This is a genomic window from Streptomyces sp. NPDC059788 (assembly GCF_042732265.1).
In the GTDB taxonomy this organism is placed as follows: domain Bacteria; phylum Actinomycetota; class Actinomycetes; order Streptomycetales; family Streptomycetaceae; genus Streptomyces.
The window spans coordinates 13,377-54,247 of record NZ_JBHWHY010000046.1 but is presented as its reverse complement, the minus strand read 5'-3'; the positions used below and the strand labels follow the sequence as shown (position 1 = coordinate 54,247).

The following is a 40,871-nucleotide window of genomic DNA, read 5'->3' as shown; positions in this document are numbered from 1 at the left end:
GCCGGCGTCGCGCGGCCCGCGGCGGGGGCCGTGGCAAATGCGGGGGCCCGGCTCCCGCTGGGGTGGTATCACCCTCCCGCGGGGGGGGGCCCGCCCACGCCCCCGCCCCCGGTGAAGGTCCGCCTAGAACCCCGCGGGCTCCGTGTACACGCCCCACTCGTCGCGCAGCACGTCACAGATCTCGCCGAGCGTCGCCTCGGCCCGTACGGCCTCCAGCATCGGCCCGATCATGTTGCCGCCGTCCCGCGCGGCGTCCAGCATCGCCGCCAGCGACGAGCGCACCCGCGCGTCGTCCCGGGCCGCCTTGCGGTCCGCGAGGACCCGCACCTGGTCGCGCTCGACCTCGTGGCTGACCCGCAGGATCTCCAGGTCGCCGGTGACCGAGCCGTGGGCGCAGTTGACGCCGACGACCTTCTTCTCGCCCTTCTCCAGGGCCTGCTGGTAGCGGAAGGCGGACTCGGCGATCTCGCCGGTGAACCAGCCGTCCTCGATGCCGCGCAGGATGCCGGACGTCATCGGCCCGATGGGGTGCTGCCCGTCCGGCACGGCGCGCCGGCCCCGCTCCTTGATCTGCTCGAAGATCTTCTCCGCGTCGGCCTCGATCCGGTCGGTCAGCGACTCGATGAACCACGAGCCGCCCAGCGGGTCCGCGACGTTGGCGACGCCGGTCTCCTCCATCAGCACCTGCTGCGTGCGCAGCGCGATCTCCGCGGCCTGCTCGCTGGGCAGGGCGAGGGTCTCGTCCAGCGCGTTCGTGTGCAGGGAGTTGGTGCCGCCGAGGACCGCGGCGAGCGCTTCCACGGCCGTACGGACGACGTTGTTGTACGGCTGCTGGGCGGTCAGCGAGACGCCGGCGGTCTGCGTGTGGAAGCGCAGCCACTGGGCCTTCTCGCTCGTCGCGCCGTACACGTCGCGCATCCAGCGGGCCCAGATGCGGCGGGCGGCCCGGAACTTGGCGATCTCCTCGAAGAAGTCCAGGTGGGCGTCGAAGAAGAAGGACAGGCCGGGCGCGAAGGTGTTGACGTCCAGGCCGCGGGAGAGGCCCAGCTCGACGTATCCGAAGCCGTCGGCGAGGGTGTACGCCAGCTCCTGCGCGGCCGTCGCGCCCGCCTCGCGGATGTGGTAGCCGGAGACCGAGAGCGGCTTGTACGCGGGGATGCCGCTCGCGCAGTGCTCCATCAGGTCGCCGATCAGGCGCAGGTGGGGCTCGGGCGGGAAGAGCCACTCCTTCTGCGCGATGTACTCCTTGAAGATGTCGGTCTGCAGCGTGCCGTTCAGGACGGCCGGGTCGACGCCCTGGCGCTCGGCGGCGACCAGGTACATGCAGAAGACCGGGACGGCCGGGCCGGAGATCGTCATCGAGGTCGTGACGTCGCCGAGCGGGATGTCCTTGAACAGGACCTCCATGTCGGCGGCGGAGTCGATGGCGACGCCGCAGTGGCCGACCTCGCCGAGCGAGCGCGGGTCGTCGGAGTCGCGGCCCATCAGGGTGGGCATGTCGAACGCGACCGAGAGGCCGCCGCCGCCCGCCTTGAGGATCATCTTGTAGCGCTCGTTGGTCTGCTCGGCGTTGCCGAAGCCGGCGAACTGGCGGATGGTCCACGTACGGCCGCGGTAGCCGGTCGGGTACAGGCCGCGGGTGAACGGGTACTCGCCGGGCCAGCCGATGCGCTCGAAGCCGTCGACGGTGTCGCCCGGACGGGGGCCGTACGCGGGCTCGACGGGATCGCCGGAGAGCGTGGTGAAGTCCGCGTCCCGCTTGCGGGCGGAGTCGTACCGGGCCTGCCAGCGGCGGCGGCCCTCTTCGATGGCGTCAGCGTCCATACCCTCGAATTTACTAGGACGTCCTAGTAATTGTCGATGGCTGACGGCCGTACACCGGTAAAGAACACCCGTGGCGCGATGTGCGAAGGCCGCCGGGCCGGGCCCGGCGGCCGTACGAACTCAGGCCTTGACGGGCTGCGGCGTACCGCCCTCGACCAGCGGCCCGACCTCGCGGACGACCTTGCGCTCGACGAAGAAGGCGGCGGTCGGGATGGTGCCGGAGATCAGCACCCACAGCAGCTTGCCGAACTTCCACTTCGCCTTGGAACCCAGGTCGAAGGCGAAGACCAGGTAGATGATGTAGAGCACGCCGTGGATCTGGGAGACCACGAGGGTGAGGTCCTTGCCCGTGTCGAAGCCGTACTTGGCCACCATGCAGGCGCACAGCACGAGGAGCATCACGGCAGTGACGTAGGCCATCACCCGGTAGCGGGTCAGCACGCTTCGTTTCATGGTCCGAGCGTAACCGCCCGTTGTGGGGCGATCTTCGCCGCCCCTACCACGGATCACTCGTCCTTGAAATCCCCGGCCGCGACCCGCAGCGGGCGCAGCATGGCGAAGATCTCCGCGCACTCGTCGGCGTCGTAGGCGCCCAGGCCGAAGTCCATCGCCATCAGGTCGCGGGTGGCCTTGTCACAGGTCTCGCGCCCCCGGTCGGTGATGGAGGCCAGCGTGCCGCGCCCGTCGTTCGGATTCGGCCGCTTGTCGACCAGACCGGCCTTCACCAGCCGGTCGACGGTGTTGGTCACCGAGGTCGGGTGCACCATCAGCCGCTCGCCGATCTTCGACATGGGCAGCTCCCCCGCCTTGGAGAAGGTGAGCAGCACCAGCGCCTCGTACCGGGCGAACGTCAGCCCGTACGGCTTGAGCACGCCGTCCACCTCGGACAGCAGGATCTGATGGGCACGCATGACCGAAGTGATCGCGGCCATGGACGGCACGGCTCCCCATCGTCGCTGCCACAGTTCATCGGCGCGGGCGATAGGGTCGAAGGCAAGACTGAGCGGCTTCGGCACGCCCCCGACCCTACCGTTCGGTCATATCGTGGTCAGCCCCGTCTCATGTTTCGGTACCCGTGCCGTTCACTCCCCGGTCCCGGTCACCGGCGGCCGGTCGCCGCCGGTCCGCCGCACCTCCGCCAGCACCAGCAGTACGGTCACCGCCCCCGCCACCCCGCCCGCCGGCATCACCGCCCACAGGGGCGCGTACTCGGCGGCGGCGCCCGCCGCGCCCATCCCGAGGCCCATGATCGTCATGCGTCCCGCCTGCATCACCGTCATCGCCTGCCCCAGCAGGGCGTCGGGCACGGCGGCGACGAACCAGCGGTCCACTCCGAAGTTGTACGCGATGCCGGTGCCGGTCAGCACCAGCAGCACCACCGCCCAGCCGAGCGACGGCCGCGCGGCGAAGCCGAGGGACGGCAGGACGCAGAAGACGCCCATCGGGAACGTCAGCCGGGCGCGGGCCCGGGGGCCGAGGAAGGTGCCCGCCAGGGTCTCGGCGGTGATCGCGCCGATCGGCATGGCGCACATCAGCAGTCCCGCCCCCGCCGGGCCGGCGCCGAGCAGCTCCGCGTACGGGATGAGCAGCGCCTCGGGGATCACGACGAACGTCGGCGGCAGCCAGGTCAGCAGGAGGAGCGCCCGGACACGGCGGTCGGCCAGCAGCTGCCGCGTACCGGCCAGCGAGGCGCCCAGCAGCGCGCCGCGGGGCCCGCCGCGCGCGGGGCGGGCGCGGGTGCCCAGACGCAGCAGCAGCGCCGAGCCCAGGAACGTACCGGCGGTGACGGCCAGCACCGCGCCGGGCGTCACGGTGGCCAGCAGCAGCCCCCCGGCGGCGAAGCCGACGAGCTGCGCGCTCTGGTTGACGATGCGGACCAGCGACCGGCCCAGGACGAACAGGTCGCCCTCCCCCAGTACGTCGCCGAGCGTCGCGGCCCGCGTACCGGCGAAGACGGGGGCGATGGCGGCGGTCGCGCAGCGCAGCGCCAGCAGCACCACGACCGGCGTCCCCGGAAGCACCATCGCGGCGGCACAGCCCGCACACAGCAGGTCGCAGACGACGAGGACGCGGCGGGCCGGGTAGCGGTCGGCGACCGCGGACAGCAGCGTGCCGCCGACGACGTACGGCAGCAGGCCGAGCGCGAACGTCAGCGCGCTCAGCAGCGGCGACCCCGTGAGCCGGTAGACCAGCACGGACAGCGCGATCTCGCAGACGACGACGCCGAGCGAGGACATGAGGTGCGCGGCGAAGACATAGCGGAATTCGGGGACGGCGAAGACGGCGCGGTAGCCGGTGCCGGTGGGGGGTGCCGGGTCCGGCGCTGGACGGGGCTGCGGGGCCGTACGGGGCCGCGGGGCCGCGGCCGGAGGCAGGGCCGGGGCCGCGGCCGGAGCGGGCTCCGGGCGCGGTTCGGTGGGGCCCGTGGCGGCGGGCCCGGCGGGCGAGGGCATGGCCGCAGCGTGCCGGGCCCCGGCCCCGGCCCCCAGTCATTCGACGGCAGCCGAATCCATGACGGAACCGGCCGTCCGGTGGGAAGAGTGAAGGCATGAGGAGAGGGGGGCCTCGGCCATGCCGCTGAACATGCGCTTCGGCGCGGAGGACCTGCTGCGCATCCGCTTCGCCATCTCGCCGCTGTGCGAGACCCACGAAGCCGTACGGACCGTGTTGCGCACCGACCGGCACGGCTATCACCTGCCCTGGCTGCGGCGGATGCGTACGGCCCTGGCGGGCCTGGACCTGTCCGCGCTGTGGCTGCTGATGCCGTCCCCCCAGCCCGGCTACACCCCGGACTTCCTGGGGCCGCCGCCCGAGGCATCGCTCGCGCCCTTCGAAGAGGAACTGGCGCGGCTGCGGGCCACGGACCCGGCCGTCGCCCACGCGGAGCTGGCCAAGTCGCTGGCCTGTACGCCGGGGGCCACCGATTCCCCGCGGGGCCGGGCCATGCTGGCGGACCCGGCCGGCGCCGTACGGGAACTGGCCGACGCCACCGAGCGGGCCTGGCACGCGCTGCTGGCCCCGGACTGGCCGCGGCTGCGCGCCCTGCTGGAGGCCGAGGTCGCCTACCGGTCGCGGCAGCTGGCGAGCGACGGGCTGGAGAAGCTGTTCGCCGACCTCGGCCCGCGCATCACCTGGTCGGGCGGCACCCTCACGGTCCGTACCCGCGCCCGTTTCCTGCAGATCCAGGACCTGGCCGGGCGCGGCGTACTGCTGATGCCGAGCGTCTTCGTGTGGCCCGACGTGGTGAGCGCGTACGAGCCGCACTGGCAGCCCACCGTGATGTATCCGGCGCGCGGCATCGGCGGGCTGTGGCACGAGCCGCGGACGGGCCCGGCGCTGGCCCGGCTGCTCGGTGTGAACCGGGCGGCGGTGCTCACCGCGCTGGACGAGCCGGCGTCCACGACGGCGCTGGCGCAGCGGCTGGGCCTGGCGCCGTCGTCGGTGTCGGCACAGCTGTCGGTGCTGCGCGACGCCGGACTGCTGACCTCGCGTCGGCACGGGCACCAGGTGCTGTACGAGCGGACGCCGCTGGGCATCGCGCTCAGCGCGGGCGGCGCGCCGCCGCGCTGAGCCCGTACCCCCGCGATCAGCCCTCGGAGTCCGCCGCGAGATAGCGCTCGACGGTCTCGACCTTGGAGGTCAGGCCGTCGGTGACGGAGGGCCGGATGTCGGCCTTCAGGACGAGCGAGACCCGCCCGGCGCGCGCCTCGACGGCGGCCACGGCGCGCCTGACGACGTCCATGACCTCGTCCCACTCGCCCTCGATCGAGGTGAACATGGCGTCCGTACGGTTGGGCAGCCCGGACTCGCGGACCACCCGTACGGCGTCGGCGACGTACTCGCCGACGTCCTCGCCCACGCCCAGCGGGCTCACCGAGAATGCGACGATCATGCGTTGACCACACCTTCCCTGCGGGCGCGGGCGGCGATGACGCTCGCCTCGGCCTCGCGCTTGAGCTTGCGTTCGGCGAAGAAGCCGCCGGTGGGCAGGACGGAGAGCACGAAGTAGAGGGCGGCGGTCTGCCAGTTCCACTTGGTGCGGTTCCAGGCGTCCAGCCAGAACAGGACGTACAGGATGAACAGGACGCCGTGCACCATGCCCATCACCATGACGCCGTCGAAGCTGGTGGTCCGCTTGAGGACCGAGCAGACGAGCAGCAGCAGGAAGGACACCGCCTCGGGGGCGGAGACCAGGCGGAGCCGGCGCAGGGCGGAAGCGGTCTTGATGTCCACGGGAACCTCGTTCGGGTGGCAGGTGGCGGCACGATGCGCTTGTGCGACATTTCACAAGGGCGTCCCCATTGTTGCAGGCCCGCAAAGGATCACTGTTCAGGGGTCGGCGTGCCGGATACCTTCGATCCTGTGGCTCAGTTTCGGCTCCAGGGGAGCAAAGTGCTCGCCGTCGACATGACCGGCGACGCCGTCAAGGCGAAGAACGGCGCGATGGTCGCCTACGACGGCCAGATGACGTTCAAGAAGATGACCGGCGGCGGTGACGGGCTGCGCGGCATGGTGACCCGCCGGCTCACCGGCGAACAGATGGAAGTGATGGAGGTGAAGGGCCGGGGCACCTGTTACTTCGCCGACCGCGCCAGCGAGATCAACCTCGTGCAGCTGCACGGCGAGAAGCTGTACGTGGAAGCCAGCAACCTGCTGTGCACGGACGCCGCGCTGCGCACCGGCACCACCTTCACCGGGCTGCGCGGCGCCTCACAGGGCAACGGCCTGTTCACCACCACCGTCGAGGGCAGCGGCCAGGCCGCGATCACCTCCGACGGGCCGGCCGTGGTGCTGCGCGTCACCAAGCAGTACCCGCTCCAGGTCGACCCGGGCGCGTACATCGCGCACACCGGCGACCTCAAGCAGCACTTCCAGTCCGGGGTGAACTTCCGCACCTTCATAGGCGAGGGCTCCGGCGAGTCCTTCCAGATCCGCTTCGAGGGCGAGGGCCTGGTGTACGTACAGCCCAGCGAGCGCAACACCATCGGCGGGGAGGTCTGATGCCGTTCACCCCCGTCAACTCCCGCATGGTGCGCGCGCAGATCGGCCCGGGACAGCGGATGTTCAGCCAGCGCGGCGCGATGCTCGCCTACCAGGGCGACGTCACCTTCACGCCCAACATCCAGGGCGGCCAGGGCGGCATCGGCTCGATGATCGGCCGGCGGATCGCCAACGAGGCGACCCCGCTGATGACCGTGGAGGTCCGCCAAGGCCTTGAGGGCCAGGGAGGTGCCCGCACCGGCACCGTCTTTTTCGGCCACGGCGGCCACCACATCCACATCGTCGACCTGACCGGCGAAACCCTCTACGTCGAGGCCGACCGGCTGCTGGCCTTCGACGGGACGCTCCAGCAGGGCACGATGTTCATGGGGTCGCAGGGCGGCGTGATGGGCATGGTCCGCGGCCAGGTCACCGGCCAGGGCCTGTTCACCACGACCCTCAAGGGGCAGGGCGGGGTGGCCGTGATGGCGCACGGCGGCGTCATCGAACTGCCCATCACCCCGCAGCGGCCCGTCCACGTCGACCCGCAGGCGTACGTGGCGCACCGCGGCGACGTCCGCAACAAGCTGTCCACCGCCCTCGGCTGGCGGGAGATGGTCGGCCGCGGCTCGGGCGAGGCGTTCCAGCTGGAGCTGTCCGGCCAGGGCACCGTCTACGTACAGGCGTCGGAGGAGAAACTGTGAACGGCCCCGTCATCCACGACCCCCACACGCTCCCCTCGGACGACAACGTCAACGAGTACACCTTCAGCGTGGACCTGAACGGCCAGTGGTTCCTGCAGAAGGGGAAGATGATCGCCTACTACGGGCGGATCGACTTCCAGGGCATCGGGCACGGCGCGCTGGACGGCCTGATCGCCCACAGTTTCCATTCGCCATTGCACGCGGCGGACTGGGTCGTCGCCGAGGGCCAGGGCCAGATGCTCCTGGCCGACCGGGCATTCGACGTGAACTCCTACGATCTGGAAGAGGGCAACCTGACCATTCGCTCGGGCAACTTGCTCGCCTTTCAGCCATCTCTTTCGCTGAAGCAGTCGATCATCCCGGGCTTCCTGACACTGATCGGCACGGGCAAGTTCGTGGCCGCCTCCAACGGCCCGGTGGTCTTCATGGAGCCGCCGATCCGGGTGGACCCGCAGGCCCTGGTGGGCTGGGCCGACTGCCCCTCGCCCTGCCACCACTACGACCACCAGTACCTGCGCGGATTCCTCGGCGGCGTCCGGGCGCACACCGGGCTGGGCGGGGTCTCCGGCGAGGAGCACCAGTTCGAGTTCGTCGGGGCGGGCACGGTGCTGCTCCAGTCGACCGAGCAGCTGATGCCCGAGCTGGCCACGGGCGAGGTCACGGCCGAGGCGGGGGTGCCGGGCGGGGGTGAGGCAACTCGCCAAAGTGGCTCACAACTGCCGCAGCTTCCGGGCGGGCTCGGGGGCCTCCAGCGCCGCTTCGGGCTGTGAGCGGTAGTCTGCGGACGGTGACCTCGAACGTCTGAGCAAGCGCCCGACCGAGCGCCTGGGCCATGTCACAGCCATGACTAATTCGATATTCAACTTTCACGGGTAGAATTCATTCATGACGACCGACAGCGACACTCCCTGGCTGACCGACCAGGAGCAGCGTGCCTGGCGTACCCACCTGGACGTCAGCAGACTGCTGATGCACCAGCTGGAGCGCGACCTGCAGCCGTTCGGACTGACCAACAACGACTACGAGATCCTGGTCAACCTCTCCGAGGCCGAGGACCGGCGGCTGCGCATGAGCGACCTGGCCGCCGCCACCCTGCAGTCCAAGAGCCGTCTGTCCCACCAGATCACCCGCATGGAGAACGCGGGCCTGGTGCGCCGCGAGAGCTGCGAGTCCGACCGCCGCGGGCTGTACGCGGTGCTCACGGACGAGGGCTGGGAGACCATGCGCCGGGTCGCGCCGCACCACGTCTCGTCCGTACGCCGGCACTTCATCGACCTGTTCACCCCCGAGAACCTCGAATCCCTCCGGACGTCCCTGACCCCGGTGGCCGAGCATCTGCGGGGACGGCGCGGCAAGGTCTGACGGCTGCGCCGCCGGCGGCCGCGGAGCAGACGGCCGCACCACCGGCGGCCGCGGGTCCCGCGGCTACACCACCGGCAGCCGCAGCTCGAACACCGAGCCGTCGCGCACCGCCAGTGTGCCGCCGTGCCGCTCGGCGACGTCGCGGGCGATGGCGAGGCCCAGACCGGCCCCGCCGTCGTCGCGGCTGCGGGCGTCGTCGAGCCGTACGAACCGCTCGAAGATCCGCTCCCGTTCCTCCGGCGGCACCCCGGGCCCGTCGTCCGCCACCCGCAGCACGGCCCACCGCCCGTCACGCGCCACGCCCGCCCGTACGGCGCCCGCCGCGTGCCGCTGCGCGTTGTCCAGCAAGTTCCCCAGCACCCGCCCCAGCTGACTCCGCGACCCGGCGACCTCCACGCCCTCCAGGTCCCCCACCTCCACGGCGATCCGGTCCCCCACCCGCTGCGAGACCTCCTCGCGCACCAGCGCCGCCAGATCGATCCGCGCGTCCGCCGGCCGCTCGCCGGCGTCCAGCCGCGCCAGCAGTAGCAGATCCGCCGCCAGGTTCTGCAGCCGTACGGCGTCCGCCACCGCGCCCTCCGCGTCCAGCAGCTCCGGATGCGCGATGCCCACCTCCAGCTGCGTCCGCAGGCTCGCGATCGGGCTCCGCAGCTCGTGCGAGGCGTCCGCGACGAAGCGCCGCTGCCGCTCCACCGATGCCTGCAGCGCGCCCAGCGTCTCGTTCGTCGTACGGGCCAGTCGGTCGATCTCGTCCCGCGAGCCCGGCTCCGGAACCCGCCGCGACAGATCCGTACTCGCCGTGATCACGGCCATCTCCCGCCGGATGCCCTCCACCGGCCGCAGCGCCCGCCGCGTCACCAGCCAGGTCACCCCCGCCACGACCAGCAGCAGGCACGGCAGCCCGATGAGCATCGCGGTACGCACCGAGCCCACGGCCTCGCGCTCCGCCGCCAGCGGCGACCCGGCCCGAACCACGGCCTTGCCGCCCCGTGTGTCCTTCGCCTCCACCGTCGCGAAGCGGTAGTCCGCCGTGCGGTGCCCGACCGTCGCCGTACCGCCGCTGTGCCGCGCCTCGTCCTCGACCTCGCCCGGCTTGATCTTCTGATCGTCGTCGTCATCATCGTCGTCGGAGCCCCCCGGCTGCCGCCCGGCCGACGGCTGCTGCGCCACGGACTTCCCGTCCACCGCCCGCACGTCGTCACCCGCCGCCAGCACCCGTCCGTCCTCGGCCAGCACCACCACCGGACGCTCGTCCCCGTCCGGAAGATCCAGCTTCTGGTACGGCTTGCCCGTGGCGATCTGCGTCGCGACCTCGCGGGCGGCGTTCTCCGCCTGCAGATCCGCCTGGCCCACCAGATTGTGCTTCAGCACCAGCAGCAACGCCGTCCCCGCCGCGACCAGCGCCAGCGCCACGACCAGCGACGCGCCCGCCGCGGCCCGGACCCGTACCTTCCCGGAAAACCTACGCACCGGACACCAGCCGGTACCCGGCGCCGCGCACCGTCACGATCGCCGCGGCGCCCAGCTTGCGGCGCAGCGCGCTCACGTACACCTCGACGATGTTGTTGTCGCCCTCGTACGCGAAGTCCCACACGTGCTCCAGGATCTCCGCCTTCGAGACCACGTCCCCCGCGCGGAGCGCCAGTTGCTCCAGCACCGCGAACTCCTTCGCGGTCAGGACCACCTCCGTCCCGCCCCGCTCCACCCGGCGCGAGCCCTGGTCAATGCTCAGCTCCCCCACCCGCAACACGGGCAGCGCCGTTCGCCCGCGGCGGCGCAGCAGTGCCTTCACGCGGGCCACCAGCACCACGTACGAGAACGGCTTCGTCAGGTAGTCGTCCGCGCCGGTGTCCAGCCCCTCGGCCTCGTCGTACTCCCCGTCCTTGGCCGTCAGCATCAGAATCGGCACGTCGTTCCCGGCCGCGCGCAACGCGCCGCACACGCGGTAGCCGTTCATCCCCGGCAGCATGATGTCCAGTACGACCAGGTCGTACGCGCCCTCGCCCGCCCGGTGCAGCCCCTCCAGGCCGTCGTGCACCACGTCGACCGCGTACCCCTCGGCCGTCAGGCCCTTGGCCAGCGACAAGGCCAGCCGCTTCTCGTCCTCCACGATCAACAGGCGCATACGCCCACGATGCCACCGCCCGCCTGAAGAACCCTTCAGGTGACTTCAGCCTGCCTTCAGCTTGGCTGCGCCACGGTGGACCACGTCATCGAGCAACACCACTCCGACCGGGGAGAACGAACCGAGATGAAGCGCAACATCGTCATCGCCACCGTGGCCGCGGCCGCCCTCATCGGCGGCGGCACCGCGACCGCCGTCGCCTTCAGCGGGGACTCGGCGGCGCCGTCCCCGTCGTCGACGCCGCGCTCCAGCGTCAGCGTCCCCGACGACGACGTCCACGAGGACGCACGGGAGGCCAAGGCGGCGTCCGTCTCCGCCCCGCAGGCCGCGGCGGCCGCCCTCAAGGCCACGCCCGGCACCGTCACCGGCATCGACCTCGACGAGGACCGGCCCGGCCTGGTCTGGGAGGTCGACGTCCTCGGCAAGGACAGCAAGTGGCACGAGGTCACGCTTGACGCGGGCGACGCGAAGGTTTTGAACCAGCGCGTCGAGCATGAAGGGGACGACGATCACGGCGTCGATCACGCCCGTGCCGAGCTCAAGGGCGCCACCGTCGATGCCGCCCAGGCGGCGCGGAAGGCTGCTGCCTCGTACGGCACCGTCACGTCCGTCGACCTGGACGACGATCACCGCGTCGGCGCTGTCTGGGAGGTGGAAACCGTCACCAAGGACGGCAAGGAGCACAAGCTCAACGTCGACCCGCGGACGGCGAAGGTGACGGTTGCGCCGCGGAGTGCGGACGACGACGACAATGGCGGCTACGACGACTAGGCCCCCTCGGGGTGCGCGTCTTTGCGCTTCGCGCGGGGGTTGCGCTGTCGCGCGGGTCGCGTTGCTTTCGTTCGGGGGGCGGGGGTGCGCAGGGGGCCAACTCCTCGACACCGTGCACGTCATCCGGGACGTAGTTGTGAACCCAGATACCCGGCTGCTCTGCGGGGATGGCCCCCTACGCACCCCCTCCGGCCGGTTTGGCGCGTCCCGGACAGCTGGTGGGGAAGATTTCGATCACCCTGGTCGGCGCCCCACCGTGTGGTGAGGCTCGCGGTGCCGGAGGGCGAGACGGTCACCCACCACCCGGGTAGGAGGGCGGCCCCCCGGGGCTCCCCACCCCGCCGCCCCGCTCCGCGCGGCGAGCCCGTCCCCTGCGCTCCGCGCAGGGGCCCCGGGCCCGGTCCAGCGCTCCGCGCCGGACCGGGCTGTGTGTTCTCAGCCACGATGTACGGATAGTCGCCCACGGCGCGGGGCTCGGGTCCACGCAGGGGTCTCCCCGCAGAGCAGCCGGGTATCTGGGTTCACTACTACGTCACCGATGACGTACACGGTGTCGAGGAGTGACCCCTGCGTGGGCCCGAGCCCCCCACCCACCGGACCGACAGCGCACAACGCGCACCCTCACGCAGGCAACCCGGAAACCCGGCGCCAAAGGCGCCACCTCACCTCGACCCCCACCTCCCCCACCGCCCCCACCGGCACCGGCCCCCGCCCGACCTCCCGAAACCCCAACCGCCGAGCCACACCCCCACTGGCAACATTCGCCTCATCGTGGCGGATTTCGATGTGGTCGATGCCCGGCAACCGCAGTCCCTCCCGCACGAGCGCCCCCGCGCCCACCGTGGCCAGGCCCTCGCCCGTCCGCGCGTGGTGGAGCCAGTAGCCGAGTTCCAGCCCGCCGGGGCCGATCCGTCGCATCAGGCCGCAGCTGCCGACCACCACGCCATCCGTTGTGATCGCGTAGCGGTACGCCTCGCCCGAGGTCCATTCCTCCTCGCACCGGGCCAGGAACTCCCGCCCGCGCTCCCGGTCATGGCCGGCCGCGAAGGCCATCCACGGCCGCAGGTGGTCGCGCGACTCGGTGATCAGGCGATCCAGGGTGTCGATGTCGTCCGTACGCCAACGGCGCAGCTCGACCCGGTAGTGGCGAAGGCGTTCGGCGGGGGTGTCCATGGCTGGACGTTGCCCCCGGCCCGGCGGGACGGCAACCCGTTTTCAGGGGCGGCGTGGGCCCCCGCATCCGCCCCGCCTCACCCCTGCGCGTCCTCCCCCGTCAGCCCCGCCACCAGCTCGTCCGCCGCCGCGTACGGGTCCAGTTCGCCGGCCGTGATGCGTTCTGCCAGGACGGACAGGCGGCGGTCGCCTCGGAGGTCGCCGATGCGTTCGCGGAGGCGGGTGACGGCGATGGTCTCGACCTCGCGGGCCGCACGCGCGCGGCGGCGTTCCGCGAGGGTGCCGTGCTCTTCCGACCAGGCGCGGTGCTTTTCGAGGGCTTCGACGACCTCGTCGGTGCCCTCGCCCCGCGCGGCCACCGTCTTGACGATGGGCGGCCGCCAGTCGCCGGGCGCGCGCGCCTCGCCGAGGCCGAGCATGTGGTTGAGTTCGCGGGCCGTCGCGTCGGCGCCGTCGCGGTCGGCCTTGTTGACGACGTAGACGTCGCCGATCTCCAGGATTCCGGCCTTGGCGGCCTGGATGCCGTCCCCCATGCCCGGTGCGAGCAGCACCATCGTCGTGTCGGCCTGGCCGGCGATGTCGACCTCGGACTGCCCGACGCCCACCGTCTCGACGAGCACGACGTCGCAGCCGGCCGCGTCCAGCACCCGGATGGCCTGGGGCGCGGCCCACGCGAGGCCGCCGAGGTGGCCGCGGGTGGCCATGGAGCGGATGTAGACGCCGGGGTCGGAGGCGTGTTCGGACATCCGTACGCGGTCGCCGAGCAGCGCTCCGCCGGAGAACGGGGAGGAGGGGTCCACGGCGAGTACCCCGACCCGTTTGCCGGCCCGCCGGTACGCGCTGACCAGCGCGGATGTGGAGGTCGACTTGCCGACGCCGGGCGATCCGGTCAGCCCGACCACGTAGGCCCGGCCGGCCAGTGGGGCCAGTGCGGCCATCACCTCGCGCAGCTGCGGGGACGCGCCCTCCACCAGCGAGATCAGCCGGGCCACGGCCCGCGGCCGGCCCTGCCGTGCTTGTTCCACCAGCTCGGGGACGTCCACCATCGGCCATTTCCTCCCAATTTGTTCCACGTGGAGCACATGTGTGCGGCGAGCGGCACAAAGCCGGAGCCGCAGGGGCCGGGCCGGCGACGGCAACGCGTCACGCCTCCACCGTGCGTCACGCCCGTACCGGCCCCGCACGGGTACCGGCACGGCGCCCCTCGCCCCGCCCCGCGAGGCCTACTTGCCCGGCACCCGCAGGATCAGCGCGTCCCCCTGGCCCCCGCCACCGCACAGCGCCGCCGCGCCCACGCCGCCACCGCGCCGCCGCAGTTCCAGGGCAAGGTGGAGCACGATGCGGGCGCCGGACATGCCGATCGGGTGACCGAGCGCGATCGCCCCGCCGTTGACGTTCACCTTTTCCGGCGATACCCCGAGATCCTTCATTGACTGCACGGCCACCGCGGCGAACGCCTCGTTGATCTCGATCAGGTCAAGATCCTCGACGGTGAGACCGGACTTGCCGAGCGCGTGCCGGATCGCGTTGCTGGGCTGGGACTGGAGGGAGTTGTCCGGGCCCGCCACGTTTCCGTGCGCGCCGATCTCGGCGATCCAGTCCAGGCCCAGTTCCTCGGCCTTGGCCTTGCTCATGACGACCACCGCGGCGGCGCCGTCGGAGATCTGGGAGGAGGTGCCGGCGGTGATGGTGCCGTCCTTGGAGAAGGCGGGGCGCAGCTTGGCCAGGGATTCGGTGGTGGTCTCGGGCCGGATGCCCTCGTCCTTGCTGAAGACGACCGGCTCGCCCTTGCGCTGCGGGATCTCCACGGGGGTGATCTCGGCCTCGAAGAGGCCGTTCTTCTGCGCGGCGGCGGCCCGCTGGTGGGAGCGGGCGGCGATCTCGTCCTGCTCGGGGCGGCCGATGCCCAGGCGCGTGTTGTGCTTCTCGGTCGACTCGCCCATGGCGACGTTCTCGTACGCGTCGGTGAGGCCGTCGTGGGCCATCGAGTCGAGCAGTTCGACGGCGCCGTACTTGTAGCCCTCGCGGGACTTGGGCAGCAGGTGCGGCGCGTTGGTCATGGACTCCTGGCCGCCGGCGACGACCACGTCGAACTCGCCGGCGCGGATCAGCTGGTCGGCGAGGGCGATGGCGTCGAGGCCGGAGAGGCAGACCTTGTTGACGGTCAGCGCCGGCACGCTCATCGGGATGCCGGCCTTGACGGCGGCCTGGCGGGCGGGGATCTGGCCCGCGCCGGCCTGGAGCACCTGCCCCATGATCACGTACTGCACCTGGTCACCGCCGATGCCCGCCCGGTCCAGGGCGGCCTTGATGGCCGCGCCCCCCAGGTCGGCGCCGGTGAAGCTGCGCAGGGACCCGAGCAGGCGGCCCATGGGGGTACGGGCGCCCGCGACGATCACGGAGGTGGTGCTGGACGTACCGTTCGCTTTCGACATCAGCGCGGCCCTTCCTGTACAGGGAGGTTAACGAGGGTTCCCGTCAATGTACTGAGCGGTAGGCGCCGGGTCACCGGGCTGCGGGTGTGATCGCGCGCACGTTGCGTAACCACGCGTGCGAGCGGTGCACTGGAGCCATGCTGACGCGAATCGACCACATCGGGATCGCCTGCGAGAACCTCGACGCGACCGTCGAGTTCTACCGTGCCACGTACGGCTTCGAGGTGTTCCACACCGAGGTCAACGAGGAGCAGGGCGTCCGCGAGGCCATGCTGAAGATCAACGATACGTCGGACGGCGGCGCCTCCTACCTCCAGCTCCTGGAACCGACCCGGCCGGACTCCGCGGTGGGCAAGTGGCTCGCCAAGAACGGTGAGGGGGTGCACCACATCGCCTTCGGGACGGCCGATGTGGACGCGGACTCCGAGGCCGTCCGGGACAAGGGCGTACGGGTGCTCTACGAGCAGCCGCGCATCGGTTCGATGGGCTCGCGGATCACGTTCCTGCACCCCAAGGACTGCCACGGCGTGCTCACCGAACTCGTCACCGCGGCCCCCCACGAGGGAACCGCCGCCCCCTCTTCCTCGTCCCCCTCCACGACTGAGCACTGACCTTTCCCTTCCCCGGCCGGTAGAGTGCACCTTCGGCCGGGGGCCGGGTCGGGGCCCGGTCCACACTCCGCCGATGATCTGACACCATTTCTTCGGAAGGGTCAGCTCCAGTACGCGCCCGGCACGAGGCATTTCGGGCTGCGGACGAGCAGATGGGAGCCGGCCGCCACCATGACCAGGGGACGGATGGGACCGCGCAGTGCGGGGCAACGACCGCTACGAGGCTGACGACCACCTCTCGCAGTTCGAGGCCGAGATGGAGCGGCTGAAGACGGAGCGGGACAAGGCGGTCCAGCACGCCGACGACCTCGGTTACCAGGTCGAGGTGTTGCGAGCCAAGCTCCACGAGGCGCGGCGCACGATCGCGGCCCGCCCCGCTTACGACAACGTCAGCCATCAGGCCGAGCAGCTGCTGCGCAACGCCCAGATCCAGGCCGACCAGTTGCGTACGGACGCCGAGCGCGAGGTGCGCGAGGCGCGTGCCCAGACGCAGCGGCTGCTCCAGGAGCAGGCCGAGCGCCAGGCGCGCATGGAGTCCGACCTGCACGCGGAGGCCGTCGAACGGCGCCGCCGGCTGGACGAGGAGCTCAACGAGCGCCGCCAGACCGTCGAGTCGCACGTCAACGAGAACGTGGCCTGGGCGGAGCAGCTGCGCGCCCGTACGGAGTCGCAGGCGCGCCGTCTCATGGACGAGTCGCGGGCCGAGGCCGAGCAGGCGCTGACCGCCGCCCGCGCCGAGGCACAGCGGCTGGCCGACCAGACCCGCGCCCGGCTGGGCAGCGAGGCCGAGCAGGCCCGTACCGAGGCGGACGCGATCCTGCGCCGGGCCCGTACGGACGCCGAGCGGCTGCTGAACGCCGCCTCCAGCCAGGCGCAGGAGGCGACCGACCAGGCCGAGCAGCTGCGGACCAGCGTCGGCACGGAGTCCGAGGAGGCGCGGCGGCAGGCCGCGGAGCTGACGAAGACCGCCGAGACCCGGCTGCAGGAGGCCGACCGCGCGCTGCGCGAGGCCCGCGCCGAGGCGGAGAAGCTGGTCTCCGAGGCGCAGGAGAGCGCCGCCAAGCGCCTGTCGGCCGCCGAGTCGGACCAGGAGCAGCGGCTGCGGACGGCCAAGGCGGAGATCGCCCGGCTGGTCGCCGAGGCCACGAAGGAGGCCGACGCCCTCAAGGCGGAGGCCGAGCAGCTGCGCGCGGACGCCCGTACGGAGACGGAGCGGCTGGTCGCCGAGGCGCAGGAGACCGCCAGGTCCAAGGCTGCGGAGGACTCCGCCGCGCAGCTGGCGAAGGCCGCGCGCAGCGCCGAGGAGGTGCTGACCAAGGCGTCCGAGGACGCCAAGGCCACCACGAAGGCCGCCGCCGAGGAGGCCGAGCGGGTCCGCCGGGAGGCCGAGGCCGAGGCGGACCGGCTGCGCGGCGAGGCGCACGACACCGCCGAGCAGCTCAAGGGCGCCGCCAAGGACGACACGAAGGAGTACCGCGCCAAGACCGTCGAGCTGCAGGAGGAGGCGCGCCGGCTGCGGGGCGAGGCCGAGCAGCTGCGGTCCGAGGCGGTCGACGAGGGCGACCGCATCCGGGCCGAGGCGCGGCGCGAGGCGGTCCAGCAGATCGAGGAGGCGGCCGCCACCGCCGAGGAGCTGCTGGCCGAGGCGAAGTCCGACGCCGAGGAGACGCGTTCGGGCGCGAGCGCGGAGAGCGAGCGGGTACGGACCGAGGCCATCGAGCGGGCCACGGCCCTGCGCAAGCAGGCCGAAGAGGCGCTGGAGCGCGCCCGCGCGGAGGCCGAGGAGCTGCGCGGCGAGGGCGAGGAGGCCGCCGCCGCGCTGAAGTCGGAGGCCGAGGAGGCCGCGCGGCAGCTGCGTACGGAGGCCGAGGAGGCCGCCGCGGAGCGCCGGGACGAGGCGCAGCAGGAACTGGACCGGCTGCACGCGGACGCGGCGGAGAAGGTCGCCGCGGCCGAGGAGTCGCTGCACGACGCCCGCGGCGAGGCCGAGAAGCTGCGCCGGGAGGCGCAGGAGGAGGCCGCCAAGCTCAAGGCGGAGTCGGCGGAGCGGCTGCGGGTGCTCCAGCAGCAGGCCGAGGACGAGGCCGAGCGGCTGCGTTCGGAGGCGGCGACCGACGCGTCCGCCGCGCGCGCCGAGGGCGAGTCCGTCGCCGTACGGCTGCGCAGTGACGCCGCCGCCGAGGCGGAGCGCCTGAAGGCCGAGGCGCAGGAGACCGCGGACCGGGTGCGCGCGGAGGCCGCGGCCGCCGCGGAGCGTACGGGCACCGAGGCCGCCGAGGAGCTGGCCGCGGCCCAGGAGGAGGCGGCCCGCCGCCGCCGGGAGGCCGAGCAGCTGCTCGGCGAGGCCCGCGAGGAGGCCCACCAGGAGCGCACGGCCGCGCACGAGCAGAGCGAGGAACTGCTCGCCTCGGCCCGTACGCGGGTCGCCGAGGCGCAGGAGGAGGCGGAGCGGCTGGTCGAGGAGGCGGACCGGCGGGCCGCCGAGCTGGTCGCGACGGCCGAGCAGACCGCCCAGCAGGTGCGGGACGCGGTCGCGGGGCTGCACGAGCAGGCCGAGGAGGAGATCGCCGGGCTGCGTTCGGCGGCCGAGCACTCCGCGGACCGTACGCGCACCGAGGCGCAGGAGGAGGCCGACCGGGTACGGGCCGACGCGTACGCGGAGCGCGAGCGCGCCGCCGAGGACGCGGGCCGCACCCGGCGCGAGGCGCAGGAGGAGGCCGAGGCCGCCAAGGCGCTGGCCGACCGCACGGTCGCGGAGGCCATCGCGGAGGCCGACCGGCTGCGCGCGGAGGCCGACAGCACGCTCGACGAGGCGCGCGAGGCGGCCAACAAGGCCCGTACGGACGCCGCCGAGCAGGCCGACAGCCTCCTCGCGGAGGCCACCACGCAGGCCGACAAGCTGGTCTCGGACGCCTCCGCCAAGGCGCAGCAGCTGCGCACGGACGCGTCCGACGCGCTGGCCTCGGCCGAGCAGGACGCCAACCGGGCCCGCGCGGAGGCCCGCAACGACGCCAACCGGATGCGTTCGGACGCCGCCGAACAGGTGGACCGGCTCGTCACCGAGGCCCGCGCGGAGGCCGAACGGATCGTCACCGAGGCGACCGAGCTGACCTCTTCGGCGCAGGACGACGCGGACCGCACGGTCCGCGAGGGCCAGGAGGCCGCCGAGCGGCTGCGGGCCGAGGGCGAGCAGCGGGCGGCGGAGCTGGTCGCGGAGGCGACCGGCGAGGCGGAGCGGCTGCGGGCCGAGGCCGCCGAGGCGCTGGAGACCGCGCGCCGGGAGGCCGAGCGGACCGGCGACGAGGCGCGCGAGGCGGCGAACAAGACCCGTTCGGACGCCGCCGAGCAGGCCGACCAGCTGATGTCCGAGGCCGGCAGCGAGGCCGAGCGGCTGCGCGCGGACGCCGCGGAGACCACCGCGGCCGCCGAGCGGGACGCCGACCGCACCCGGGCGGACGCCCGCGAGCAGGCCGACCGGATGATCGCCGAGGCCACCGCGGAGGCGGACCGGCTGCGGGCGGAGGCGGCGGACACCGTCACCTCGGCGCAGGAGCACGCCACCCGTACGCGTGCCGAGTCCGAGCGGATCAAGGAGGACGCGGAGGCGGAGGCCGACCGGCTGCGCACCGAGGCGCTGGAGGAGTCGGAGCAGACCGTCGACGCGGCGCGCAAGGACGCGGCGCAGCGCCGCGCGGACGCCGCGGAGCAGGCCGACCAGCTGGTCGCCAAGGCCCAGGAGGAGGCGCTGAAGTCGGCGACCGCCGCCGAGGAGCAGGCCGACCGGATGGTGGGCGCGGCCCGCAAGGAGGCCGACCGGATCGTCCAGGAGGCCACCGCCGAGGGCAACGCGATGGTCGAGAAGTCCCGTACGGACGCGGACGTGCTGCTGAGCGAGGCCCGCGGGGACGCCACCGCGATAAGGGACCGCGCGGAGGAGCTGCGGACCCGTATCGAGGGCGAGGTCGAGGAGCTGCACGACCGGGCCCGCCGCGAGTCCTCGGAGACGATGAAGAACGCCGGGGAGCGCGTCGACAAGCTGATCGCGCAGGCCACGCAGCAGCAGGCGGAGGCCGAGGAGAAGGCCAAGCGGATGGTGTCGGACGCCAGCAGCGAGGCGAGCAAGGTGCGCATCGCCGCGGTGAAGAAGGCGGAGGGGCTGCTCAAGGAGGCCGAGCAGAAGAAGGCCGCGGCCGTACGGGAGTCGGAGCGGCTGCGCACCGAGGCCCGCGCGGAGGCGGAGCGGATCGTGGAGGAGGGCAAGCACGAGCTGGAGGTGCTCGTGCGGCGCCGCAAGGACATCAACGCGGAGATCTCCCGTGTCCAGGACGTCCTGGAGGCGTTGGAGTCTTTCGAGGCGGCGCCGGCGAACGGTGGTGGCAAGGAGGGGGCGAAGGCCGCCGCGGGAGCGGGCGCAACTCGTTCGAGTGGCAAGCAGTCTGAGGGGTAGCCACCCAAATGAGGGGCCATTCTCCACTTCAAACGCGCAATGACTCGATGACACGCCGTTGCGGCCCCTAGGATTCCCTTTATCACCTCACCGGTCTCTTTCGACAGGAACCCCATGAGCGACACTTCCTCCCCCTACGGCTTCGAGCTCGTGCGGCGTGGGTACGACCGCGGTCAGGTGGACGACCGCATTTCCAAGCTGGTCGCCGACCGCGACAGCGCCCTGGCCCGCATCACCTCGCTGGAGAAGCGGATCGAGGAGCTGCACCTCGAAACGCAGAACGCCCAGGCCCAGGTCAATGACGCCGAACCGTCCTACGCGGGCCTCGGCGCGCGCGTGGAGAAGATCCTCCGGCTGGCGGAGGAAGAGGCGAAGGACCTGCGCGAGGAGGCCCGGCGGGCCGCCGAGCAGCACCGTGAGCTGGCCGAGTCGGCCGCCCAGCAGGTCCGTAACGACGCCGAGCAGTTCGCCACGGACCGCAAGGCGAAGGCCGAGGACGAGGGCGCCCGGATCGTCGAGAAGGCGCAGGGCGAGGCGACCGCGCTGCGCGCCGAGGCGCAGAAGGACGCGCAGTCCAAGCGGGAGGAGGCGGACTCCCTCTTCGAGGAGACCCGCGCCAAGGCCGCGCAGGCCGCCGCGGACTTCGAGACGAATCTCGCCAAGCGCCGGGAGCAGTCCGAGCGGGACCTGGCCTCGCGCCAGGCCAAGGCCGAGAAGCGGCTCGCGGAGATCGAGCACCGGGCCGAGCAGCTGCGGCTGGAGGCCGAGAAGCTGCGGACGGACGCGGAGCGCCGGGCCCGCCAGACGGTGGAGACGGCGCAGCGCCAGGCCGAGGACATCGTGGCCGACGCGAACGCCAAGGCGGACCGCATCCGCAGCGAGTCCGAGCGGGAGCTGGCGGCGCTGACCAACCGCCGCGACTCGATCAACGCCCAGCTGACGAACGTCCGCGAGATGCTCGCCACGCTGACCGGCGCGGCGGTCGCCGCGGCCGGCACCCCGGCGGACGAGGAGCCCATCTCCCGCGGCGTCCCGGCGCAGCAGTCGCGCTGAGGCGCCGTTCGTCGTGGTGACGCCGGTGCGGCCGGCGGGCTCCCCCGGCCCGTCTCCGTGACGGCCGGTACCGCGCTCCACGACAGCAGCCGTGCCCCGCCCGCCCCGCCTGACTTCGACAGGCCGGGCGGGCGGAATGCTTTCAGCAGTCGTACGGACCGTCGTACAAGCCGCTTCCCGGCTCCCGGCGGACCCGGCGGGCGATGCCCGGTTCGCCCGAGATGCGGGCCCACCGGCCCCCGCTTAGCGTGCTGTACATGATCGAGATCGAGGGGCTGACCAAACGGTACGGCGACAAGCTCGCCGTGGACGGGCTGACCTTCACCGTGCGGCCCGGGATCGTCACCGGCTTCCTCGGCCCCAACGGCGCCGGCAAGTCCACGACCATGCGGATGATGCTCGACCTGGACCACCCGACGTCGGGACGGGTCCGTATCGACGGCCGCCACTACCGGCAGCTGCCCGATCCCCTGCAGCACATCGGCGCCCTGCTGGACGCCAAGGCCGTGCACGGCGGCCGGAGTGCCTTCAGCCACCTGCTGTGCCTGGCGCAGAGCAACGGCATCCCGCGCGCCCGCGTCCACGAGGTGCTGGACACCGTCGGCCTGACCGCGGTGTCCAAGAAGCGCTCCAAAGGCTTCTCGCTGGGCATGGGCCAGCGCCTGGGCATCGCGGCGGCGCTGCTCGGCGACCCCGAGATCCTCATGTTCGACGAGCCGGTCAACGGGCTCGACCCCGAGGGCATCCACTGGATCCGCAACCTGATGAAGGGTCTGGCGGCGCAGGGCCGCACGGTCTTCGTCTCCTCGCACCTGATGAGCGAGATGGCGCTGACCGCCGAACACCTGATCGTCATCGGTCAGGGGCGGCTGCTGGCGGACACCTCGATGGCGGACTTCATCCGGGAGAACTCGCGTTCGTACGTACGGATGCGGTCGCCGGAACACGAGCGGCTGCTCGATGTGCTCCGGGCCGCCGGATACGCGGCGGTGGCGGCCGGCGGCGCGGTGGAGGTCGACGGGGCGGGCGCCGCCGACCTCGGGGAGCTGGCCGCGCGCAACCGGCTCGTCCTGCACGAACTGAGCCCGCAGCAGGCGTCCCTGGAGGAGGCGTTCATGCAGCTGACCGCAGGGTCGGTGGAATACCACGCGCATTCGCAGGAACCGCGCCCGCAGGCGGCGCCGGACGGGAGCCTGCCGGACGCGCCGCCTCCCCCGGGCGCAACGGGAGCACCGGGCGCTACGGGAGCCCCGGGCGCGCCGCCCGGCGGCGGCTGGGGTGCCGACTGGCGGAACACGAAGCGGAGGTCCTGACGATGGCGGCGCTCTCCCAGGTCCTGAGGTCGGAATGGACGAAGATCCGGTCGGTGCGCTCCACGGTGTGGACGCTGGGCATCGCGCTGGTCGTCACGGTCGCGCTGGGCGCGCTGATCTGCCTGCTCGCCTCGAACGACTTCGGCACCATGTCCCCCCGCGACCGGGTCGTCTTCGACCCGACGAACGTCAGCTTCGCCGGAATGGGCCTCGGCCAGCTCGCGATGATCGTCTTCGGGGTGCTGGTGGTCTCGAACGAGTACAGCACCGGGATGATCCTCACCTCGCTCGCCGCCGTACCGCGGCGCGGCGCCTTCCTCTTCTGCAAGGTCGCCGTCGCCGCCGTGCTCGCCCTCGTCGTCTCCTTCGTGACGGCCTTCCTCTCCTTCTTCGTCGGGCAGGCGATGCTGGGCACGCACGCGGCGTCCCTCGGCGACCCGGGCGTCCTGCGGGCCGTGGTGGGCGGCGGGCTGTACATGACGCTGATCGCGGTGTTCTCGATGGGCGTGGCCACGATGCTGCGCAGCCCCATGCTGTCGCTGGGCATCCTGATGCCGTTCTTCTTCCTGATCTCCAGCATCCTGGGAAACGTCTCGGCCACCAAGAAGATCGGCTGGTACCTCCCCGACCAGGCGGGCCAGAAGATCATGCAGGTGGTGCCGCCGGCCGGCAGCGAGGTGCCGTACGGGCCGTGGGGCGGGTTCGCCATCATGGTCGCGTGGACGGTGGCCGTACTGCTGTGCGGATACGTCCTGTTGAAGCGGCGCGACGCCTGAGGCGCGAGGCGTGCGGCCGGGGCCGCGGTGCCGGTCTCCCGGGCCGGTCCGCCGGCGCCCCTGCCGCCCCTCGCGCCCGCGTTTTGACGGGAACCGTCAGCCTGCGGATAACCTCCTAACCCTCACGGGGGTACGAGAGCGCCTCTGCCCCGAACATCTTTCGAGGGGCGGAGAATGATCGAGGCAGTCGGCCTGACGAAGCGCTACGGCGCCAAGACGGCCGTGCACAACCTGTCGTTCCAGGTGCGGCCGGGCGCCGTCACCGGCTTCCTGGGGCCCAACGGCTCCGGCAAGTCGACGACGATGCGCATGATCCTGGGACTGGACACCCCGACGGCCGGGCGCGTCACGATCGGCGGCATCCCGTTCCGCAAGGTGCCCAACGCCCCGCGGCACGTCGGCGCGCTGCTCGACGCCAAGGCGGTGCACGGCGGCCGCAGCGCGCGCCAGCACCTGCTCTCCCTCGCGCAGCTCTCCGGCATCCCGGCGCGCCGGGTCGACGAGGTGCTCGGCGTCGTCGGCCTCCAGGAGGTCGCCCGCAAGCGCTCCAACGGCTTCTCGCTCGGCATGGGCCAGCGGCTGGGCATCGCGGCGGCGCTGCTCGGCGACCCGCAGGTGCTGCTCTTCGACGAGCCCGTCAACGGCCTGGACCCCGAGGGCATCCTGTGGGTCCGCAACCTGATGAAGCAGCTGGCCGCCGAGGGCCGTACGGTCTTCGTCTCCTCGCACCTGATGAGCGAGATGGCGCTGACCGCCGAACACCTGATCGTCATCGGCCGCGGCCAGCTGCTGGCGGACATGCCGGTCAAGGAGTTCATCTCGGCCAACTCCGCCGACTTCGCCCGGGTCCGTACCCCGGACACCGAGCCGCAGCTGCGCGAGAAGCTGGGCTCGCTGCTCGGCGAGGCGGGTGCCCAGGTCGTACCGGAGCAGGACGGCGCGCTGCGCGTCACCGGGCTGCCGCTGCCGCGCATCAGCGACCTCGCCCACGACGCGGACATCCGCCTGTGGGAGCTGTCGCCGCACCAGGCGTCCCTGGAAGAGGCGTACATGCAGCTGACGCAGAGCGTCGTGGACTACCGCTCGACCACCGACCAGCGCGCAGGCCTCCAGCAGCAGACGCCCGGCTACGCGCCGCAGGGCCCCGGAGTTCCGGGCCGGCCGCCGCACGGGTACGCGCCCCAGGCGCCGCAGCCGGGCCCGTACGGACAGCCCGGCCACCCGGGGCAGCCGCAGGGCCACCCGGGCGCCCAGGGGCAGCCGAACCCGTACGCACAGGCTCCGGGCCAGGGCTACCCGCCGCCGGTGGCCGGTCAGTCGCCGTACGGGCAGCCGAACCCGTACGGGCAGCCGCAGCCGGGCCCGCAGGCCGGTGCCCCGGCGCCGATGCCGCCCGCCGCCCCCGCCGACATCTCCACGCCGCACACCGAGGACGCCCGATGACCAGCCCTCAGCAGCCGCAGCCGCAGCCTGAGCCGCACGACACCGACGCCCCCGGCGCCGGTGCCCCGACGCCTCCGGCAGGGGCCCCGGAACCGCCCGCACAGCCGCCCGTGCAGCCGCCCGCCGAGCAGCCGGAGCCCCGGCCGCTGGCCGCGCACCCGCAGCCGGAGCAGCAGGCGCAGCAGCCGCCCCAGCAGCAGCCCGCCGAGCAGGCCCAGGCGCAGCCGCAGCCGGCGCGCGAGGCCGGGACGATGATGCTCCAGGCCCAGCAGCCGCCCGCCGCCGCGCCCGGCAGGGAGGCCGGGACGATGATGCTCCAGGCCCAGGCCGCGCCGCAGGGGCAGCCCGCGCCGCACGGCGGCCCGCACGCCCCGCAGGGTGCGCCCAGGGACGCGGGCACGATGACGCTCCAGGCCCAGCAGCCGCCCGCCGGTCCCGCGCCGCAGCAGCCGCCCTACCAGCCGCACCAGCCCGCACAGCAGCAGGCGCAGCAGCCGCCCCGGCAGCAGCAGATCCCGGCCGCCTGGCAGGCCGCCGGCCCCGGCGGCACCGCCCCCGCCTACGTCTCGCCGATCCCGGTACGCCGTACGAACCTCGGGCACGCCCTGGCCTCCGAGTGGACGAAGATCCGTTCGGTGCGCTCCACGATGTGGACGCTGGGTGTGCTGGTCCTGCTGAACGTCGGCATCGGGCTGCTGACGTCGCTGGCGCTGGCGGGCCCGGACCGGGAGGTCGCGCCGGTGCTCGGCTTCGCCTGGTTCGGCCTGCTGCTCGGCACGCTGTGCGTGATCCCCCTCGGCGTACTGGTGATCTCCTCGGAGTACGGCACCGGCATGATCCGTACGACGTTCACGGCCTGCCCCAGCCGGGCCCGGGTGCTGACCGCCAAGGCGATCGTCCTGTTCACGCTCACGTTCGTCGTCACCACGGTCTCCAACGTGCTGGTCGCGGTGGTGCACGCCGGGATGCTCAACGGTCCGGCGCCGACCGGCGACCAGTGGCTGCGTGCCACGGTCGGCTCCGGCCTGTTCGTGGCCGTGCTGTGCCTGCTGGCCCTGGGGGCGGGCACGCTGCTGCGGCACTCGGCCGGCGCGATCAGCGCGATGACGGGCCTGGTCCTGCTGCCCATGCTGATGGCCGTGTTCATGATCGGTTCGGAGAGCCTGCGCCCGTTCGCGGCCAAGCTGATCGAGTACTCGGTCCCGAACAACCTCGGCGCGCTCTACGACCAGCCGTTCATGCCCGACGGCCCGTCCGGCTGGCAGCCGCTGCTCGTCCTCCTGGCGGTCACCGCCGTCGTCCTCGGCGGCGCGTACGCGGCCCTGGAGAAGCGGGACGTCTAGTAGAGCCGCGTCAGCCCTATCAGGGGCGCCGCGTACTTTTGCGCGAGGTCTCAGTACCTCGGCGCGTTACGGGACCGCTGGAGCCGCGCGCTCCGGCGGTCCCGTGCGTTCCAGCACGCCTTGTGCCAGTGTCTGCGCTCGTCCACGTCGCCCTCCCGCGGCCAGGCGACGACGTGCGGCACCCCCGGCGGGATCTCCTGGTCGCACCCCGGGCACCGGTAGTGCTTGGCCCCGCCGCCGCCCCCCAGGTGCCGTACGACCCACTCCTCCCCGCGCCACTCCTCGGTACGTTCGAGACCGTAGCGGCCCCCGCCCGCGTGGTCGGCTGGCTTCTCACCGCCGCGGGGGCGGTTTCGACGCGGAGACACTGGGCACCTCGGGAAACTTGCGGGGTCACGGGCCGTCACCACCCTACGCGGCTCCGTCATGGGGGACCGTCGCCTGCCGCGATCCTGCGATCATCGGGAAACTTCGCCGCAGGCCGTGCCCTTGGCACGTGTCACCCGTTGTTGCCTGATAGGGGGATGTCGCGTCGGCTGCGAGGAGGCAGAAGAGCGATGCGTGTTGGGGCTTTCATTCTGGCCGCACAGTTTCCGGGCCAGGGGCAGGGGGAGGCGCTGCACCGGGCGGTGCGGTCCGCGGAAGTCGCCGAGGAGGCCGGGCTCGACGCGGTCTGGCTGGCGGAGCACCACTTCATGCCGTACGGGGTCTGTCCGTCGGCGGCGACGCTCGCGGCGCTGCTGCTCGGCCGTACGGGCCGGATCGGCGTCGGCACGTCCGTCAGTGTGCTGCCGACCCAGCATCCGGTCGCGCTCGGTGAGCAGGCGGCGCTGCTGCACCTGACCTCCGGCGGCCGGTTCACCCTCGGTGTCGGCCGGGGCGGCCCCTGGGTGGACCTGGAGGTCTTCGGCACCGGGCTGGCCGCCTACGAGCGGCACTTCCCCGAATCGCTGGATCTGCTACTGCGCTGGCTGCGCGAACCGCGCGTCGGCGCCGCGGGGGAACGTCACTCCTTCCGGGAGGTGGCCGTCGTGCCGCGGCCCGACGAGTCGCTGGAGATGCCGGCCGGCCCGCCCGTCGTGCTCGCGTGCACCTCGCCCGGATCGGTGCGGCTGGCCGCCGAGCGCGGGCTGCCCATGCTGCTGGGGATGCACTGCGGCGACGAGGAGAAGGCGGAGATGGTCGCGCTGTGGCGCCGGCTCGCGCTGGCGGCCGGGCGGGACCCGGCCCGGGTCGCGGCGGCGGAGCACGTCTCGGCCGGTGTGGTGCAGGTCGCCGACACCCGCCAGGGCGCCGCCGAGGTCCTCACGAAGGCCATGCCCGGCTGGCTGCGGCGCGGGCTGGCGGCCCACGAGACGATCGACGGCCGCTACCGCGCCATGCGCGACCCGCTGGCGTACACGGAGCTGCTCTGCGACCTCCATCCGGTGGGCTCGCCGAAGCTGTGCGCCGACCGGCTGGCGGCCTCGGCCGAGCGGACCGGCATCCGGCGCTTCGCGCTGCTCGTGGAGGGTTCCGGCGATCTGGCCGCCACGGAGGAGAACGTCCGGCGGCTGGGCGCCGAGGTGCTGCCGCGGCTCGGCTGAGCGGGGCCCGCGGCCGGGGCGGGGTCCGGGCGCGGCCGGTCGGCGGCCCGTGTGCGGTACCGGCCGCGGCCGGCCGTCGTCTGGCGCGATCGTGCCGGTCCGCGGCCCCGCGACCGGAGGGCTCCGTTCGCGCCGCGCCGACTCTGCGTGACGGGCGAGGAGTTGACCGATGCTGCCGCCGGCGCACCGGCGCCGTACGACAGCGCGTCGCGCGGGCGCAGCGGCAGCATCTCCGGTCAGCAGTCGCGCAGCTCGGGCGACTGGTTCAGCAGCTGGCCCCGGACGGAGGTGAACTTGGCCAGCCTGCCGTCCGCCGACGGGTCGAGCGGGAAGACCGCGACCCGGTGGCAGTTCTGGAATGCCAGCCGCACACCGAAGTGGCGCTCCAAGGACCCGCGTATCGCGTCACTCGCCAGCGCTCGCAGCAACTGACCGCGCGCCTGCTCGTCCGGCGGCGGCGTCTGGTTGTCGGCGAACTGTCCGCCGTCCACCTTCAGCTGGGCCACCAGCGAGCTGATCATCTCCCATGCGTAGGGCAGGGAGGTCCGGACGCAGTCGACAAATTCCGCTTCGTCGACCTCGCCTCGCTCGGCCTGTTCGAGGAGGGCCGGTGAGACGTCGAGCGACATGAGGTTCTCCTCTCGCGGCCCCGCCGGGACGGGGCCTCAGGAATGGGACGGGGTTTCGCGACGGAGCGTGTCCGTATCACGACCGCCCGCTTCAACGGTATGCCGCTCCCCCGGCCCGCACCAGGAGATTGCAGAGACAACCGGCCACCGGTGGACCGGGCGGTTCAGGGGCGAATCGCGTCCGTGGCCGTCGGTCGAGTAGCGTGACGCACCATGCGTCTCGTCATTGCCCGTTGCTCCGTGGACTACGCGGGCCGGCTCAGTGCCCACCTCCCGTCGGCCCCTCGCCTGATCCTCGTGAAGGCGGACGGTTCGGTCTCCATCCACGCGGACGACCGGGCCTACAAACCCCTCAACTGGATGTCCCCGCCGTGCACCCTCAAGGAGGGCGACGGCAGCGTGTGGACGGTGGAGAACAAGGGTGGCGAGAAGCTCATCATCACCCTGGAAGAGGTGATGCACGACTCGGCACACGAGCTGGGCGTGGACCCGGGCCTCATCAAGGACGGGGTGGAGGCGCACCTCCAGGAGCTGCTGGCCGACCGGATCGAGACACTCGGCGAGGGCTACTCGCTCATTCGGCGTGAATACCCCACCGCCATCGGGCCGGTGGACATCCTGTGCCGGGACGCGGACGGCGGGACGGTCGCCGTGGAGATCAAGCGGCGCGGCGAGATCGACGGTGTCGAGCAGCTCACCCGCTACCTCGAACTCCTCAACCGCGACCCGCGCTTGGCGCCGGTCAAGGGCGTCTTCGCGGCCCAGGAGATCAAGCCGCAGGCGCGGGTGCTGGCGACCGACCGCGGCATCGGCTGCGTCGTGCTGGACTACAACGCGCTGCGCGGCATCGAGGACGACAAGCTGCGGCTGTTCTGAGGCCCGCGCCCGCTTCGGGCGGGGCGGGGGCGCCGCATGGCGCGAGGCCGGCGTGCCGCTTCGCGCGGGGCCGGGGTGCCGCCCGCTTCGCGCGGGGCCGGGGTGCCGCCCGCTTCGCGCGGGGCCCGGACGGCCCTTCGGAGGAATGACGACGGCCCGGTACGGGGACGCCCGCCCATGGTGGCGGACGGCCGCGTGCCGGGCCGTCGTGCTGCGCTCAGGGACTGTTCGTACCGCTGCTTGTACCGCCGGTGGTGCCGCCCGTCGTGCCGCCACCGGAGGACGTGGTGGTCGCGGAGCCGGTGCCGCCCGCGCTGCTGGGCGCCGGGTTGCCGGAGGTGCCCGTCGGGTCCTGGCTGGTCGGCTTGTCCGTGGGCTTGTCGGTCGGTTTGTCCGTCGGCTTGTCGGTGGGCTTGTCCGTCGGTTTGTCCGTCGGCTTGTCCGTGGGCCTGGCGGTCGTGCTGGGGTCGGTGGGCCTGGTGGTCGGGTCGGTCGGACGCGTCGTCGGGTCGGTCGGGCGCGGGCTGCCGTCCGTCGGGCGGGTCGTCGGGTCCGTCGCGCCGCCGCTCGGGGAGGCGGTGCCGGTGCCCGGCTGCCCGCTGGTGCCCGGGGTGCCCGGCGCCGTCGAGCCGGGGCCGCCCGTGCCGGGGCGGCTGCCCTGGCCGGTGCGGGTGCTGCCGGTGCCCGGCTGATCGGCGGGCAGGCCGTCGCCGTCCCGGCCCGGTTCGGCGGACTGCTCGGTCTTGACCTTCTCGCCCACGCCGTCGTCGGACCCGGACACCGCGCCCAGGGTGACGACGGTGCCCAGTACGGCGATCAGCAGCGCGCCGGCGCCCGCCGCGACCAGGTTGCGCCGGGCGCCCAGCACCATGGCCTTGCGGCCCTTGGCCTTGCCGCCGCCCGTCCCCGGGCCGCCCGCACCGGCCGAGGCGCTGCCCGCGACGGCGCCGCGGGTGACCACGGTGGGCGCGGTCGCGTCGACGGCCGGGCCCGTCGCGAGCCCGGCGGGCACCCCGCCGGGCGGCGAGGCGGACTCCTCCGTCCGCGCGTCCGGGACCTCCTCGCCGGCCGCCGCTGCCGTGCCGGCGGGCGGGGTGAACGTGCCGGAGCGGTCGGCGACCAGGGCCAGCGCCCGCCGTCCCGCGACCGTGCCGCGCCGGTCGGAGAGCACGCCGCGCAGCCCTATCGACGCCTCCAGCTCGGCGCGCGCCCGGTCCAGATTGCCGGTGCACAGGGCGAGCACGCCCAGCTCGTGGTGGAAGTACGCCTCCTCGGCCACCTCCCCGGCGATCCGGGCGGCCTCCGCGCCGTGCCGCAGGCTGCGCTCCCAGGCGCTCCAGTGCAGGGCGGCGGCGAAGGCCGGGGCGGCCGTACGGGCGAGCAGGACGGCGGCGCTGGGGTGGCCGCCGTCGCGGCTGCCGGTCAGGACGCCCATCGCGGCCAGTATCGCGTCGGACTCGGCGGCGGCCCGCTCGGGCGTCACCGAGGGATGGCCGGCCCACCAGGCGTAGTGCTGGGCGGCGGTCAGGGCCCGCTCGCCGGCGCCGTCGTCGTACCCGGCGGCCGTCAGCTGGTCCGCCACGGTCGCCGCGAGCCGGTAGTGGGCGCCGGCCGGGGTGATCAGGCCGCAGTCCAGCAGTTCGCCGAGGGCGGCGTCCGCGTGGGTGTCCTGGACGAGCGCGGGCAGATGCGCCTGGTGGGGCAGCTCGCCGCCCAGCGCGACCGCGAAGCGCAGCGTCTCGCGCGCCGCCTCGCTCAGCCCGGCGGCGATCAGCGGCGCGGGCGACGCGGCCTCGGCGACGGTCGGCAGCGGCGCGTCGCGGCCGTCGCCGGGCGCGTCCTCGGAGCCGTATCCGTCGAAGGTGTCCTGGTCGGTGCGCAACCGCTGCCGCAGCAGCGCGCCGGCCTGGACGAAGCGCAGCGGCAGCCCCTCGGACTCGAACCAGAGGTCCGCGGCCCACGCGGCCTCCTCGTCGGTCAGCGGCCGGCCGACGACGCCTTCCAGGAGCTCCCGGCAGGCGTCGCGGCCGATGCCGCCGAGGAAGACCTCTTCGAGGTGGGAGCCGGGCGAGGGGGCCGCGACGTCCGGGGTGGCGGCGAGCAGGAAGGCGCACTCGGGGGTGGCGCCGAGCAGCTCGTCCAGCGCGGCGCCGCCGAATTCGAGGTCGTCCAGGACGACGATCGCGCCGATCTCGCCGAGCAGGCGCAGCAGCTCGCCGCGGTCGGGGCGGTGCAGCGGGGCCCGGTGGACGGCGGCGAACAGCTCGTACATCACGTCGGTGGGCGTGCGGCGGTATCCGGAGAGCCGCACCACGCCGTCCGGGGCGAGGCCGTCGCAGGCGGTGGCGACGGTGTCGAGCAGGCGCGTACGGCCCGCTCCGGAGGGTCCGGTGACGCGTACGGATCTGCCGCGGGACAGCAGCCGCACCAGCCGGTCGGACTCCTCGGCGCGCTCCAGGAGCGTGCCCTGGCGGCCCGCGGAGACCGGTACGGCGGGCGGGGCGGCGGCGCGCGCCAGCTCGGCGCGCTCCTCGGGGCCGTGCTTGCCGGGTACGGCGGGCTGCTCGCCGGGCGGGCAGGGTTCGATCTCGCTGCCGTCGACCGGGTTGACGGTGAGCAGATAGGGGCCCGACACGAGCTGTACGGTGCGGGCGAGCCCGCCCGAGGCGGCCCCGGGGCCGCCGTGGGAGGGCGTGGGCGTCGCGGCAGGGCCGTCCTGCTCGCCGTACTCCTCAGGTCCCCGGTTGGTGTTCGGGTCCATGGTGAAAAGCCCCCAGATGCGCTTGGCGTGCCGACCGGCCGATTGCGTCCCGGCCGTCCGCACTCCCCCAGCCTCCGACCGGGGTGCTCCCCGGCCGCCGCTTCTGGTCCGGTGCCCGCCGTGCGTGTACCGGACGGCGGAAAACCGAACCTTAGACCTTCGCCCAGTATCTACGAAGCGCCGGGGTCCGTTCCTGCCCGGAACGTCACAGTGTTGTGAGAATCCTTCGCGTATGCGGCTTTGATCTTGTGCGTGGTGCCGGTACGCGCCGCGTGCGCTGCCCGTACGCGCCCTCGCGCGGGCCCCTCACGCGCCCGCGCACGCCGGGCGGCGTCAGACCCGCGGCAGCGTCTCGGCCTCGATGCCGCCCTCGATGGCGAGGATGCGGTGCAGGCGGGTGGCGACCAGGAGGCGCTGCATCTGCGGCGGTACGCCGCGCAGCACGAGGCGGCGGTTGGCCCGCCCGGCGCGGCGGTGCGCGCCCATGATCACGCCCAGGCCGGTGGCGTCCCAGGAGTCCAGGCCGGTCAGGTCCAGTACGAGGTCGCCCTGGCCGGAGTCGACGGCGGTGTGCAGGACGGTTCGGGCGTCCGCCGCGCTGCGGACGTCGAGGCGGCCCCCGACGACCAGCTCGGCGTGGTCGCCCCTGATGTGCATATGCGCTCCCCGGTGATGAATGCTCGATCGTTACGTCTACAGAACTGACTGCCTCTCATGCGGCGAAGTTGCCGCCTGTAAGCGAACCGATACCGAATTCACCCCGGAGGGTGACGGCGCCGGACCCGTGCGCCCGACGCCCCGGCCACCACAGGGTGTGCCGCCGGCGGCCGGCGCCCGGCCGCCGCGCCCACGGCGGGGCCGCGGGCGGCGCCTGACGCGGCGTCAGCGCGGTGCGGGGTCCGGGCCCGTCCGACGCGGTATCAGTGCTCGTAGAAGCCTTGCCCACTCTTGCGACCGATATCGCCGGCATCGACCATCCGCCGCATGATCTCCGGCGGCGCGAACTTCTCGTCCTGCGACTCGGTGTAGATGTTGTCGGTGGCGTGCAGCAGGATGTCCACGCCGGTCAGGTCGGCGGTGGCCAGCGGCCCCATGGCGTGGCCGAAGCCCAGCTTGCAGGCGGTGTCGATGTCCTCGGCGCTGGCCACCCCGGACTCGTACAGCTTCGCCGCCTCGACGACCAGCGCCGAGATGAGGCGGGTGGTCACGAAGCCGGCCACGTCGCGGTTGACCACGATGCAGGTCTTGCCGACCGACTCGGCGAACGCGCGGGCGGTGGCGAGGGTTTCGTCGCTGGTCTTGTAGCCGCGCACCAGTTCGCACAGCTGCATCATCGGCACCGGCGAGAAGAAGTGCGTGCCCACCACCCGCTCGGGGCGCCCGGTGGCCGCCGCGATCTTGGTGATCGGGATGGCCGAGGTGTTCGAGGCGAGCACCGTCTCGTCCCCGACCAGCTTGTCCAGAGTCTGGAAGATCTCCCGCTTGACGTCGATCCGCTCGAAGACGGCCTCGACGACGATGTCCGCTTCGGCCGCCGCGTCCAGGTCGGTCGTGGTGGTGATCCGCCCCAGCGCCTGCTCGGCGTCCTCGGCGGCCAGCTTGCCCTTGCTGACGAACTTCGCGTACGAGGCCTCGATGCCGCCCTTGCCGCGGGCCAGCGCGCCTTCCGTCACATCGCGGAGGACGACCTCCCAGCCCGCCTGGGCTGAGACCTGCGCGATGCCGGACCCCATGAGTCCGGCCCCGATGACGGCGAGCTTCTTTGCCACTTGCTGTCCCCTAACACGCTGTACATCCGACGGCTCTCGGCAGTGACGTTAGCGTCCGTCGGCGATCGATAGGAGGGTTAGAGATGCGCGTCACGTCTCAGATGACGGACATCACACCGCCCGGCCTCATCCGCCGTCGCGCACGGCATAGTTGAGGACCTTTCCGCTGAGCGCGTCCTCCAGGTCGTCGAGCAGGACGAGCGCCTCGCGTGACACCTCGTCGGGCGCGCGCCCGGCGAGCATCGCGCGGGCGATGTGGGCCGTGAGCGTGGCGTACACCCAGTTGAGCTGACCGGCCACCAGGAGCGGCAGCCAGTCGTCGGCCGCCGCACCGGCCTCCTGGCGCAGGGTCTCCTCCAGGCGGGTGAGCTGTTCCTGCTGGAGGTGCCAGAGGCGGGCCTTGAGGGTGGCGGCGCCCTCGATGACGCGCATGAAGCGGTCGTAGCCCTCGACCAGCCCGACGGCGGGCGAGACGGCCTCCACCTGCTCGCGCAGTTCGCGCAGGACGGCGGCGGCCGCCGACTCCCCGGCGTCCCGGCCGCGCACGTAGCGCGCGAGGCGGTCGACCAGCCCTGCGCTGCGGTCCATGAAGAGGTCTTCCTTGGCCGGGAAGTAGTTGTAGACGGTGTTGACCGAGACGTCGCAGACCTCGGCGATCTCCGCGATGGTCACCGCGTCGAAGCCGCGCTCCAGGAACAGGCCGGTGGCCATGTCCGAGATGTGCTGGCGCGTCTGCCGCTTCTTGCGCTCCCTGAGCCCCTCTGCCATGTCCGCATCGTACGTCTTCTTGGTGCTCGTTGAATTTTGGGGGCGTTGCAAAATTTCAGCGTCTCTGTTTTTCTGTCCGGCATGGCAGTCATCACCGCGTCCGGGCTGGCCCGGACCTTCACCACCGCCCGCGGCACCGTCGAAGCGGTGCGCGGCATCGACCTCACCGCCGGGCGCGGCGAGATCCTCGGCCTGCTCGGCCCGAACGGCGCCGGAAAGACGACCACCCTGCGGATGCTCACCACCCTCCTCGCGCCCACCGGCGGCAGCGCGACCGTGGCCGGCTGCGACCTCGTCCGCGACCCGGCCGGGGTGCGGCGCCACACCGGCTACGTCGCCCAGTCCGGCGGCGTCGACCCGAACATCTCGGTACGGGAGGAACTGGTGACCCAGGGGCGCCTGTACCGCCTGACGAAGTCCCAGGCCACGGCCCGCGCCGAGGAACTGGCGCACGGCCTCGGACTGCCCGACGGGCTGCTGGACCGCAAGTGCGCGGCGCTGTCCGGCGGGCAGCGGCGGCGGCTGGACATCGCGATGGGCCTGATGCACCGGCCCGCGGTGCTCTTCCTGGACGAGCCGACGACCGGGCTCGACCCCGGCAGCCGGGCCGGCCTGTGGGAGCTGGTCCGGCGGCTGCGCTCGGACTTCGGCACCACCGTCTTCCTGACCACCCACTACCTCGACGAGGCGGACGCGCTCGCCGACCGGCTCGTGGTCGTGGACCAGGGCGTGGTGGCCGCCGAGGGCACGCCGCGCGCGCTGAAGTCCGAGTACGCCGGTTCGCCGGACGCGTCCCTCCAGGACGCCTTCCTGGCCATCACCGGACGCGGCCCCGCCCCCGCGGACACCACTCCCGTCGCCGTCTGACCGCCACCCCTCCCGCCAGGCCCCCCAGGAGCCCCCGTATGTCCACCGTCCTGTCCGACACCGCCCTGATCTTCGGGCGCTACGCCCGGCTGACCCTGCGCTCGAAGATGCAGATGCTCTTCGGCGTCCTGATGCCCCTGCTCTACCTGCTCTTCTTCGGCCCGCTGCTGACCAGGATGCCGCTGGCCTCGGAGGGCAGCTCCTGGCAGGTCCTGGTGCCCGGCCTGCTGCTGCAACTCGCGCTCTTCGGCGCGTCGTTCTGCGGCTTCGCCCTCATCCTCGAAAAGCAGTACGGCGTGGTGGAACGGATGCGGGTGACGCCCGTCAGCCGGCTCGCGCTGGTGCTGGGGCGGGTGCTGCGGGACACGGCGCTGCTCACGTCGCAGTCGGTGCTGCTGGTGCTGGCGGCGCTGGTGATGGGGCTGCGGGCCCCGCTGGGCGGCATCCTCATCGGATTCGCCTTCGTCGCCGTGACGGCCGTCGCGCTGTCCTCGTTCTCGTACACGCTGGCCATGAAGGCCGCCGCGCCGCAGGAGTTCGGGCCCGTCGTCAACGCCGCCACCATGCCCACGATGCTGCTGTCCGGGCTGATGCTGCCGATGGCCCTGGCCCCCGGGTGGCTGGACGTGCTCTCGCGCTTCATGCCCCTGCGCTACCTCGTCGACGGCGTCCGCGCCGCCTACGTGGGCGACTACACCGCGGCGCCCCTGCTGTACGGCGCGCTGGTCGCGGCCGGGCTCGCCGTGCTTGCCGCCGCCGTGTGCACCCGCGCCTTCCGCAGGGCCGCGGCGTAGGCTCGCCCGTATGGTCAATCTGACGCGCATCTACACCCGTACCGGCGACAAGGGCACCACGGCCCTCGGCGACATGAGCCGTACCGCCAAGACCGACACGCGGATCGCGGCCTACGCGGACGCCAACGAGGCCAACGCGGCGATCGGTGTGGCCGTCGCGCTCGGCTCGCTGCCGGAGGACGTCGTCAAGGTGCTCGTCCGGGTGCAGAACGACCTCTTCGACGTGGGCGCGGACCTGTCGACGCCGGTGGTGGAGAACCCCGAATTCCCGCCGCTGCGCGTCGAGCAGGCCTACGTCGACAAGCTGGAGGCCGACTGCGACCACTACCTGGAGAGCCTGGAGAAGCTCCGCAGCTTCATCCTGCCCGGCGGTACGGCGGGCGCCGCGCTGCTGCACCAGGCGTGCACGGTGGTACGCCGCGCCGAGCGCTCCACGTGGGCGGCGCTGGAGATGCACGGCGACACCATGAACCACCTCACCGCCACCTACCTCAACCGCCTCTCCGACCTCCTGTTCATCCTGGCCCGCACGGCCAACAAGGAGCTGGGCGATGTGCTGTGGGTGCCGGGCGGCGAGCGGTAGGCGTGATCACCAGGGCGTGGGCGGGTCCTGGCGGCCGGAGCCCTGGCCCGCCCCGGCGTGGTCACGGCCGTGGTCATGGCCGTGGTCATGGCCGTGGTCACGGTCGAGGTCGCGGGCCCGGCCGCCCGCGCCGCCCGCGCCGCCCGGGGGCAGGTGCCCTTCCGGCGCCTGCTTCGGCCAGAGCGTGTAGCTCACCGCGATGACCAGGTTGATGCCGATGACGATGAGCATCTTGGTCTGCCAGCCGCGCAGCGAGGAGGTCTGGGCCGGGTCGCCCACGTACCAGGCCGCGATCTGCAGCAGCCCGATCGCGATGAGCGCGGCCAGAATCCAGCGGGCCGCCGACTGCCACTCGAAGACCGTGCGCTCCCGGCCGTACTTGGGCGCCGGGACGGGCGGCGGGCCGCCCGCGAAGCGGTGGGCGAAGCGGACGTCCACCCACTTGATCGTGCGGTGCCCCAGGGCGACCGAGAACCCGATGTAGACAGCGGCGAGCCCGTGCTTCCAGTCGGCCTCGGCGCCGTTCTTCAGGTCCACGGCGGTGGCGACCAGCAGGACCAGCTCCAGCAGCGGTTCCAGCAGCAGGACGGCGACGCCGGCGCGCGGCATCTTCGCCAGGTAGCGCAGGGCCAGCCCGCCGGCCAGCAGCACCCAGAAGCCGACCTCACAGACGACGATCAGTGTGACGATCACGGGACTCCCCTTCTTTCCTGTCCCTTCCAGGCTCACCCCTCGATCCGGCCGTCACCTCGTCGCCCGCGATGATCCGGTACTGCATCTTTCGATGTAGCGCGCGGCGCGGCGGGTTCGGCCGGGGCGTGGAGGCAGCGGTCCGCACTGCCGTGTTTGATGGAGGGGTGACCGTGAGACCCTTCGGCGCCCTGGGACGCCCGCACCGCCACGACGTGTGCATGGCGGTCGGCGGGCTGCTCGGCGGGCTGCTGCTGTGGGGGCTGGGACTGCACAGCGGCCGGCCGCTGCTGGGGCTGCCCCCTTGGCTCGGCCTGGTGTCGCTGGCCGTCATGTCCGCCACCGAGCTGCTGCGCCGGACCGCCCCGCGGGCGGCACTGGGCCTGGCGACCGTCGCGCTCGCGCTGGACGTGTGCAGCGGCGGGCTGATCGCCACGATCGTGATGTTCACCGACATCGTCTACGCCGCGGTGCTGTACGGGCCCCCGGCCACCGCCCGGCGCGTGCCGGTCATCAGCGTCCTGCTCACCGTCGTCGCCACCATCGTCCCGGTGGCGATCCTGCACGACCCGCAGGCCCTGCTGCTCGGTGTCGGCGTCGGCGTGATCACCATCAGTCCCGCCTGGACCGGAATCATCATCCGCGAACACCGCAACGCCGCCCGGGCCGCCCGGCTGGAGGCTGAACAGACCGCGCTGCTGGCCGAGATGGACCGTACGCAGGCCATCGTCGCCGAACGCGCCCGGATGGCCCGCGAACTGCACGACATGGTCGCCAACCACCTGTCGGCCATCGCGATCCACTCCACGGCCGCCCAGACGATAGACGACCCCGGCGCCACCCGGGAGGCGCTCGGCGTCATCCGTGAGAACAGCGTGCAGGGCCTGGCCGAGATGCGGCGCCTGATCGGGCTGCTGCGGGACGCCAAGCCCCCCGGCGAGGCGGCGGAGGCCCAGGCCACACCGACCCTGGACGGGCTCGACGCGCTCCTCGCGCAGGCCCGCGCCAACGGGGCGAGCAGCGGGCTGACGTTCACCCTGGAGGACACCCGGGCGGCCGGCGGGGGCGCGCGGCTGCCCGCGCCGGTGGAGCTGGCCGCGTACCGCATCGTGCAGGAGTCCCTGACCAACGCCCTCAAGCACGCCGCGTCCGGCGAGGTCGAGGTCCGTATCGACCACGGCCGCGGCGGCCCGCTCACCGTCCGCGTCACCAGCCCCTTCGGTGACCGGCCCGGCCCGCGCGCGCCCGGCTCCGGCGCGGGCCTGGTCGGTATGCGGGAGCGGATCGCGCTGCTCGGCGGCTGCTTCGAGGCCGGGCCCGAGGACGGCGCGGACGACGGCCGCGGCGGCAAGGTATGGCGGGTACGGGCCACCCTGCCCGTCCGCGAGGAGGAAGAGGAACGATGACAGCAGCGACCGGCCGCCCGGTCCGGGTCTTGATCGCCGAGGACCAGTCCGCCGTACGGGCCGGACTGGTGCTGATCCTGCGCTCCGCCCCCGACATCGAGGTGGCCGGGGAGGCAGCGGACGGAGAGGAGGCGATCCGGCTGGCCCGCGCACTCCGTCCCGACCTGGTCCTGATGGACATCCAGATGCCCAGGCTGGACGGCGTCTCGGCCACCCGGACGATCGTGGCCGAGGAGCTGGCCGACGTGCTGGTGCTGACCACCTTCGACCTGGACGAGTACGTCTTCGGGGCGCTCCGCGCGGGCGCCGCCGGTTTCCTGCTCAAGGACAGCGAGGCGGCTGCGCTGCTGGACGCGGTGCGCACGGTGGCCGCCGGGGAGGGGCTGATCGCCCCGGCCGTGACCCGGCGGCTGATCGCGGAGTTCGCCAATCCGCGTACCGTACGGCGGCCCGCCGACACCTCGGCGCCGGACCCGGCCGTACTGGACGTGCTGACCCGCCGCGAGCGCGAGGTGCTGGGCTGCCTGGGCCAGGGCCTGTCGAACGCCGATATCGCGGCCCGGCTGGAGATGGCGGAGGCCACGGTGAAGACGCACGTCAGCCGCCTGCTGGGGAAGCTGGAGCTGCGCAGCCGGGTGCAAGCGGCGGTTTTGGCGCAGGAGTTGGGTGTGAGCGGGGGCTGATCCGGGTAACTCGTGTCGCCGTCCCGCGGGGCACGGCGGAGGGTGCCAACCACTTTGGTCCAGACCTCTTGACCGCAGGTCTGGACCTTTTTTACGCTCCCTTCACATCTTTGCGGTGAGCGCGCCCCACAGCGCTCACCGGGCGGCGCAGGTTCTCCCCCACCTCCACCCCCTTACCTGGGAGCATCCGTGACACCCGGAACCTTGACACGCACCACCCACGCACGACGAAGAGCCCTCGCGGCCCTCACCGCACTCCTCCTGCCCGTCGCCGCCCTCATCGGCCTGGCCGGCGCCACCCCCGCACACGCCGCCGAGTCGGCGACCGCCGCGTACACCAAGGTCTCCGACTGGGGTACCGGCTTCCAGGGGCAGTGGACGGTGCAGAACACCGGCACCACGACCATCAACGGCTGGACCGTCGAGTGGGACTTCCCCTCCGGCACCACCGTCGGCTCCGCCTGGGACGCCCAGGTCAGCGGCTCGAACGGGCACTACACCGCCAAGAACCTCAGCTGGAACGGCACCATCGCCCCCGGCGCCTCGGTCAGCTTCGGGTTCATCGGCACCGGCTCCGGCGGCGGCGACGTGAGCGGCTGCAAGCTCAACGGCGGCTCCTGTGACGGGGCGCAGCCCGGCGACACCCCGCCGTCCGCGCCCGGCAAGCCGGTGGCGGGCGATGTCACCGACACGTCCGTGCGGCTGACCTGGGCCGCGGCCACCGACGACAAGGGCGTCAAGAACTACGACATCCTCCGCGACGGCACCAAGGTCGCCACCGTCGAGAAGCTCGCCTACACCGACAGCGGCCTGACGAAGGACACTTCGTACACCTACACCGTGGTCGCCCGCGACACCGCCGACCAGACCGGCCCGGCCAGCGAAGCCACCACCGTGCGCACCACCGGCGGCGGACAGCCCGGTGACAACCCGCCCTCCGCGCCCGGCAAGCCGGTGGCGAGCGACATCACCGACACCTCCGTACGCCTGACCTGGAGCGCCGCCACCGACGACAAGGGCGTCAAGAACTACGACATCCTCCGCGACGGCACCAAGGTCGCCACCGTCGAGAAGCTCGCCTACACCGACAGCGGCCTGA

The 40,871-nt window shown here is 72.9% G+C and carries 39 protein-coding genes; 21 read left to right on the top strand and 18 right to left on the bottom strand.

Annotation, left to right across the window (positions count from 1 at the left end; all coding sequences use genetic code 11):
* Nucleotides 1-123: 123 nt before the first annotated feature.
* The 4 genes from ACFV57_RS32585 to ACFV57_RS32570 all read right to left on the bottom strand — a co-directional run bounded on the left by ACFV57_RS32585 (nt 124) and on the right by ACFV57_RS32570 (nt 4,277).
* A complete protein-coding gene (locus tag ACFV57_RS32585) occupies nt 124-1,824 on the bottom strand; it encodes a methylmalonyl-CoA mutase (protein WP_385239587.1) in 1,701 nt (566 codons plus the stop codon).
* Between the two features lie 120 nt (nt 1,825-1,944).
* Nucleotides 1,945-2,277: a DUF3817 domain-containing protein gene (locus tag ACFV57_RS32580; RefSeq protein ID WP_385239585.1), complete on the bottom strand. Its 333-nt coding sequence runs from the start codon at nt 2,275-2,277 to the stop codon at nt 1,945-1,947.
* A gap of 53 nt (nt 2,278-2,330) precedes the next feature.
* Nucleotides 2,331-2,840, bottom strand: coding sequence for a MarR family winged helix-turn-helix transcriptional regulator (locus ACFV57_RS32575; RefSeq protein ID WP_385239583.1), 510 nt, complete (start codon nt 2,838-2,840; stop codon nt 2,331-2,333).
* 66 nt (nt 2,841-2,906) lie between these two features.
* Nucleotides 2,907-4,277 carry an MFS transporter gene (locus ACFV57_RS32570; RefSeq protein WP_385239581.1) on the bottom strand — a complete coding sequence of 457 codons (1,371 nt, stop codon included), beginning with the start codon at nt 4,275-4,277 and terminating at the stop codon, nt 2,907-2,909.
* Between the two features lie 118 nt (nt 4,278-4,395).
* Here ACFV57_RS32570 and ACFV57_RS32565 point away from each other — a divergent pair, with 118 nt between their 5' ends.
* Entirely contained in the window at nt 4,396-5,394 is a 999-nt protein-coding gene (locus ACFV57_RS32565; RefSeq protein WP_385239579.1) for a DUF5937 family protein, read from the top strand.
* Nucleotides 5,395-5,410: 16 nt separating this feature from the next.
* On the opposite strand, the gene ACFV57_RS32560 is transcribed toward ACFV57_RS32565, so the two are convergent.
* Both ACFV57_RS32560 and ACFV57_RS32555 read right to left on the bottom strand, forming a co-directional pair.
* Nucleotides 5,411-5,716, bottom strand: a complete 306-nt coding sequence (locus ACFV57_RS32560; protein ID WP_385239577.1) for an MTH1187 family thiamine-binding protein — start codon at nt 5,714-5,716, stop codon at nt 5,411-5,413.
* The gene (locus ACFV57_RS32555) at nt 5,713-6,057 is read right to left on the bottom strand and encodes a DUF3817 domain-containing protein (protein WP_385239575.1); all 345 of its coding nucleotides are present in this window, start codon (nt 6,055-6,057) and stop codon (nt 5,713-5,715) included. Before ACFV57_RS32555 ends, ACFV57_RS32560 begins: the two co-directional genes overlap by 4 nt.
* A 129-nt stretch (nt 6,058-6,186) precedes the next feature.
* Between ACFV57_RS32555 and ACFV57_RS32550 the strand changes: the two genes are divergently transcribed.
* From ACFV57_RS32550 to ACFV57_RS32535, 4 genes are all read left to right on the top strand, one after another.
* A complete protein-coding gene (locus ACFV57_RS32550; RefSeq protein WP_385239573.1) occupies nt 6,187-6,825 on the top strand; it encodes an AIM24 family protein in 639 nt (212 codons plus the stop codon).
* On the top strand, nt 6,825-7,508 hold the full coding sequence (locus ACFV57_RS32545; protein WP_385239571.1) for an AIM24 family protein: 684 nt from the start codon (nt 6,825-6,827) through the stop codon (nt 7,506-7,508). Before ACFV57_RS32550 ends, ACFV57_RS32545 begins: the two co-directional genes overlap by 1 nt.
* Nucleotides 7,505-8,278: an AIM24 family protein gene (locus tag ACFV57_RS32540; RefSeq protein ID WP_385239569.1), complete on the top strand. Its 774-nt coding sequence runs from the start codon at nt 7,505-7,507 to the stop codon at nt 8,276-8,278. The genes ACFV57_RS32545 and ACFV57_RS32540 overlap by 4 nt, the downstream gene beginning before the upstream one ends.
* Before the next feature lie 115 nt (nt 8,279-8,393).
* Nucleotides 8,394-8,870, top strand: coding sequence for a MarR family winged helix-turn-helix transcriptional regulator (locus tag ACFV57_RS32535; protein WP_385239567.1), 477 nt, complete (start codon nt 8,394-8,396; stop codon nt 8,868-8,870).
* A 63-nt stretch (nt 8,871-8,933) separates the two neighbouring features.
* Here the strand turns inward: ACFV57_RS32535 and ACFV57_RS32530 are convergent, their stop codons facing one another.
* A complete protein-coding gene (locus ACFV57_RS32530; RefSeq protein ID WP_385239565.1) occupies nt 8,934-10,340 on the bottom strand; it encodes an ATP-binding protein in 1,407 nt (468 codons plus the stop codon).
* Nucleotides 10,333-10,995: a response regulator transcription factor gene (locus tag ACFV57_RS32525; RefSeq protein ID WP_385239563.1), complete on the bottom strand. Its 663-nt coding sequence runs from the start codon at nt 10,993-10,995 to the stop codon at nt 10,333-10,335. Before ACFV57_RS32525 ends, ACFV57_RS32530 begins: the two co-directional genes overlap by 8 nt.
* A 126-nt stretch (nt 10,996-11,121) precedes the next feature.
* Between ACFV57_RS32525 and ACFV57_RS32520 the strand changes: the two genes are divergently transcribed.
* Nucleotides 11,122-11,766 carry a PepSY domain-containing protein gene (locus ACFV57_RS32520; protein ID WP_385239561.1) on the top strand — a complete coding sequence of 215 codons (645 nt, stop codon included), beginning with the start codon at nt 11,122-11,124 and terminating at the stop codon, nt 11,764-11,766.
* A gap of 621 nt (nt 11,767-12,387) precedes the next feature.
* On the opposite strand, the gene ACFV57_RS32515 is transcribed toward ACFV57_RS32520, so the two are convergent.
* The 3 genes from ACFV57_RS32515 to ACFV57_RS32505 all read right to left on the bottom strand — a co-directional run bounded on the left by ACFV57_RS32515 (nt 12,388) and on the right by ACFV57_RS32505 (nt 15,338).
* Nucleotides 12,388-12,939: a GNAT family N-acetyltransferase gene (locus tag ACFV57_RS32515; protein ID WP_385239559.1), complete on the bottom strand. Its 552-nt coding sequence runs from the start codon at nt 12,937-12,939 to the stop codon at nt 12,388-12,390.
* 77 nt (nt 12,940-13,016) lie between these two features.
* On the bottom strand, nt 13,017-13,985 hold the full coding sequence (meaB, locus tag ACFV57_RS32510; protein ID WP_385239557.1) for a methylmalonyl Co-A mutase-associated GTPase MeaB: 969 nt from the start codon (nt 13,983-13,985) through the stop codon (nt 13,017-13,019).
* Nucleotides 13,986-14,162: 177 nt separating this feature from the next.
* Nucleotides 14,163-15,338 (bottom strand): acetyl-CoA C-acetyltransferase, encoded by a 1,176-nt coding sequence (locus tag ACFV57_RS32505; RefSeq protein ID WP_385239641.1) that lies wholly within the window; start codon nt 15,336-15,338, stop codon nt 14,163-14,165.
* A 173-nt stretch (nt 15,339-15,511) separates the two neighbouring features.
* Between ACFV57_RS32505 and mce the strand changes: the two genes are divergently transcribed.
* From mce to ACFV57_RS32470, 7 genes are all read left to right on the top strand, one after another.
* Nucleotides 15,512-15,985, top strand: coding sequence for a methylmalonyl-CoA epimerase (gene mce, locus ACFV57_RS32500; RefSeq protein WP_385239555.1), 474 nt, complete (start codon nt 15,512-15,514; stop codon nt 15,983-15,985).
* 199 nt (nt 15,986-16,184) lie between these two features.
* On the top strand, nt 16,185-20,432 hold the full coding sequence (scy, locus tag ACFV57_RS32495) for a polarized growth protein Scy (RefSeq protein WP_385239553.1): 4,248 nt from the start codon (nt 16,185-16,187) through the stop codon (nt 20,430-20,432).
* Nucleotides 20,433-20,546: 114 nt separating this feature from the next.
* Nucleotides 20,547-21,485: a cellulose-binding protein gene (locus ACFV57_RS32490; protein ID WP_031008063.1), complete on the top strand. Its 939-nt coding sequence runs from the start codon at nt 20,547-20,549 to the stop codon at nt 21,483-21,485.
* Between the two features lie 257 nt (nt 21,486-21,742).
* Nucleotides 21,743-22,798 (top strand): ABC transporter ATP-binding protein, encoded by a 1,056-nt coding sequence (locus ACFV57_RS32485; RefSeq protein ID WP_385239551.1) that lies wholly within the window; start codon nt 21,743-21,745, stop codon nt 22,796-22,798.
* Between the two features lie 2 nt (nt 22,799-22,800).
* A complete protein-coding gene (locus ACFV57_RS32480; RefSeq protein WP_385239549.1) occupies nt 22,801-23,574 on the top strand; it encodes an ABC transporter permease in 774 nt (257 codons plus the stop codon).
* A gap of 174 nt (nt 23,575-23,748) precedes the next feature.
* Entirely contained in the window at nt 23,749-25,017 is a 1,269-nt protein-coding gene (locus ACFV57_RS32475) for an ATP-binding cassette domain-containing protein (RefSeq protein WP_385239547.1), read from the top strand.
* Nucleotides 25,014-26,360, top strand: coding sequence for an ABC transporter permease (locus ACFV57_RS32470; protein ID WP_385239545.1), 1,347 nt, complete (start codon nt 25,014-25,016; stop codon nt 26,358-26,360). The genes ACFV57_RS32475 and ACFV57_RS32470 overlap by 4 nt, the downstream gene beginning before the upstream one ends.
* A 50-nt stretch (nt 26,361-26,410) precedes the next feature.
* Here ACFV57_RS32470 and ACFV57_RS32465 read toward each other — a convergent pair whose 3' ends face one another.
* Nucleotides 26,411-26,728, bottom strand: a complete 318-nt coding sequence (locus ACFV57_RS32465) for an ATP/GTP-binding protein (RefSeq protein ID WP_385239543.1) — start codon at nt 26,726-26,728, stop codon at nt 26,411-26,413.
* A gap of 189 nt (nt 26,729-26,917) precedes the next feature.
* Between ACFV57_RS32465 and ACFV57_RS32460 the strand changes: the two genes are divergently transcribed.
* A complete protein-coding gene (locus ACFV57_RS32460; RefSeq protein ID WP_385239541.1) occupies nt 26,918-27,946 on the top strand; it encodes an LLM class flavin-dependent oxidoreductase in 1,029 nt (342 codons plus the stop codon).
* 236 nt (nt 27,947-28,182) lie between these two features.
* On the opposite strand, the gene ACFV57_RS32455 is transcribed toward ACFV57_RS32460, so the two are convergent.
* Complete coding sequence (locus tag ACFV57_RS32455; protein ID WP_385239539.1) at nt 28,183-28,575, bottom strand: SCO5389 family protein; 393 nt, start codon at nt 28,573-28,575, stop codon at nt 28,183-28,185.
* A 213-nt stretch (nt 28,576-28,788) separates the two neighbouring features.
* On the opposite strand from ACFV57_RS32455, the gene nucS reads away from it, so the two are divergent.
* Nucleotides 28,789-29,451 carry an endonuclease NucS gene (gene nucS, locus ACFV57_RS32450; protein ID WP_385239537.1) on the top strand — a complete coding sequence of 221 codons (663 nt, stop codon included), beginning with the start codon at nt 28,789-28,791 and terminating at the stop codon, nt 29,449-29,451.
* Between the two features lie 217 nt (nt 29,452-29,668).
* On the opposite strand, the gene ACFV57_RS32445 is transcribed toward nucS, so the two are convergent.
* The 4 genes from ACFV57_RS32445 to ACFV57_RS32430 form a co-directional block, all read right to left on the bottom strand.
* Nucleotides 29,669-32,212: a PT domain-containing protein gene (locus tag ACFV57_RS32445; RefSeq protein ID WP_385239535.1), complete on the bottom strand. Its 2,544-nt coding sequence runs from the start codon at nt 32,210-32,212 to the stop codon at nt 29,669-29,671.
* A 333-nt stretch (nt 32,213-32,545) separates the two neighbouring features.
* Nucleotides 32,546-32,869, bottom strand: coding sequence for an STAS domain-containing protein (locus tag ACFV57_RS32440; RefSeq protein WP_385239533.1), 324 nt, complete (start codon nt 32,867-32,869; stop codon nt 32,546-32,548).
* A 263-nt stretch (nt 32,870-33,132) separates the two neighbouring features.
* Nucleotides 33,133-33,981, bottom strand: a complete 849-nt coding sequence (locus ACFV57_RS32435) for a 3-hydroxyacyl-CoA dehydrogenase family protein (RefSeq protein ID WP_385239531.1) — start codon at nt 33,979-33,981, stop codon at nt 33,133-33,135.
* A gap of 126 nt (nt 33,982-34,107) precedes the next feature.
* Nucleotides 34,108-34,749, bottom strand: coding sequence for a TetR/AcrR family transcriptional regulator (locus ACFV57_RS32430; protein ID WP_385239529.1), 642 nt, complete (start codon nt 34,747-34,749; stop codon nt 34,108-34,110).
* Between the two features lie 81 nt (nt 34,750-34,830).
* Here ACFV57_RS32430 and ACFV57_RS32425 point away from each other — a divergent pair, with 81 nt between their 5' ends.
* The 3 genes from ACFV57_RS32425 to ACFV57_RS32415 are packed head-to-tail and all read left to right on the top strand — an operon-like array spanning nt 34,831 to nt 36,993.
* Nucleotides 34,831-35,616, top strand: coding sequence for an ABC transporter ATP-binding protein (locus ACFV57_RS32425; RefSeq protein WP_385239527.1), 786 nt, complete (start codon nt 34,831-34,833; stop codon nt 35,614-35,616).
* Nucleotides 35,617-35,654: 38 nt separating this feature from the next.
* Nucleotides 35,655-36,410, top strand: a complete 756-nt coding sequence (locus ACFV57_RS32420; RefSeq protein WP_385239526.1) for an ABC transporter permease — start codon at nt 35,655-35,657, stop codon at nt 36,408-36,410.
* A gap of 10 nt (nt 36,411-36,420) precedes the next feature.
* On the top strand, nt 36,421-36,993 hold the full coding sequence (locus tag ACFV57_RS32415; protein WP_385239524.1) for a cob(I)yrinic acid a,c-diamide adenosyltransferase: 573 nt from the start codon (nt 36,421-36,423) through the stop codon (nt 36,991-36,993).
* Between the two features lie 6 nt (nt 36,994-36,999).
* Here the strand turns inward: ACFV57_RS32415 and ACFV57_RS32410 are convergent, their stop codons facing one another.
* On the bottom strand, nt 37,000-37,686 hold the full coding sequence (locus tag ACFV57_RS32410) for a hypothetical protein (RefSeq protein WP_385239522.1): 687 nt from the start codon (nt 37,684-37,686) through the stop codon (nt 37,000-37,002).
* 218 nt (nt 37,687-37,904) lie between these two features.
* On the opposite strand from ACFV57_RS32410, the gene ACFV57_RS32405 reads away from it, so the two are divergent.
* The 3 genes from ACFV57_RS32405 to ACFV57_RS32395 all read left to right on the top strand — a co-directional run.
* Complete coding sequence (locus ACFV57_RS32405; RefSeq protein ID WP_385239639.1) at nt 37,905-39,089, top strand: sensor histidine kinase; 1,185 nt, start codon at nt 37,905-37,907, stop codon at nt 39,087-39,089.
* Nucleotides 39,086-39,772, top strand: a complete 687-nt coding sequence (locus tag ACFV57_RS32400) for a response regulator (RefSeq protein WP_385239520.1) — start codon at nt 39,086-39,088, stop codon at nt 39,770-39,772. Before ACFV57_RS32405 ends, ACFV57_RS32400 begins: the two co-directional genes overlap by 4 nt.
* A gap of 204 nt (nt 39,773-39,976) precedes the next feature.
* A partial coding sequence (locus ACFV57_RS32395; protein WP_385239518.1) for a cellulose binding domain-containing protein occupies nt 39,977-40,871 on the top strand: 895 nt, incomplete at its 3' end.

Coding starts and splice junctions, on each gene's coding strand:
- nucS (WP_385239537.1), top strand. CDS start 28,789: ATGCGTCTCGTCATTGCCCGTTGCTCCGTGGACTACGCGGGCCGGCTC.
- ACFV57_RS32515 (WP_385239559.1), bottom strand. CDS start 12,939: ATGGACACCCCCGCCGAACGCCTTCGCCACTACCGGGTCGAGCTGCGC.
- ACFV57_RS32460 (WP_385239541.1), top strand. CDS start 26,918: ATGCGTGTTGGGGCTTTCATTCTGGCCGCACAGTTTCCGGGCCAGGGG.
- ACFV57_RS32415 (WP_385239524.1), top strand. CDS start 36,421: ATGGTCAATCTGACGCGCATCTACACCCGTACCGGCGACAAGGGCACC.
- ACFV57_RS32425 (WP_385239527.1), top strand. CDS start 34,831: ATGGCAGTCATCACCGCGTCCGGGCTGGCCCGGACCTTCACCACCGCC.
- ACFV57_RS32475 (WP_385239547.1), top strand. CDS start 23,749: ATGATCGAGGCAGTCGGCCTGACGAAGCGCTACGGCGCCAAGACGGCC.
- mce (WP_385239555.1), top strand. CDS start 15,512: ATGCTGACGCGAATCGACCACATCGGGATCGCCTGCGAGAACCTCGAC.
- ACFV57_RS32570 (WP_385239581.1), bottom strand. CDS start 4,277: ATGCCCTCGCCCGCCGGGCCCGCCGCCACGGGCCCCACCGAACCGCGC.
- ACFV57_RS32445 (WP_385239535.1), bottom strand. CDS start 32,212: ATGGACCCGAACACCAACCGGGGACCTGAGGAGTACGGCGAGCAGGAC.
- ACFV57_RS32520 (WP_385239561.1), top strand. CDS start 11,122: ATGAAGCGCAACATCGTCATCGCCACCGTGGCCGCGGCCGCCCTCATC.
- ACFV57_RS32440 (WP_385239533.1), bottom strand. CDS start 32,869: ATGCACATCAGGGGCGACCACGCCGAGCTGGTCGTCGGGGGCCGCCTC.
- ACFV57_RS32400 (WP_385239520.1), top strand. CDS start 39,086: ATGACAGCAGCGACCGGCCGCCCGGTCCGGGTCTTGATCGCCGAGGAC.
- ACFV57_RS32525 (WP_385239563.1), bottom strand. CDS start 10,995: ATGCGCCTGTTGATCGTGGAGGACGAGAAGCGGCTGGCCTTGTCGCTG.
- ACFV57_RS32580 (WP_385239585.1), bottom strand. CDS start 2,277: ATGAAACGAAGCGTGCTGACCCGCTACCGGGTGATGGCCTACGTCACT.
- ACFV57_RS32480 (WP_385239549.1), top strand. CDS start 22,801: ATGGCGGCGCTCTCCCAGGTCCTGAGGTCGGAATGGACGAAGATCCGG.
- ACFV57_RS32470 (WP_385239545.1), top strand. CDS start 25,014: ATGACCAGCCCTCAGCAGCCGCAGCCGCAGCCTGAGCCGCACGACACC.
- ACFV57_RS32545 (WP_385239571.1), top strand. CDS start 6,825: ATGCCGTTCACCCCCGTCAACTCCCGCATGGTGCGCGCGCAGATCGGC.
- ACFV57_RS32420 (WP_385239526.1), top strand. CDS start 35,655: ATGTCCACCGTCCTGTCCGACACCGCCCTGATCTTCGGGCGCTACGCC.
- ACFV57_RS32535 (WP_385239567.1), top strand. CDS start 8,394: ATGACGACCGACAGCGACACTCCCTGGCTGACCGACCAGGAGCAGCGT.
- ACFV57_RS32565 (WP_385239579.1), top strand. CDS start 4,396: ATGCCGCTGAACATGCGCTTCGGCGCGGAGGACCTGCTGCGCATCCGC.
- ACFV57_RS32585 (WP_385239587.1), bottom strand. CDS start 1,824: ATGGACGCTGACGCCATCGAAGAGGGCCGCCGCCGCTGGCAGGCCCGG.
- ACFV57_RS32560 (WP_385239577.1), bottom strand. CDS start 5,716: ATGATCGTCGCATTCTCGGTGAGCCCGCTGGGCGTGGGCGAGGACGTC.
- ACFV57_RS32430 (WP_385239529.1), bottom strand. CDS start 34,749: ATGGCAGAGGGGCTCAGGGAGCGCAAGAAGCGGCAGACGCGCCAGCAC.
- ACFV57_RS32490 (WP_031008063.1), top strand. CDS start 20,547: ATGAGCGACACTTCCTCCCCCTACGGCTTCGAGCTCGTGCGGCGTGGG.
- meaB (WP_385239557.1), bottom strand. CDS start 13,985: ATGGTGGACGTCCCCGAGCTGGTGGAACAAGCACGGCAGGGCCGGCCG.
- ACFV57_RS32485 (WP_385239551.1), top strand. CDS start 21,743: ATGATCGAGATCGAGGGGCTGACCAAACGGTACGGCGACAAGCTCGCC.
- ACFV57_RS32455 (WP_385239539.1), bottom strand. CDS start 28,575: ATGTCGCTCGACGTCTCACCGGCCCTCCTCGAACAGGCCGAGCGAGGC.
- ACFV57_RS32405 (WP_385239639.1), top strand. CDS start 37,905: ATGGCGGTCGGCGGGCTGCTCGGCGGGCTGCTGCTGTGGGGGCTGGGA.